Raw genomic sequence first — 57,671 nt, 5'->3', positions numbered from 1 at the left:
ACAATATGGCTAATCCATCACATGCCTTAGGGGTATTAGGTATGCCAGGGCTAACGGCTTACATGGGCTTGCTTGATATTGGTCAGCCAAAAGCAGGTGATACGGTAGTTGTTGCTGCAGCAACGGGGGCTGTTGGTAGCTTAGTGGGTCAAATAGCTAAATTAAAAGGCTGTAAAGTCATTGGCATTGCTGGTGGTGATACTAAATGTAAATATGCAGTTGAAACCTTAGGTTTTGATCATTGTCTTGATCATAAAAGTGACAACTTAGCAGAGCAGTTAGCGGCTGTTTGTTCTTCAGGCATTAATGTTTATTTTGAAAATGTTGGTGGTAAAGTATTTGACGCCGTTATGCCATTACTTAATAGCTGTGCACGTGTGCCTTTATGTGGCCTGATTTCTCAGTACAACGCTACTGAATTACCTAGTGGACCAGACAGACTGTCTTTATTAATGGGCACATTATTAGTTAAGCGCATTAAAATGCAGGGCTTCATTGTCTTTGATGACTATGGTCATCGTTATAATGAATTTAGTGAACAAATGGTGAAATGGTTAATGGCTGGCGAGATAAAGTATAAAGAGCATAGAGTTGAAGGACTTGAAAACTCGGTAAGTGCTTTTATCGGTTTATTGAAAGGTGAAAACTTCGGTAAGTTAGTGGTGCGAGTTGGCCCAGACAATATTAGCTAAATTTCCGTAGATATTATTTACAGGGTTTCAAAGCGATAACTTAATCTAAGAATAACTATCACCTCAATGGTTACTCTTAGATTAAGGTTACGCAGCAGAACGTGTTGGCTTCAAGCTGAACATCTATTTCAACTGATCATTTATCAACAACATCAGTTTATTAAGTTGCTTATCGACCTCTGCTTGGTTGTCTTTGTCCTTGTTTATAGCAAAACCAACATTTAGTCTAAAATAGTCTTGGTACAAATCACGGGTACTAAATTTCTCACCAATACGTATATCAATATTATGTTCATTGGCTTGTTTAAGTAGTTGACCGCTATTTAAATTTGGTATTTGTATCCATAAAACAAAACCACCGGCAGGAGCGCTGATTTTACTGGTAACAGGTAAGTTTTTCGTTAAATAGTTTTGATAATTTAAGGTTTGTTGTTGTATTGCTACTCGTAATTTTCTTAGATGTTTTGAATAATCACCATTACTAATAAAATCAGCTAAGGCGAGCTGTATCGGTGAAGAAACTCCTTGGTTACAGTACTTGCGCTTTTGTAAATACTGTTTGGCATAACGACCAGGCCAACACCAGCCTAGTCTATATCCTGCGGCTATTGTTTTTGAAACTGAGCCACACCATAAAATATAACCTTGTTTATCCCAATGCTTTGCCGGTAAGGGCATTACTTTACTGTGCGCCAATTCAATATAAACGTCATCTTCAATAATTGGAATTTTATAGCTTTCAGCAAGTTTAACTAAATGCTGCTTTTGTAATGCAGTCATAGAAATTCCTTGAGGATTCATATGAGAAGTACAAAACAACCCCGCCTTAATTTGTTTACTTTTCATATGTTGTTCAAGTTGCACAAGATCGATGCCTTGCTCTGTGGATGGTATTTCAACCACCTTACGGCCAAGCGCAGCCAACATGTCTAACAGGCCATTGAAACAAGGTGAACTTATGGCGACAGCATCACCAAGGTCAGTGCATATTTCTACTGCGGTATGAATCGCATCCATACAGCCATTCGTGATTAACAATTCATCGCTGGGTATATGAAAATCATAATTTTTAAAGTGGCTACTCAGTGTATCTCTGAGTATTTTTTCTCCCTGTACTTCAGGGTAAGAGTTGATATTTATACCTTGTCTTTTTAATGCTCGACGAAAACTACTCTGTAGTTTTTCTAGAGGAATAAAGTCTGCAGATATACGTGCAATTCCTAAAGGCCCAGCAGTTTCTTTGTTGATCGAACGAGTAGGCGATAAACTAAGTGAATAATCTGATGGCTTACTTTGTCTAGCATCAGTTTGCTTAAAATCAGTCTGTTTAGTAGTACTTTCGATTACGGGTAGCTTTGGCGCTGTCATAATACTTTCAAAAGCAATCAGTTCAGGTTTTTCGTTAGCAGCTCTTTGACCACAAACAAAATACCCTGATTGTGGTTTAGCAAGAATCCAACCTAACGACTCAAGGTACTGATAACAATTCAGTGCGGTAGTCATGCTGATCGAATGTTGTTGTCGAAAATTTCTTAATGATGGCATGCGGCTATTTTGCAGTAATTTTCCGCTATTGATATCTTCAATACAGCTTTCAGCAAGGTCAATATATCTCATACTTTCTTTTCACCTGATAAATTTAAACTACTACTTGTTAGTTGTCGCTTATAACTTTCTAGCGTTGCGTTAATAAGATATAACAACGACAAGGTTAATTGTACCCTTTTTTAATTGTTAAATTGTATCTGTTCTCTTTTTGCATTTCATCAATAATAGTTGTTCTGGTAAAACTTCAAAGCAAGCGAAATATAAGGGCGGATAATGAATATTAAAGATCTACTTCTGGGTGTTTTTGTGATGATTGTATGGGGGCTGAATTTCTCGGTGATTAAGTTGGGTGTCAGTGAGATTGATCCTTTGTTATTAACCGCACTTCGTTTTACTTTAGCGGTTTTACCTGCAGTATTTTTTGTTAAGCGACCACAAGTACAATGGCGATATTTAGTCGCATACGGATTAACATTTTCCATTGGTGTTTGGGGCATGGGCAGCTGGTCTATGCAAGCAGGACTTTCTGCTGGTATGGCTTCTGTATTAATGCAGATGAATGTTGTTATCAGTTTATTGGTGGGGTATTTTTTACTTAAAGAAAGCATTAGCTCTATGAAAGTGATTGGCAGTGTTATTGCTATTTTGGGGTTGGCATTAAGTGTATCGGTAACCGATGGCTCTGTGACAAAATTAGGTATGTTACTTATTCTACTCGCCTCTTTGTCTTGGAGTATTACCAGTATTATTGTCAAAAAAGCAGGAACCAAACAGGTTTTTGCCTTTAGCATTTGGGGCATGCTGTTTGCGCCTTTACCGCTATTTGCTCTTGCTTATTTACAAAGTGATCATGAGCAACTTCTGACCTTGGATTTATTGATGAATCGTTCTGTACTTTTCTCGGTGTTCTTTCAAGCCTATCCAGTTACGCTATTTGGTTATTGGGTTTGGAATCGATTATTAGTGAAATACCCCTTGAGTACTGTGGCTCCTTTATCATTATTAGTGCCAATTTTTGGTTTGTTGGGCAGTGCCGTTTTTTATCAGGAACAAATAGGGCCAATGAAAGCGGTCGCCTGTTTATTGATTATTGTTGGTTTAACAGTTGGCTTAGTTAAACTGGCACCGTTAAAAGCTTATTTTCTTCAATTTAAGTTGGCGATAAAATTAAACTAAAATTTGGATGAAAAGTTAAGCAACAAGCTAAGTTAGTTTTTCTTTGTTGAATATTGAAACGTTTAAATGACCATATTTACTTAATGATTTGTCGATAAACCTTGCCGCATCGGAAAATATAGTGATAATCGGGCAAGGTTTATTCTTGTTGAGTTAGGTTGAGTTAATTAAGTGCAATTATTAGAAATAGAGTGTTTAGGCAAAACGCTGAAGTTAGAAGGTTCAATGGCTGGGTGGCAACAATTATTTTGGGATGGGCAATGTGTCTCACAAATTAATGCCAATGCCGACAATGAATCATTTAACCATCAATTTACCTTGAAAACTGAGCAAGAAGGGCAGAGTGAACAGGGCGAGTTACAAGTCGAGCTTAAGGGGACTTTGCAGTGGCAACCTTTTGATTTACAGTTTCAATTATTAATCAATGGTCAGGTTTTACACGAAAATACTCTTAATGAAAAAGATATCGAGCAACGTCAAATAGGCGAACATAAAAAGCAACCAATGAAATTTAGTTTTATCGGCATGGCGGGGCTTGGTTTAAAATTATTAAAAAGTGCCAAGGTCATTAAAGTTTTATTTGCTGCCGGTAGTTTGGCGGCTTATAGCTGGCTGTTCTCTATAGAGTTTGCCATTGCCCTTATTCTTTGTTTAGTTTTTCATGAATATGGTCATATCAAAGCGATGAAATATTTTGGTTTGAAAACCAAAGGTATTTATCTTATCCCCTTTGTTGGTGGTTTAGCCCTTAGCGATGACAAAATTAATACCCGTTGGCAAGATATTGTTATCTCTATCATGGGGCCATTTTTTGGTTTGATCCTATCGATAGCCTGTTTAATTGGTTATTGGTTGACTGATATAGAAATACTGGCCGGATTGGCAGTATTTAATGCACTGCTCAACTTATTTAACATGTTACCGGTATTGCCTTTAGATGGTGGTCACATCATTAAAAGTATCGCTTTCTCCGTAAATTCTAAAATTGGTCTAGTCGCCTGTATTTTAGGGGCAATGTTAGGTGTCTACATTAGTTATCATTTTGGTTTAGCGCTGTTAGGGTTTTTACTGGCTATTGGTAGTATTGAAATAGTCTTTGAATATAAACGCCGACATTTAAGTGAGTTACTACCGCTTAATCGTTATGCGCAAATTGTCTCTGTCCTATGGTATATCCTTACCCTTGGCGGTTTAAGTGCCATTATTTGGCTTGTTGGCCAAACGGGCAATGGCGCTTTGTCATTACCGCTTAAAATATTAGCTAGTTAGTCCTAAACTTATGGTAATAATCATTTGAAAATAACAAAAACAGCACTAACAGCATAAATCGAAGAAGATGATGATTTATTTCGTTTTGGCCAATGCTGTTTTGATATTCTCAAGCGAATGTTACTGAAAAACTATACCCCAGTAAAACTATACCCTACTAAGAGTAACCAAAGCCGAATACGATATTTTAGTCGTTTTCGTTGTTAAGCCTACTGGTGCGCAGATTGTTAACTTTCTCGTGACATGCCTTAGCTATATCTTAGCCATACATCGCAATTTCTCATTTATCTAATGTGCCAAAATTCACTTGGCAAAGCTTGGTGGTAAGTTATTCATTTTCCATCAGCTTTAAAGTGGCGGAAGTGTCTTTCATGGGGAAAGCCGCGCCATTTTATTTCTTAATTTCTTTGCATTAATTTAAAAGTAATTTGTCACAATTGTAAAACTCTTTACAGGTATAAATCCTTTTGTCCCCTGTTGTATAGGCTATCCCTCCAAAAAATATTCCAAACACTTAGCGTGAATTGAACTGCTTTAGCCTGCCAGTTTAACTTGTTATTTTTACAGCTTTGATAAGGGGAAAATAGTTAGGGTCTTTCTCATCATGAGCAACTGAACTGAACTGAACTGAACTGAACTGAACTGAACTGAACTGAACTGAACGGGAAAAAACTATAGTTTAATTACATTTAAGTTGATACGAATACTAATGAGATCGATTATCATTTACAATTGTAACACTTTGTTTTACAATCTTCGAAAAATTACTGTTGATTATTAAAAGCATAGAAATTTACTAGGGAAATATCTGATGAAAAAAAATAAAAATTCGTTATCACTATTTAAAAAGAAATCACTTTCGTTGAGCATTGCCGTTATTCTTGCCAGTAGTTTAAGTGCTTGTGGCGGAAGTGATAGTGAACCTGTGGTTATTGATAATACAGGAACTACTCAGCCTGAACTTGCCAGTGGTTTATTGTGTATAGACAGCAATAATAACGGTAAATGTGATGAGGGTGAAGTTCGTCAAGAGGGATTTTCAGGTACTGAAATCCCAGAAAATATGAAATCTAGTGACTATGCAAGATTATTAGAAATCACCGATGGCAGTTTATATGTAACGAGTCCCGGTGCTGATGAAATAAATGTTTACAGTACAATGATTGCTAACGAAATACTTTTCAATCCAACAATTTCAGCAGATAAAATCCAAGCTGCAACGTATTTAAATGAACAGCTGTCATTGGCTGCTGACGGTTCGGTAACTACAGAACAAGCCGAACAAATTAAAGGCTCAATAAAAACAGCCTTAACGACACACGCTAATGCCCATCCGTTAAAAGTAATTGCCGCTGTGGTCAGTAAATTTATCAAAACAAAAGAATTTATTATCACAGTTGAGGTTGATGAAGTTAATGCTCAGCATATTGCCAAGCGCGATATCAGCCTAAGAGGTGAAAAATTAACGTGGGAACAAAGTGACCATGATGAAACACCTGATTTTATTATGCCATTAGCTGGTCGTAATATGACAGCGATGACCATGCATTACCATAATGGCCTGATGGTGATTGATACCAGCGGTGAGACGCCGGTTATTAAATCAAATGGTTTATTTGCTAATGTTGAAGGTGAGCGTTACGCCATTGATGCAACAACAGGCGCAAGTGAACACCGTTTACGAGGTGCTACTTCATCACCAGATGGACAATATGTTTACATTAACATCCGTCCTGGTAATGGTGAAGACTCTGTTGGTACCAGTGATAATTATGGTTTATTCCGAGTAGCAATAAAGGATGATGGTACTTTTGCGGCGCATGATGATCCAACTACAAAACGCTTTGTAAATGCTTACGTTGGTAATTTTGAAATCGTTGGTGATAAAGTTCATGTTGAAGATTTAGATGAAGAAGTCACTTATATTCTTAACTTAGATTTAACCGATACTGGTGAATTTGTTACGGCCAAAGATGTTGTCACTACCTCACTTGCAACGTTAATTAATGTTAAAGAGCAATTCACCTCAGCCGATGGAATGTATTTATATGCAGCAACAGAAGGTGAGAGTGGTTCGGTAAATCAATTACATAAAATCAATACTACAACGGGTGTTATTGATGGCGTTGCTAACCTAAATGAAATTTTTGGCACGTTAAAATTCTTTGATAATGGCCGACAAGCATTAGCTTACGACGGTGACTATGCTGCTATTATCGATCTCGAAAAAATGGCGTTAAGTACAACTTTACCCCTAGCGAGTAGTGTTCGCTCAGGTGAGATCAGCCCTGATAATAATTACGCAATATTCTCTTCAGAAAGTGATGCTGTTTGGGTGTTTGACTTGAACGCAATTGATGTAAATATTATCGCAAGTTTTAATGTTGGTGAACGTATACGCGCCATAGCTGCCGACGAAAAAGGTAATGTCTTTATTGCTGGTCGTGGCTTTAACCATGTTAATAAACTTAATAAAGGTAATGTACTTACACCAGCACAAATTTTAGCGGCTGATAAAGCAGCTGTTGTTGAAAGTGACATTAATAATGGTTCATCGTTGTCCGTTGTTGTTTCGGACCTTTCATTAGCGGCAACTATTCCCGCAGGATCTGGCTCTACTATTACTTGGTCGTCTAATGTAAGTAATGTTAATACATTGAAACCTAGCAATGATGAGGAACCAACCCTAGGCGCTCTGACTCGTCCAACAAATGGACAAGGAGATCAGTCAGGTGTTTTAACGGCTAATTTGAACTTCAGCTTTCGTGATATTAGTCTTGATGATTTAAAAACCTTTGATTTTAGTGTTCGTCAAATCCCTGAAACTTTACCTAGCGCAACTTCCATTCAAACTGCTGATAACTCAGCGCAATACCCTGCAGCCAATGTTGATGGCAGTATTATGTTAGCACCAGTAAGGTTTGAAAATGTCAATGAAGAAGATGTTTATGGTTTTATTGGCATAAATTTGGTGGACGGCTCACCTGTTATTGTTTCAGGTACAGCTGAAACGCCAAAAACCTACCTTGATACTGAATCTCTTGTCGGTGTTGGTGTACATGGTAGTTATGGTATTGGTGTGAGTTCTGCTGTTGAGGTTGGTAATGATATCGGGCAAGCGAGAATATTTACTGTGGCAATGGATGCTACCGGTGTTTTAAGCAACGCAGTGACTACAGCAATTGACATCACTACAGGCGTACCACAAAAAGTCGGCTTTAACGCTGAGCAATCAATCGCATCGGTAATGATTAAAAAAGATGATGACTCTTACCTTACTGAATTTTACGCTATTGGTGATTCGGGTGAAATATCGTTAACTCACACCATTAACTTGGAGCCTGCCGAATACGCAACTTACGGACCGCCAGCAATGAATAATGATGCTAGCCGTGTTTACCAACGAGATGGAGATAACGTAATTATGACAGCCGCTGATGGTGCAACTACCTCAGCTGCGGTAGATGAAATAGCGCGTGTTTGGTCACATGATAACCGTGTATTTGTACTAACGTATGAAGGCAATATTGTTAGCTTTAATGAAACATTAGATGAATCGTCCAGAAAAATGTTCTACACCGGAACCGGCGGTCGTATGTACAGCGCAGCAGGTAGAGCTTTTAACGGTAAAGATTATCTTTATATTGCCGTACAAAGAGCTGATTCAGCTTTAAATGGCATTTATCAACTAGAAATTATGGATGATGGCAGCTTAAAAGAAATCGCTTTCTCGAATACCCCTGACAGTGATGGTGGTGACCGAATGACAGTATCTGGTGATGGCGGCACTGTGTACTTCAGTTACCGTGTCAGGAGTGGAGATAATAAAGGTAGGCATTTTGGTGTCATAGAAATGCCAAACCAATAACTATTATTCAAATAATGAATTAAGCCCATTTTTGCGGGCTTATTAAATTACTTTTATACCTTTACCAATCAAAATGCACTCTTAAATCTGCATCTTGAATGGTAATGGGTATACCACAGGAATACTGACATGAAACCTTCAATATTTAACGTAATACCATCCGCAATACTTTTAGTTTTACTCTTTTTATTAACACCTAGTTCAGCGCTTTCTGTTGAAGTTGGTGACACCCTTAGTGAAGACCTACAAAAGCAACTTAACATTCCGAAAGGGCAGGTTGGCGTTGTTGATTTTTTTGCCTCTTGGTGCCTCTCTTGTGCAAAAGAGATTCCAGATATTAAGAAAATGATAAAGCAAGACAGCCAACACAAAATGTATGTCGTGGGCATTGATGTTGATGAAGAGTTAGATGAAGGCATAGCCTTTCAAAAAGAATTAGCTATAGACTTCCCTGTTATTAACGACGTTGAGCAAACAATCATTAGTGAATTCTCCCCTATAGCCATGCCAGCTTTGTACTACATCATTGATAACAAAATAGTCGGTAAACATATTGGTGCTGTTTCTAATATCGATGAAAAAATTATAAATGATTTACAAAAGTTGGGGGTGGAAATTTGATGAAGCAAGCGATGAAAATAAAATTACTGTTAATTGTCTGCTGTTTTACCTGTAGTGCCTGCAGCATTGTGCCGGTTAAATCATGGCAAAAAGCCACACTTGCCGGAGAAACCATGCGTTTTGGCGGACCTAACCCAATGATCAAAAAGTTTGATGAACATATTTATACCTCTAAAGAAGGCACTAAAGGTGGTGGCGGTGTATCAGGTGGCGGCTGTGGTTGTAACTAAAAACAGCGTTATTTATCAATAGAAAAATTTAATCGTTCGACATAATTAATCATAGTTGCCAAAAAAATTAACCCATAGAATCTACGCATAGAAATATATTAAATGAACCAATGTCATATTACCCCAGCTCAAATAAGCCCAGTTCAATATCAGGAGAATGTTTATGAAAGCTAGCCGTAAACATTTGAAACTCTTAGTCATCACCTCTGTTGCTACCGCTACATTACCTTTAACAAGTTTGGCTGAAGATAAAGTGGCCATTCAAATACAGCAATATAAAGAAAATGATGATCGCATTAAAGTTCTTGATGGAAAGCTGAGTATTGAGCATGACTTTGGGCCTAATCATACCTTAAGTGGTGAGTATGATTGGGATAGCATTTCAGGGGCATCGCCTACATGGGATTCAACAACCGGAGCTTCCTCTGAAACTGCATCCGATGCCTTTACTGGCGCTTCTGCTTGTGTGCCAGAAGAAGGTGAGAATTACTATAATTATTGTCGTAATACCCGATTAATTAATGGTGTTGTTGGTGATGGTGATACTAGCCTTGATAATTTTGTTTATAAAAATGTACCCTTAAAGGATCACCGAGATTCACTCGCCTTTTTATATACTTATCGTACTCCGACTATGCGAAATGAGTTAAGTATTGGTGCCAGTTATTCAAAAGAGAATGATTTTAAAAATACCGGCCTTTCAGTAGAGTATTTAATGTATACCGATCGCAGCAAAAATAGATCGATTACTGCCGGCGTCTCCTACATGAAAAATGAGGTTTATGATTATTTAGGTGAAAAAGATGAACACGGCGAATATAGCTTAGGTAGTCAATGGAACGACTTTGATTTAATCAATGGCCAAGTAGGCATTACTCAAGTATTTGATGCAAATACTATCGCAAAATTCAGTGCCTATTACATGTATGAGGATGGTCACTTATCAAATCCATATTTCAATGTAGTAAGACGTATCAATGTTATTGACTCTAGTAGCGATGAATATACTAGCGCAGATATTTACCCTAAATATTATTTAGCAAGAGACTCTCGCCCGGAACAGCGAAAAGCAGGCGGTATCTCTATTCAAACGGCAAAATCTTTGAATGAAAATACCACATGGCATACCTCTTATCGCTTCTACCAAGACAGTTGGGGAGTGCAATCTCATACGCTAGAGTCAAAAAGTTATCACAACATTACTGATAACGTGCGCTTCTCGCCAGTATTACGTTTGTATACTCAAAACGCAGCCAACTTTTTTAAAGCCCATGATGCTGTTGATAACATATTTTCTGAAACAGGTTATGCAACAGCGGATGATCGCTTAGGTAACTTTAATGCATGGACAGGGCAGCTTGGCTTGGAGTACCTAGAAAGCAATAAGCTTACCTGGAATATAGTGTTGGGCTATCAAGATCAATCTACAGGCCTAACCTTTGCTTGGGTCAATTTTGGCGCACAATACAGATATTAATTGTTGAATGTTAGTTATTGATGATTAGTTATTGCTCATTAGCGGCAAATAATTAGCTGTAAATAGTTAATTGTAAATGTTAACTGAAAAATATTAGAGATAAATACATGAAAATAAATGATAAAGTCAACTTAGTTCTGCTCATGATGATGGCGATTTTATTGCCGGCTTGTGAAGAAAGTGATTATAAGGCTGGCGATTGTAGTGCTGGGTCTATTTGTGCTTCAGAAAGTACATTTAACGAAGTTGAACTAATACCTGAACCGGTACCAGAACCTGTTCCAGACCAAACGGCATATATAGAAAAAGATGGTGTCACAGGAAAGGTACTCGGCGCTGATTATTGGGTGAATGCCGTTGTATGTTTTGATAATAATAGAAATGCGTTATGTGATACCTCTGAGCCTAGCACCGTAACTTTTGAAGACGGTAAATACAGCTTTAAAGCCAGTGATATTATTGCCAGTATCAGCAGTAATGCACCTTTGTTGGCTAGAAAAGATAGTGAACAAGATTCCAAAGGTATTGCCTTATATGCACCAACACCGATAAATAGTGCAGATAAAAATATAAACATAACAGTGTTTACTACGCTTGTTCACAGTGAAACCCAATTTAATCCATACACTTTAGCCAATACAGCAAGTGCGCAAGAATCATTAAAAGTAAGTGTTGACGGGTTGAGTATTGATGGGTTTGGTTTTGCTAATGAAGTTTTATTATCAGGACAAGATTATCTTGAGAGTGATGTTGAAAGCGGAGTTGAATTAGGTGTTGATGATGTTATGTTTGCACAAATTGATGCTATTGCGACAAGTTTACATCAAGCTCAATCAATAGCAGCCACTGATATCTACAAAGCCGTAGCGGCTATGTTAGACAGCATGTATCAGCTAAATACTTACACTACGTCAATTAGTCTAGAGAGTATTAATGTCCAGAATATCCAAGAAACTGAAGTGGATATAAGTCTTTCGACACCACATGTTGAATGGGACATCGGTTATATTGAAGAGGAAAATTCCGACCTTGATGTACAAGGTGATTATGCCGTAGTCGGTTCAAAATGGCATAATCGTTTGATTGTGCTTAATTTAGCACAAGAAATACCTAGCACATTATCATTCAATAATTTTGCCGCATCACCTGATGTTGATCGTGATGATATTGATGGATTTACTGGCGCCTCAGAGCAAAGTTTAGCGAACATTCGCATAACTCCCCCGTCATCGGTGCAAAGTGTATTGGTTGGCGTAGAGAAAAAAAATAAAAGTGGTAGTGAAGAAGGTGCGGATAGTGGTGTAGGTTTATATCGCGCTAATTTCTCAAACCCAAGTGAGATACCTTTTCAACGCTTTGCTGGGGTAAGTGAGGGGCAAGACTTTTATTCATTTCCTGATTTAAATGCCATGTCATTATCGAGTGACGGTAGCAGGGTTGCTCTATCGGGAGGCAATAAAAAAATGGTGGTATTGCAAACGGATGATTTTAGCCTGCTGAACGAGTTTTCTTCTGATTCTAAATATCGCGCAGTTATACTAAATGAAGATGGGTCTTTGGCTTATGTTAGTTTATCAGCACCAGATCGTATGGAAATTCTCGATGTAACAACCGGGACTAAGCTAACCTCCCTTTCAACAGGCACTGAATATCCAAAAGAATTCAAACTTGTTCAAGGAAGTGAGCTTACCCAAATAGCTTGGTACCTAGGGAAAAGTAATATCCTTTCAATTTATAACGTCACTGATCCGAGTGTAGAGCCCGTTTTATTACATACACTAGCTGCGCAAAGTAATATTACCAGTTTTGATGTTTCACCTGACGGGACATTAGTGATTATTGGCAGTAGTGGTTCATTAGTTGTTTATTCGATAGAAAATAACACCAGCAAAGTACTGAAAACATTGTTAATTGAAAAAGAGATTGAGCTAGTCAGTACGCCGCTTAAGGTGGGCAGTATTGCTTTTTCTAGCAATAACAGAGCCTTGATTGCAACAAAAAATGCGCTTCAAACGTTAGATATTGCCTTTAGTGAGGCACCTAGCGCATGGAGTGATGAAACAAAGCAAGCATGGTTTGATGTTCATCGTGCTAATCAATAAATAGCGCCTATTTTTTGTCTCACATTTAGTCATTACTTATTACCGATTACTTATAAATAATCAGCTATTAATGAAGTAATGACTAAATCATTCCTCTTTACGGGTTACTTTCATGAAAAAATGTTTAGTTCATTTAATACTTTCCGGGTGTTTTATATTTTTTAGTTCATTTACCAATGCGGTTGATGAGTCAACACTATTGACCAGCGAACTTGCTTTTCCATTTATCGTGTCATTAGACAGTCCAGAAATGCTTTCTCTGCAATGGCATATTGCTGACGGATATTATCTTTATAAAAAACGCATAAAACTTTCTGCGACGATTGTTCATACCGATAACTCAACGAGTAACAATGTCCCTACAGAGCAAGCAACTCAATTAGGTGCAGCACAATTTCCCGCCAGTTTATTCATTGATGATCCTGCGTATGAAGGGTTGGAGGTTTTTAGAAATACATTAATAGTGAAATATGCGCTTAGTGGCTCTGAAACATCATTTGCCAATACCAGCATAAAAATTAAATATCAGGGCTGTGCCGATGTTGGCGTTTGTTACCCACCAGTTAAAAAAATCATCAAGCTAGCGGATTTAAAGTCTAGCGTTAATGTATCTAATTTAACTAATGGCTCTGGAACTGCTGATTCTAGTAGCATTGATATCGATACTAAGGTGGTTCAAGGCACTAAATCAGAGCAAGACGCTAAATCAGAGCAAGATACTATAGCGAATAGCTTAGCATCGGATAACTTTATCTTAACTTTGTTTAGCTTCTTTGGTTTTGGTTTGCTTTTAGCCTTTACGCCGTGTGTTTTTCCTATGATCCCTATTTTATCAGGCATTATTATTGGCCAAGGAAAACAGCTCTCTACACGTAAAGCCTTCTCTTTATCACTGGCCTATGTGCTGGCAATGGCATTAGCTTACACCGTGGTGGGAGTGCTAGCCGCTTTATTTGGGACTAACTTGCAAATATGGTTTCAAAATCCTTGGGTATTAAGTAGTTTTGCCGGTATTTTTGTGGTGCTATCACTGTCAATGTTCGGCTTTTATGATGTGCAAATGCCGTCTTTTATTCAGGTAAAGTTAAACAACCTAAGTAATAAGCAGGAAAGTGGTAATTTAATCAGTGCAGCCATTATGGGCGTGTTATCAGCGCTAATTGTCGGGCCATGTGTTACGGCGCCATTAGTGGGCGCACTTATATATATTGGGCAAACAGGAGATACTGTTTTAGGTGGTGCGGCACTGTTTTGCTTAGGTTTGGGTATGGGCGCGCCATTACTCGTTATAGGTACCTCCGCAGGTAAAATATTACCTCGTGCAGGTATGTGGATGGAGGCAGTGAAAGGTATTTTTGGTGTGCTTATGTTGGCCGTTGCTATTTGGTTATTAGCGCGCATATTGCCACCATTAATTACTCAACTATTGTGGGCACTGCTATTGATTGTTTCTGCTGTGTATATGGGGGCTTTACGTCAACATAATAAAGATACAACACAATGGCAGTTGTTATGGAAAGGTCTTGGTTTATCACTATTGCTAGTCGGCGTTATCATGATTGTTGGTGCCTCTACCGGGAAAAGTAACCTGTTATCTCCTTTAGCAAACTTAGGCAGCGGTGTTAATACTACTTTACCTAATGAACACAAAGGCATTGTCTTTAAATCAGTAAAAAGTATTGATGGTGTACAGGCAACGCTTAAGCAAGCAAGTAAAAACAAGCAAGTTACCATGTTTGATTTTTATGCTGATTGGTGTGTCTCTTGTAAAGAAATGGAAGAGGTCACTTTTAAAGATGCCGAAGTTAAATTGAAACTAGCCAAGGTACATAAGATTCAAGCTGATGTTACCGCCAATGATAATATTGATACTGAATTATTGAAACATTTTGGCATTATTGGTCCACCCGCCATCTTATTTTTTAATGAACAAGGTGAAGAGCTAAGAAACCATCGAATAGTAGGCTATATGGATGCAGATAAATTCTTAAAACATATTGCTAAAGTGGTTGAATAGTGAATAATCACAGGTCTTAGCAATACCTTAGCAATACCTTAGCAAGGCCTTGCCAATACATAACGATTAAATGGTTATTAAATAACAATTAAATGATGAGTTAAATGATTTCGCATTCAAATACCAAGCTAAAAAAATATAGTCATCAATTTAATTGCATGACCACACCCTGTGAAGTGCAACTGTTTGCTGCGGATGCCAAAGCGGCGGGCAAGGTTGCGCGCTTGATTGAAAAAAACACCCGTAGACTAGAAAAAAAGTATAATTTTTTTAGTGATGACTCATTAATTGGCAAGATTAATAATCGAGAACAAGCGACTGTTAACATTGATAAAGAAACCCATCAAGTATTATCACTAGTACAAACGTTATCAGCTACAACCCAAGGCAGTTTTGATATTACTGTCGGCACATTAAAACAATGTGCAAAACAGACTACAGTAGCGAAAATAGAAGCTTGTAGAGCTAAGTTAACACCTTTTATTGGTGCTGATAAATGGCGATTAACAGAAAATAGTCTCCACTTTTCAAATGAGTATGTGAAGCTTGATTTAGGTGGCGTTATTAAAGAGTTTGCTGTTGATCAAGCCGGTGCAATAGCTAAAAATGAAAATATGGCTGCTTTAATTAATTTTGGTGGTGATATTTATGTCAATGGTAACAAGCCTGATGGCTCACCATTTAACGTAGCCATTAAAAATCCAAAGAACCCACAAGAAAATATAGCTATTTTACAACTGAGCAACCAAGGGCTTACCACATCAGCCCACTATGAACGTAGCACACTGGTTGAAGGGAAAAGCTATTCACACATTATCAACTCAAAGAGCAGTAACTCAAAGAGCAGTAATGCAAGCAGTAGCAATACTAATGAAAAAAAGAAGCATAATGATAAAGCGAGCAACACTTCAGCAATACTCTCAGCAACTGTTATTTCTCATTCAGTATTAACGAGTGGTATTTATTCAACCTCTCTGATGGTCAATTCTAATTTAATTATTGAGGGCGATATCAACGTAGTTATGATTGATGAGGAATTACGTTTGCATCAGAATATTTTCTGATTGCTAATATCTAAGTCCTGCTTATAGGGTTTTGACACTCTAAATAAATTTGAAGTTACTAGACGATAAAGATAAATCAGCATTTGTCTTTGTTATATTTGCCTGGTCTATAGTGATTGGTTTTTGCGATTGCGCCTTTTCAATATTGCCTGTTGTTAAGTAATCTAGCGCTTGGTTTAGACATTATTTGTAAATTAAGCAGTTGTATTATAAAGGGTACAAAAACTACAAATAAGTTAATAGTAGGGGAGGATAGATAGAGAGAGTCACTTGATGTTAATCGAGTGTTATTATAAATTATGTTATGTGGTTATTGAAATGGATAGGATAGCTTAAAGTATAAATTGGATAAGAATAAAGCATGAATACTAACTAGGAATAACTATTGCCCAAACCTATTAGACCATTAATATTAGCCTTAGCTGGCGTTGTTACCTTTTTTCCTTATCATTTTATTGCGAGCTGGTTAGCGGTTTTTACTAAAAACCCAGAAAATTTTGCCTTAGCTACGTTACAAGTCCTCAGCGCTATCCTGCTATTTTTATGTGTTAAGAAAAATAGTTCACGTTCATTTAAATTGTTCTGGCAATACTTACTGCTAGCAATACTAGCTGTCATAGCAAGTAAATTTTTAAATGGCACACCGGCAAGTATCAGTCAGCAGTTATATCAAGACTTTGCTTCGCTATTTATTTATTTCTTTATTTTATTAGCAATAGAAACCAACCCGCACTTAAGTGATATACCGCTCAATAAATATATTAGTGGTCGGGTACCGGCTATATTTTTCACGCTGATTTGTTTTTGTTATTTTATTCTGTTGTCGGCAGAATTTTCAGGTGAAATATACCAAACAGCCAAGCCCTCGTTGCTGTTTCACCTATTAATAAATACCCTGATTATTACTAGGTTAATACAGTGCTTATTAAATGCTAAAGATAACTTCTGGCGTTACACTTTTGCACTACTAGCTTGTAGCGCAGTATTTTTATTTATTGGTAATCTAAGTGCCTTTATACCTGATGATTCTCAATTATTTATCAGCCAAGGCAATAGCAACAACTACTATGTTCAGCTTATTGCTCTACTGCCTTATTTTTTATTGATACTTACCGCCAACATTAGCTTAAATACCAGGAGATTACCTACGGCTATAGCAAAAGAGGATAATCCAGAGCTATATATCTTACTGCTTATGTTAATACCCTCGGCAATGCATTTATACGGTTTTGAGCAAAATCTGTTTTATAGTGTCGATTCCAATCTGCAATCAATTGTCCTGCTTTTTTGGTTATTTTCTGCTGCGCTATTGCTAGCAAATATCGCCAATACCCGTCGTAGTCATACAAAAAAGCTCAAGCAAGCGTTATTCAAAGCCAAAAATCAGCATCAGCAACTTACTAATCTAAATAATGATTTAACTGATGCTATGATTAATAGTGAAGATAAAGCGATAGTCAGCGCTTCAAATAATGCCATTTTAACGACTACTGTCACTGGTGAAATCTTATCTGCTAACCCGGCAGCTGTGCAGATGTTTCAAAGCCTTGAGCAAGAATTAAAAGGTATATCAGTTAGTCAATTATTTGCACAGAAAGACGAAATGCACTTCTTTTTTGACTTCCAAAGTAATGTCTATTCATTACAGCGCAAAGGCGAGGGTATCTCGGTGGAGTGTGTCTCTTTGCGTTCAGATGGTACTGAATTTCCTGCTCAGGCAGAATTACAGTGGGCAGAGCGGGCTGAACAGCCGCTTATTGTTATCACTTTTATCAATTTATCAGCAAGAAAACATGCCGAAAAACAAGCCTTAGAATTAAAAGATAAATTCATCGCCAATATTTCACATGAATTTAGAACGCCACTAACCATAATTAACGGCATTATAGATAGGTATATAGATAAAACATCGGATGCACTAGAAAGTGAAGACTTAACCACAGCTAAGCGTAACGGCTTACGTTTAGTACGTATGGTTGAGCAACTGCTAGAGCTTTCTCGTTTAAGTGACAATCCGCAGTTATCGCTAAGCACCTACCGCTTAAAAAACCTTATGACGATGCCTGCAGACTCCTTTTCTCGCTTGGCATCACAAAGTCATTTAACTTTTACCAGTAATATACCTGATGATTTGTGGCTTGATTGTGATGGCCAAGCTTTTGAAAAAATAATATTTAACCTACTTGCCAACGCAATAAAGTACACACCTAAAGATGGTACTGTGCAAGTGAATGCCTATGTTGAACAAGACACCATTATTCTAGATGTTATTGATTCCGGCATAGGTATCAGTAAAGGCTCTCAAGATAAGATTTTCGAACGTTTTCAACGAGCGGACGATGTAAAAAATCAAGCAACTTTTGGTGTTGGTATTGGTTTATCTCTAGTCAATGAACTGGTTAAAGCACATGGCTGGCGTATAACTTTAGTGAGTGAACATGGTCATGGTAGTAAATTTAGCCTTTCAATACCGCTAGCTTCAGCAAATGATATTGAAGCGGAAGTACCGGTGAGTGTTTCAGAAAATGAAGTTGCCTCCTTACTCATAGAGCAGCGCTCAGTAGCTAGTAATCAAGCCAATCATTCACAGCAAGTAGTGTTGGTAATTGAAGATAACCTCGATATGCAAAGTCATATAAAGCAAGTGATTGAGCAGCAACATCATTGTATTCTTGCCGGTAGTGGTGAGCTTGGTCTGAAATTAGCACAAGAGTATATCCCCGATCTAATCGTTTGTGATTTGATGTTAACGGGTATTGATGGCTTTGAAGTGTTAACACAATTAAAACAAGACGAAATGACCGCACATATTCCGGTGATACTACTTACCGCGAGATCTGACCTTGAAAGTAGGCTTCAAGGTCTTAAGTTAAATGCGGATGAATATTTAAGTAAACCTTTCAACCAACATGAACTATTAACGCGTATTCAAAGTCTAATCGCCAACAGACAGCAGTTACAAAAGCGCTATTTGCAAAAATTTAACGATCAACAACAAGCCGAACAAAGGGCAGAGCGAAACACTACCAGTCAGAATAATGCAGCTAAACTCACTCAAGAAACAGGTGAGCCAAGCAGCCTAGATGATAAGTTTTTAGATAAGCTCGAAACGTTAATCGCCAAATATTACACAGAGCCCGAGTTAGATATATCATTACTGGCCAAAGAGCTAGCCATGAGTGAGCGGCAATTACAGCGAAAAATTAAAGTTATCTTAGGCATTACCCCTAATAACTTCATCAAAGAATTTCGTTTGAAAAAAGCACAAAACTTGCTTGTCAGTGGTGCACAAATAGGGCGAATTGCCTTAGATGTTGGCTTTTCTTCACAAACTTACTTTGGTCGTTGCTTTAAGGAAAGCTTTAACTGCACTCCAAAACAATACCAACAGCAAGTGGCACAACAAGATTCGACTAATGATTAATTAGGTCAGAAAATACCACAAAGCAGACATTAGTTAATAAGTGTCAAACACAGTTTTAGATTAGATTTGTTATCGACAAAATCCGTGTATTGGACCTAGTTGTTGTTTCCTTTTTAACAACTCAAATAACTCGCTGGTTAGTCTAACCTACTTAATTCCAACTCTAATAATTTCGCAATAAGATACAATATTCCAGGGGGATGGGTTTTCAGTATAGAGAATATTTATATTCTTCTTAGCTGTGATTGCAGTAAGTAACATCGAATAGGTAGCTGCATCTTTAGATGCATCTATCCATAAGCCATTGCTACATGTGGCTGTGTTCAAAGGCAATAATACAGAGGCGTTTTCAACTTCGATAACTGCGATATTTTGTACTCCAACAATGCTATGTTGATTAGTGTGAATATACATCATCTTTATATTTTCTGGTGTGAGATCTGTAACATGTTCCGTTGCAGAAGACGCACTCGCAGGTGAAAAAATTAGCATTAATAATATAAACCTATAAAAAACAATATTCAAGTTGAACTCCTATTTGGGTGACTAACGCCCGCTTAAGCGGAAATTAATGGTTGGCTAGGATAAGCGAATAAGGAGAAAATAACCAACTGTATTTTGTCCTTCTGTAACAGATTTTCAAGGTGGCTTATCAGTAATATTATAAAAAGCATTGAGGAATATATGGCAAATATATTTGAAGCCAACGTCAGCCATGCGCACCAAGAAGACCTTAACAAAAGGACTACTTCATTTGGAGTTCACTAATTTTTTATAATGAGATGTTAAGGGAGTAAAGCATTACAAAGTAGAAGTGAACTAATTTTAACAGCATTATTTCATCTTAGATCAGCACAACAGTCATTATAAACAGTCAATTCAAAGCCGATTTTTTGTAAGCCGTTACCTATATCCAATTTTATGGTTCACGCTTTATTTATAGTATAGGTATGTATGTTTTGTGTCGGAAAATTTTACACTTTTCACTTTTGAAAAGTTAGTTTTCTATTGAGGGTTTATTATCTAATTGAATACCCACAAGTTACTTTTGATAGGAACAATTTATGCATTTATTTAAGCTTTTCTATTTGAAGATTCTGCTTTGACTAGTATTCAGATTAAAATAGAGACTTCTAGTTATGAATGTAGAGAGAAGAGTAAAAATACAGAATTATAAAAGATAATACAGAGCGTTTATCTATTTCGTAAGAAATAGTATTGATAGAGGCATTCTCTTTAGGTTTTTTATTAAAGCACACTCTTGTGGTAAGTGATGGGGTGTTAGCTATCGAAAATGAAGGTGATTGTTTACTTACTATAACGTCAAGCGGCATTGCTGAATATAACTCTCTGCTGGTTGTTAGGTAATAGTTTTATTTGATGTCATATAATAAACTAGGCTGAGTACAGTATGAGTTTACTAAATGTAAAAAGTGCATTATCAAAATTCCATCGACGTCGTAGATCTGTAGAAAGCTATGAATGGTGGAACCACCTTAATTATGCTCAAAAATTTTCTGTAAGTTCATTATATAAATTTGGCTATGAAATTAACTTTGTTAGGATGATAGATCATAATAGCATCGTTATTATGTCACTCAATGTTAAAATTGTGACAGTTGACAAAGATGGCTTAATTGATTCTCAACCTGACATTCTAATTCGACGAAATTAAAATAGCCGTTATATATACCTTAGTGACTATGTATCACTACTTAGTCCGTTTGGTGGTATTAGTTATCGTACTAGGTAATAGCTGCTATGCTTGTTTTGTTGGACTATCTGCCGTTAGTTAAAAGTACTAGCTAACCCTGCTTTAATTTAATTAACTTACTTAGCTCGCCAATATCTTGTTGTTGAATGACATCTAAGTAGTTGAATGGTTGCACCTTAGGTGCATGAAAACCTAGCCAGTCTAATTGATTATTACGGGCAATTTTAAGTGCATGTTCAGTCAGCACACTGACTTGATCCCACGACAGTGCCATGGGTTGTTCAAAATTAAAAGGGTAAAAGGCATAGGCCATACCTGTTTTGATGTTGTGACCTAATACTTGCTCAAAGCGACTTGTTAAGCGAGTCACCAGATCACGGGTGTTATTATCCTTCTCATAACCAATAATCACAAAGGTATCATCAGTCCAGCGAATAACTAAGTCATCACTATTTCTACTATAAAGTAGTATGTCTGTGAGGTTAACTAATTGGCTATTGGTTACTTGCTCTATATTCTCTAACTTTATCATGACAAGTGATAAACGTGGCAATAGGCTACGTTGTACGGGCAGAATATTCTCATGAATTTGAGACATCAGTTGGCTGGCTTGTTCAATATATATATCTAAGTAACGACGACTTTTAACGCCAGTTACCTTATCAACTGTTGCGGCATCTTCTAGCTGCAGATTAGCTTGCTCAAGCTCAACATTTTTCAAGTGAAACTCTTGTGTTTTCTCTTTAACTTGCTGCTTTAAATTTTCTTTTTGTTGTTGCTCAATAAGTAGTTTTCGGTTTAAAAGACGCGAATATGCCAATAATAACAGTGCAATCAATGCCGCATAAAGAACATACGCCCACCAAGTATTCCAAGGCGCGGGCTGCACGGTAATATCAAGGGTTAAGCCCGATTTACTCCAAAAATTATCATTGTTAGCGGCAATTATTTGTAGTTGATAACTACCTGAAGGTAAGTTGGTATAAGTGGCGCGCCGTGACTTTCCGGCATCAATCCACTCTTCATCAAAGCCTTTTAGGCGATATTTATAACGTGTTGATTCTGGAGCCGTATAGTTTAAGCCGACATATTCGAAAGAAATAAGTTGATCACTGTAATCAAAATTTAATTGTCTTAATTTTGATATTGAGCTTCCTAGCGCCATTGGCTCATTCATTTTTAAAACATTTGTTAATCGTACTTCAGGTGCTGAAATTCGGGTATTAATTTTTCCTGGGTTGATGCTATTCATACCTTTACCTGCACCAAAATATAAGGTGTTATCCAATGCCTGAAATATTGCTGAATGGGTATATTCTAGATCTACTAAACCATGAGTAAGGTTGAAGTGCTTAAAACTTTTTTCATGAGTTGAATAGCGGGAAATGCCTTTACTCGTACTAAGCCATATATCATCATAAAGATCTTGGACAATTCCATAAATTGTCTTACTTTTCATGCCATCTTTTGAGCTTAAATGGCGAAAGGAAAAGTTATTATTATAACGATTTTCACGAGTTAAAATGTTTAACCCTGCCGCTTGAGTTCCTACCCAAAGGTTTTGCTGGTTATCGAGTAACATTATCCAAGTAAAATCATCAGATAAGCTATTGGCATTTTTGTCATCGTGCAAAAAATGACTAAACGTTTCGATTTTTGGCTCAAAGCGACTAAGGCCGCCACCAAAAGTTGCTAGCCAAATAAAGCCTTGGTCGTCCTGCAGTAACTGTAAAATATTATTACTGCTGGGGCCTTTGTCTGTATTTAACTTGTTTTTTACAAAGCGTTTAAACGTGCCATCCTTATTAAGGCGATTTAGCCCTTGATGGAAAGTGGCCACCCAGATAGTGCCACTGTGGTCTTTAATAATATCGGTAACACTATTGGCTGAGATAGACTTGTCATTGTTAATGTCGTGCTGATATCTGGTGATTTCATGACTAATCATATTTACGGCATATAAACCCGATGCACGAGTTCCCACCCAAAGGATATCGCCATCACTGAGTAAGCTCATGATTCTAAGTTCAGCGAAAAAGTGCTTGAACTCCATTTGACTAATTTGTTTATCGGCGGTGGTTAATTGATAAATACCACCAGTATAGGTACTAAATATTATCGACTTTTCATCAAATTGTGTAAAGCTGGTAATATTATTATTCCTCAGTGTAGGGTTGGTATGAGAGTTATATTGGCGAAATGTTGCCATATTAGGATCCCAACGATTTACTCCGGTAAATGTACCAACCCACATCATGTTATTTTTATCTTCAAAAAACGTTAAAATGTAATCATTACTTAAGCTATAAGGGTTACTTATTGAGTGGTTATAGCGGCTAAAATCATTTGTGGTATCGTTATAGATTGACAAACCATTATCAGTGGCAACCCATATGTTATTCGCTGAATCCTGATAAATTTTAGAAATAGAATTACTACTAATGGTTGAAGGGACGTCAGATTTAAATAAATAATGGGAAAACTCAGCGGAAGAGGGGTCATATTTAATTAGACCATTATCTATTGTGCCTATCCAAATATTCTCATTAACGTCCCTATATAAGCTATTAATAAACTTGTTAATGTAGTTAGCAGCATTACTGTCGCCAAATTTAATAAGCTTGATAAATTTTCCGCTTAAATCAAAAACAGAAATACCACCACCGTTTGTTCCTACCCAAATATGCTGGCTTTTAGTTTCAATAATTGAGTGTACGGTGTTATGGCTTAAGCTGTCAGGGTTGCCTAATTCTTGGTGTATTTGTTTTATTGACCACTGTTTATCTTTAGTGCTGATGATATTTAAACCATTTTCGGTACCAATCCAAATTTTACCTTCACTATCCTCAAATAAGGCATTCACCGTATCATTGCTCAGTGAAGCTTGCTTGGTGTTAGTGGTAAAGTGAATGAAATCTTGGCTACCGGCTCTAAAAAGATTTAATCCTCCGCCAAACGTACCAACCCACAAGCGCTGTTTTTTATCAATTAGGATTCGGCTGATCACATTAGAACTTAATGAATTGGGTAAAGCAGCATCATGATGAAAACTCAAAGATTGATGGCCATCAAAACGATCTAGCCCTTCAGATGAGCCAAACCACATAAAACCATCTTGGTCTTGGGCAATAGTTCGGACAAAGTTATAGGACATTGGATTATCAAGACCAAAATTTTTAAAGCGTTTGACCTCTTGAGCTATGGCATTGAAGTTAAAAATGATGAAGAACAAGAGAAGTAATTTTTGTTTCACGGAGGCCGTTCTTATTAATATTTTAAATAGAGAATATAAGTAAGTATATAAATAAGCCACTGTAAAAGCAGTGGCTTATTTTCAATTTAGTTATTGAGGTTCTACCCAGTTATTGACGTTAATATTGGCAACTTTGTTGCTATCAAAATTCAAGCGCCAAATAAGGGCATCAGTCTCAAAGTTTAATCGCCAGATAAGCGCATCTGTTTCAAAATCTAGGCGCCAAATTAACGCATCTGTAGATGCAGTGTTGTGCCAATCTTGAGTATTTCCGGCATAGTTTAATCGCCAAATTAATGCATTGCCATTTAACGAGTTATCAGCTATTTGCCAAACATAATCTGCACCAAGTCCTTCAACATAAAAATTACCATCATCATTGATGTTTGCCGGACCATAGAAGTGCTTATCACCGGATAAATCCTGTGCTATATCTAATGCCTGATTGGCACATCCTGTTGTAGTACTTGCTAAGGCATCTTTCGCATTAACAACACCTGAGCCTTGTTGGAATACACTGTAGGCTAATTTACCTTCAGTGGTCATTGCAGCATGAGCGCTATCCATTAGACGACATTTGACTTCATCAGGTGTCAGCGAGGGATCTTGTGTCAACATCAAAGCAACGACGCCAGAAACAACTGCTGCAGCCTGAGAAGTGCCCGACATTTCAAAATATTTTCCACCATCATGGTATTCGGGGTGCTCGGCTACAATTTGAGTGTCGTAAGCCATCAAGCCTGTTAAATGTCCACCCGGAGCTACTATTTCTGGTTTGACAAATCCGGCTGGTGTTGGTCCTGCAGCACTAAATGTGGCTAATTTATCATCACTTGAATCTAACTCAGTATAATTATCTGTCATCGCTCCGACAGTAATAATATAAGGAACGTTCCCCGGTACACCAATAGTCATGGGATCTGGGCCCTTGTTACCTGCAGAAGCGACAACAACAATACCCGCTTGCCACGCTTTCATAACTGCCTGATTTAAAGGATCGTCCCAATAATAAGAACGTTGCTGACCACCAAAGGACATGTTCAATACTCTTAAGTTAATCTGATCTTTAATTTGCAACGCCCAGTCAATACCACGGATAACATCGGCATAAGTTGCCTTGCCTTGTGCATCAAAGGCTTTAATACCCACAAGTGCAGCGTTTGGTGCAACACCATAAACTTTACCGTATACGTCATAGTCGGCATTACCGGCAATACTAGCGACATGAGTACCATGGCCACTTTCTTCATTGCTATAATTACTGAGGGTGTTATTTATTGCGTCATATGTTCCCCAAAACTTATCTCGTCCGTACAAATCTGTAGATAAGCCAAGTCCTGAAGATGTTCCTTGTAATTGATCTAAACCGGTATCCAAAAAAGCAATAGTTACACCATCACCAAAGTTTCGCGCTGCATGAGCCGAGCTGGCATCAATAAGGTCATTAACAACGGATTTAGGTTGCCATTTTCGTTTTCCCCAAGCATTACCGCCTGACAATTCGACTTGATGATTTTTGGTAATCGTAAAGTGAAGCTCTTGCTTAAATTGAGATAATTGTGATTGATTCAAATCAACCGCGACAGCATTAATAATGGCGAGTTGATGAGTAGGTTCTAGGTTAAGGTTTTTGATTTTTTCTTTTAGTAACGGGTAATTTTCTGAGCTGATTATATAAGACTCAGTATATGACTGAGTGTCATCGTTAATGGTGTTGTTTACAGAAAGGCTGATAAGCCACATTGATAAACTAACAAAGCCTAACAATGATAGTGGTTTGATTATTTTTTTTACTGAGTTGTTCAACATTTTATTCCCCTATGTCCAATACATCTTTCAAAAGAACGTCTACATTTCTGAAAACATTAGGGTGTTCTTGCTTACATCTTGTCGCATCCATTCTTACTTAAATTACAGTTGTAAAAAAGAAGTTACAAAAAACACATCGCTACAAAACATAGACTAAACACGGTCTCACCACAATCTTTTTTTATTTTTAGGGTTAGCAAAAGTAAAAACTGCAGTGGCTTAAACGAAAATATCCAGCCCATATAATGAGCTGGATATTAAGTACTTGAAGGGAACTATTTCAAATACTTAACTCGGTTCAAATTAGAAGTTAACGGTTACTTCCGATGAACAATTATCGCTACCTTGGTCACATACTTTATAAGTAAATGAGCCGTAAGTCCTGAAGCTATCAGTATAAGCACCATCGTTTGAGGTAGTTGTTCTTAAAGAACCGTTACGGTAGATTTCTACACTTGAAGTAGCAGCACCTGACCAAGTTAGGTCAACTTTGTTTTTACCTTTAGAGCGGTATGCTGAAGCATCAGCGGTAATATCGCCACCTACTGGAGGGGGAGTAACACCACCATCACAACCATTAGCCGTTAAGTAATCATGAGCAGCTTTTGCTTTTACGATACCATAACCGAAGTAGTCATCGTGACCTGCAGCACCGTTATCTTCTGCCGTTGCTTTTAATGCTTCACGAATTTCTGTACCAGTACAACCGTTATGGTTAGACCAAACTAGAGCAGCCATACCTGATACCGCAGGTGTCGCCATAGAAGTACCGCTCATGAATCCGTAATCGCTAGTACCAATTGTTACATCTGCAGTGTTAGCAGCTAAAAGAGCAGCTCTGTCTTCAAACGTTGCACCCACAGCAGGAATAGATGTTGCGTTGGTATCACCTAAAGTACCGTAAAGCATACCAGCTTCATTATTGATAAGAATTGCACCAATACCGCCTGAATTCTCACAGTTTTGTACTTTATCATGGAAAGAAATAACACCACGGTCAATCACACAAATATTACCGTTAGCGCCAGAGTCTGTTGCTTCGGCAGTACCCATGTAATAAGTATTACCTGAAGCATTACCCGCATTTTCCATTGAAGACGAAATAAAAGCTTGGCCATCAGCTGTCATTGAAGCGCTAGTCGCCATACCTGCTGGGTAAGTTGAAAGCGTGTCTACACCACCTGCGGTAACTTCTACACAAATTGACTCATTGGTTGTCGTTGTTTGCTTTTTACCTCTACCGGTCGTTTCTGTACAGCTAGGGTATTGAGAGAAATCGGCAATGTTATTATTATTGTCGTTTGCACCAATCATCATTACTGATGGATAACCGGCAGGGAATGAACGAACATCGTTACCATCGTTACCTGCAGCAGCTAAAACTAAACCACCATTATCAGTAAAGGCTTGAAAGGCATTCTCTTCAGTGCTGTTTGCACCACCACCACCAAGACTCATGCTAATAATGTTTGCACCAGCATCTGCACACTTGTTAGCAGCATAGGCTAAGTCAGAAGAGTAACCCCAACCATCAGCGTTAAACACTTTAACAATGTGCATATCAACGCCGGGAGCCATACCCACAACACCAACGTTATTGTCTGCAGCACCTATAGTACCAGCAACATGTGTACCATGAGGACCGCCGTTTTCATCCCAGTTGCCAGTGCCAGAGTCATTATCACCAGTGATATTGTTCCATATGAAATCTTGGTTAGAGCGATCTAAACCAGAGTCAATAACACAAACCTTCATACCGGCATTAGCGTTAAAGCTAACTTGATCAGCTTGTGACTGATAAACAGCGTAAGGCGTTAGCTGCTCAGTCATGGCATTGCCAGCATCGTCACTGTAAATAGATAAAGCCATACGACGTTGGTCCTCTTCAACCACTTGAATATGTGGGTTATTCAGTAAACCTTTAACGTCCGCTAAACTTTTACCTGAAAAGGATGCAGCAAAGAAGCCATTACCATCAACTTTAACATCACCGCCTAATTTCTTGGCTAAGGCTTTTACTATGCCTTTTTTACTTTCGTCTACTTTAATAATGTACCTGTCATCAGCTGCTTGCGCTGAGAATGCTGCGGTTACCGCTAAGGCTAGAACTGAAGTTGCAAATTTAGAAATTTTCATAGGTATTTCACTCTCTGTTTAATGTTAAGTCGTTTTATTCTTATTATTAATGACGCTAATTTTTATTATTTAGATGGACTATTTAGTTTAACTGTTTAGATGAACTGTCCGTTCTCCTTCTATATGTTTCACTTACTATATACACCTGCTTAACTCGGCTTCCTGCCTCTTGCATAATTCGATAGTAACAGTTAGTGAAATTGCCTCTAGTAAAATTCCGACAGCTTTTCATACAGAAACGACAGGTTTAATTAATATCTTTTGTTTTTAGTTGTTTAGGTTGTTTTTGTGAAAGTGTTTAGTCGGTTTTTTATTAATGTTTGTCGATAATTTACTAGTTAAAAAGCGGCTAAAGATTCAATCTGATAAGGGTTGGTTTTATGTTAAACACTAAAGCTAATCTATAAAAATAATGCGCAGGACATTAGTCAAAATGACTCTTGTAATAAGCGTGAATTAACAATGATGGAGTTGATGTCAGATGAGAAAGAATAAAAAGATTGCCTTGAGTGCTATCGCCTTATCAGTTTTAACCGTGACTAGTGTTGCTAGTAACGCAGCGAGTCAAGCTAAGCTTAATAAAGCAGAAAAAGTTACTACAGTTAACCAATCAACAACGCTAAGTTTTGCCCAGTGGCAAGCACAGAAAAAACTTCAACGTAATGATTATACCGATAGATTAATTATTACTTTTAAAGATAAGAAACAAGGTAAGACTGTTCCACCAGGCTTAGCTAAAAAAATAGGTCTAAATTTAAAACATGTGAAAGTTTTAAAAAATAACAGCCACGTAATATCTTTAGATAAAATGCATGCAGTGAAAGATGTAGAAAAATTCATTGAAAAACTACGTAAACATCCGTCTGTTGAATCGATAGAACCCGATTATCAACGTTTTCTATTTTCGCAGAATCAGCCTTGGGGCATATCTAAGACACAATCGGATCAATTAACTGATACAGATGCGGCTAACATGACAGTTTGTATTATTGACTCAGGTTATGAGCAAACAAATCCAGACTTAAATGCCAACAATGCTTCAGGCACGAATAACTCTGGTACAGGTAACTGGTATCAGAATGGCGGCTCTCACGGCACACATGTAGCAGGTACAATTGCTGGCGTAAATAACAGCGAAGGTATCGTTGGTATTTTACCAAGCACTAATGTGAACCTACATATTGTTAAGGTATTTAACGAAAGTGGTTGGGGATACTCGGGCGACTTATCTGACGCAGTGGATACTTGTGTAAATAACGGCGCTAAAGTTATCAATATGAGTTTAGGTGGTTCAGGTTCTAGTAATACTGAAAAAAATGCTCTACAAGCTGCTGCTGATACTGGTGTATTATTAATCGCAGCTTCAGGTAATGACGGCAATACAACTATGTCTTACCCTGCTTCTTATGACTCGGTAATGGCTGTTGGCGCTTTAGACAGTAACAACCAACACGCTGAATTTTCTCAATATACTAGTCAAGTTGAAATTTCAGCACCAGGCGAAGCTATATTATCTACCGTTGCTGGTGATGGTCGTTTAGGTTTTGTCACAGTTGGTGCAATTACATACGGTAATGACAGTGTGGTTCCGCAAACCCATTATATTCAAAGTGGTGGCAACTATGTGGTTAGTAATGTTAATGGTAGTGCCAATGGCGTATTAGCAAGCTGTACTATTTCTGGTAGCAGTTATAACTGTACTAATGTTAATGGCAATATTTGTTTAGCTGAACGTAATGATAACCAAAAAGGTAGTAATTATCCTGAAATCAACCCCGCTAAAGCATGTGCTGATGCTGGTGCCTCTGCGGTAATTGTTTATAGTGACAGTACGCGCCCGGGTTTACAAAATCCTTTCCTTGTCGATGCCAATACTGACGTAACCGTGCCTACGGTGTCTGTTAGTCGTGTTTTAGGTCTGCAACTAATGTCTCAATTAGGCACTGACGCTAGCTTAACGGTCAATGGCTCGCAAGATTATGCTTATTACAATGGTACTTCAATGGCAACGCCACACGTTACCGGTGTTGCTGCATTAGTGTGGAGCAATAACCCGAACTGTACCGCAGACGATGTCAGAAGTGCCTTGAAAAATACCGCGATTGACTTAGATGTAGCAGGTCGTGATGACAAAACAGGTTTTGGTTTAGTGCAAGCAAAAGCCGCCTCTGATGCTTTAGCAGCTAGCTGTGGTGATACTACATCGCCACCATCAACAGGTAATACGCTTGAAAATGGCGTAGCTAAAGCTAACCTAAGCTCAAGTACTGAACTTAGCTTTACTATGGAAGTTCCTGCTGGCGCTACTGAGTTAAACTTTGATATGGCTGGTGGTACGGGAGATGCTGATCTTTACGTTAAATTTGGTTCAGCACCAACAAGCAGCAGTTATGATTGTCGTCCATACAAAGGTGGCAATGCTGAAAGTTGTCCAATCGCTAGTGTTCAAGCGGGCACTTACTTTGTTAAAGTAGTTGCTTACTCCACCTTTAGTGGTGTTAGCTTAACGGGTAGCTTTACCGAACCTAGTACCGGTGGTGGTGTTACAGGTGGCAGTGCATCAGTAACAGATATAAGCGTTGCTCGTCGTGCTTGGACATACTACACCATTGATGTACCAGCAGGTATGGCTACGTTAGACTTTGCTATGAGCGGTGGTAGTGGTGATGCCGATATGTATATTAGACGGGGTTCTCAACCGACTTCTGCTACTTATGACTGTCGTCCATATGAGAGTGGTAACACTGAGAGTTGTTCATTTACCAACCCGGCAGCGGATACTTGGCACATAGGTGTATATGGTTACTCGGCAGCAAGCGGTGTTAACTTAGATGTAACCTACAATCCTTAGAAAAATAATTGACTAGTTATAATTAGTCACGAGTAAATAGAACATAAAACCCGATACAGGTAACTTGCATCGGGTTTTTTATATTTGGCTGTATATTATTATTTCCAGAAAGCCTCAAGTAAAATTATTAATAACAAATACAGGCTATTAGTTTGTATTGTAATATCTTGTTACACTCTGTTACATTATGGTACCAAAATGAAGCATGTCAATTTTTTGGAAGTATTGTGACAGGTATAGCAGTTAAAACAGCAGCTATACCAGCAGTATTACAAGAAGATTCAACTTAGTTGTTCGGTTTTATTTTTAATAGTTTTTAAGATGGAAAACGACAATATTTCAACTTTCTATTTATTTAATTAAGTAAGTTGTTTTAAAGGTCTTATATGGAGTAGAAATAATGTTAAATACGATTATAAAAAAGGTAGTTTTACTTACCTTATTAGTGATTTCAGTGAGTGGATATGCCAAGGATTTTGATGATATATTTGAGCGATCACAATATCAAAATGCAAAAATATCACCTGATGGTAAACACTTAGCGGTGTCTATGTTTAGACAAGGTGAAATGCTTATTGTTTTTTTAGACAGTGAAACACTAGAGACGGTTGCCGCTTCAAGGTTACCTAATAAACAAGAGATTGGCCGATTTTACTGGGTAAATAATGAGCGGGTGGTGATAAGTCTGGTAAGGCGCGACCCATGGCTCGAACAGCCGGTATTCTATGGTGAATTATATGCACTAAATATTGATGGCTCACGAGGTAAAATGATTTATGGCTATCGCTCAGGAGCGAGAAAATCAGCAATGAGCCGAGTTAAAAAACAAGAGTCAACTTATGGCTGGGGGGAGATTATTGATATCTTACCTGAAGATAAGAAACACATTTTGATTAGCTCAACCCCTATGAGCAATACCGGTGAAAGGGTAGCGAACGTTTTAAAATTGAATGTTTACACTGGCATTACTAAAAAGAAAGTTGCGCAATCTCCAGTACCTTTTTCACAGTTTTTAACAGACAGCGACGGCAAGTTAAAGTTGGTGGTTGGCACAGACAGAAATGATGATGCACAAGTTTATCTTAAACAAGATGCAGGCTGGAAAAAAATCCCTTCGGGTAGCGTAGGTGCAAAGGTGAATCCTTTGTTTATTAATGCCTCAGGCACACATTTATACACCATTGATGATTATAACCAAGACACTAAAGGTATATTCAAACTAAACCTTGAGAGTTATGAATATAAGTCGGTATATACTGATAAAAAGGTCAATGTTAGTGATGTTGAAATGACCACGGATGAACGCTCTGCTTATGCTATTCGAGTTGATGATGGCTACCCCGCTTATTTGATTTTAAATAAGAAGCTTGAAGAAGCAAAAGTCTTTAAAGATTTGCTAAAACAGTTCCCTTATAGCGCCGTTAACATTACTAGTAAAACAGATGATGGCCAGTATTATGTGGTGATGGTTTCATCTGATATTGATCCAGGTAGCTTGTATTTACTTGATAGAAAAAATAATGATTTGAAACGATTATTTCAATTTAAACCTAAGTTTAAAAACTCAGACTTTGCCCAAATTGAGCCAATTAAGTTTGAAGCATCCGACGGCTCTATGCTAAATGGTTTTTTTACTCAGGCAAAAGCAAAAGAAAAAAATAAACTCGCACCTACGGTTGTTTTGGTTCATGGCGGCCCACATGGCGTGAGGGATTACTGGGGTTTTTCTACGAACGTTCAATACTTAGTCTCTCATGGTTATTCAGTTTTACAAGTTAATTACCGTGGCTCTGGTGGTTTTGGCGCTAACTATGAAAAATCGGGACATAAAGCGTGGGGCAGCCTTGTTCAGCAGGATATATTGAATGGTTACCAATGGTTAGTTAAAAATAAAAAAGCCGCTGATAATAATGTATGTATTATGGGAGGAAGTTTTGGTGCCTACTCAGCTGTACAAAGTGCAGCCTTGTATCCAGAGATATATAAATGCGCCATCGCTAATGCTGGTATATATGATTTAGAGTTAATGTTTGAAGAGGGCGATGTTCAACAGAGGCGTTCAGGTATGAGTTATTTAAAACGCGTATTAGGGACTGATGAAGAACAATTAAAAAATATGTCGCCTGTTAACTACGTTAACAAAATACAGGTGCCAATTTTGCTAGCACACGGCGAAGAAGATAAGCGTGCACCTTTTGAGCACGCAGAGCGCTTAAGGGAAGCCCTTGATGAAGAGAAAAAACCTTATGAGTGGTTTGTCATTGGTAATGAAGCGCATGGTTTTTATAACCCTGAGAATCAAAAGGCTTATATGAGAAAAGTTGTGAGTTTCTTAGATAAACATCTCATTTAAATACCTTGGTGAAGTAAAACATTCGAATTAATGAGCTCTGCGCTTTTTAATTCGAAAATGCATCTTAAGTGATGCAAGGTAAGTAACCTGAACTCTGGGTAAGCAGCATTTGCTCAATATTCCCCTTTATCCTATTCTCAGCGTTAAAACGTCGATAAATAACCCGTTATTCAAAAACGTTTTGCCTTGATAATCGAATAAATTGAAACATTGATAGCGTATATCGCTATTTAATCCGATAAATTTTATTGTTAATAACCGTCAGCTGTTGCTTTACTTAAACAGCAAGCACTCATTATCCAGAGTTCAGGTTAAGTAACAAGATTAAAACAACTAAAACCAGCATTAGCTGGTTTTTTTGTGGCTGAAATAATTAACTAATCTAAAAGCTTTTATCGATACAGTTTATTAGTCGCTTCTGCTACCTTAGCATTGACAATAAACTATTGCACAGCTTAAGGATATTCCGCCATGACAGATAACGCATCTAGTGAAGATACAACACAAGAAATTACGCCAGAAACTACACAGGAAGTAACACGAGAAACCCCCGCACAGCAACTCAAGTTAGCTTTGATTAAAAATACTAAAGTGGTTGGTATTGTGATGATAATTATTGGTCTGCTAGCTATTTTGGTGCCTAACTTTATTGGTTTGGCTTTTAATACTTTTGTTGGTGGGATTTTCTTATTAGCATCAATAGCACTAGCTTTTAATGCTTGGCATAACAAGACACAGAACATGTCGTTATGGTTTAGGCCTTTTGTATTAGCTGCGTTAGCGCTAATTATCTTTACTCATCCAGCCATCATACTTGGCGTGTTAGGTTTATTAATTGCTATTTATTTTTTAATTAGTGGTTTTAGCTCAATGGTACTCGCCTTTGAACTGCAATCATCAGCTAAAATATTCAGCCTGTTAAACGGCGCTATATCCTTTGTTCTGGGCGTGGTTGTACTTACTAGCTGGCCATTTTCAAGTGCTTGGATTATTGGTCTTATCATTGGTGTTAGCTTTATGTTTGATGGTATTGCCTTGTTAACTATTGCTAATCAAGTCAATAAAACCCAAGAGAAGTTGATTAACTAACTCTAATTCTAGCTATTTTAACTAAGCAAAAACCAGCAAGTGTGCTGGTTTTTGCTAATTACAATCTCTGCTTTAGTTGTAGTCGCTAACATTAAAACAAGTTGTTTAATGCTTTATGTAGGCAAAACTTACAAGGTTATCACAGAACATATTATTACCGCTTTAGTGGTAACTTTCTTGTATCAAATATCAGGAACGTTTTCAAAAACAAATTTTGAGTTACGTTTACTCTTATACCAGCCCTTTTTACTTTTTCCTTTACTTGAAGCCCATTGCAAAATATCAGGGTAGCCGTTCGATAGATCTACACGCTCCTTAGTGTGATGCCATTTGGATGGGACAAGCATGGCCCAAGGTAAATTTCCCTCCGTTTGATAATATCTATCTTGGCTTTTATCTGAGTCATCTTGTCCTCGGCCAAATTTTCTTCTGGAGGCCTTTTTTGAGGGGAAATAGCCAGGGAAGTGCACTTCGATATGCTCACCAGTATCCAAAACTCTCGAAATGAAACTATTGTATGGCGCAGTCCCCAAGGTTTGAGAAGATATTGGATAATTGAAGTTAATGGTTAGGGTATAAAGGTTGCCATTAATCTTAGGGCTACCGGAAAAAGTATTAGACATCTTGTATCCTGATGGTGGTGGTAAGGCATCTTCTATTTTATCTATGATGATAAATAGGGATTGATTACCATCTGCTACTGGTGTTAGTTCTGTTGTTACGCCTTTTAACTTCATGGTTACTTGGCCAATATTGCTAGTTGGCGTGTTAATCATTAATCGTAAGGAGTTATCATATATAGCACCGCGAGCTGTAGGTAATATTTTAAACACAATGCGGCTAACTAAACCGTTTACTTTATTTTCTTCAACGTTGTAATCAAACACGGCATCATTAAAGTCATAGTCGCCTTTTATTGGCCATTCATCTTCAAATGCCATGGTGCCAAATTGAGAGTCTGCCGGGGAGTATGAGGTGCTGGTGGTCTCTATAACCGGTGTATCGCTACTATCCAAAGGTAAGGTTTCATAAATGTTTACTTCGTTACCATCACTAAAGCCGTCATTATCACTATCGGCATTATGGGGGTCGGTATTAAATAGGTTAAGCTCTTCATTATCTGTTAAGCCATCGCCGTCACTATCTGCGAGCGTTGGGTCAGTATTGGTTTCCAATAGCTCTTGCTGATCGGTTAAACCATCATTATCCGAATCAACTAAAGAGGGCTCTGTTTTAGTCACCATTACTTCTTCAAAGTCACTTGAACCATCGCCATCGGTATCAACCAAAATAGGATCTGAATTATAAAGAACCACTTCGTCCAGGTCAGATAAACCATCATTATCGCTATCTACTACCAGCGGATTTGATTGATAAATCATTACTTCTTCTTTATCGGTTAAGCCATCACCATCGCTATCACTTAGGTTTGGATCAGTACCTAAAATATTAATTTCATCCCAATCATTTAAATCATCTTTGTCACTATCTATTTCTGTTGAGTCATAGGCTAGCTGAGTTTGTATTTCGGTTAGTGCTTGCTCTCTTCCTGATGAACTAGTGTCACGATTTAGATAATAAAGATAGCTAACACCTTCTGTGCCGTTTGCCACACTTTTGTTATGTGCACCAATGACTATATAGTCCTGTGCAATAGCAATAGCATGGCCAAAATTATCTTGTTGTATGGCATCATCAGCCTCAAACTTAAATACCTCAGTCCAAACATCATTTATATTTTGAAATAAATAAGTTGAGCCCCTAGAACTATTGTTACTTTCTGCGCCAATAAGTAGGTGATCTGCTGAGATAGCAACACTAGAGCCAAAGTTATCGCCTTGTTGAGCATCACTTGCTAGTAGTTTTGCTTGGCTGCTCCATAATTTACCAGTTCTTTTATAAACATAGACAGCACCACTTTTTTTATGCTTTTTTATTAAAGGGTTATTTTCAGACTTTGCCCCTATAATCGCGTAGTCTTTTGAAATTGCTACACTGGTGGCAAAGTTAGCGCTTTTAGTAATATCGCCACCTTTTAAGCTAGCTTGTAGACTCCAAAGATCATCTTCACGTCTATAAATATATCCAGTACCTTCATGAGCACGACCATGATCATCGTCCCCTATGATGAGGTACTCACCGGCTAACATCAGTGAAGCGCCAAAATTAGCACTTTTAAAAGATGAAATTGGTGTGATAACTATATCTTCAACCCAGCCAGAAGTTGTACTTTTAAAAATATGCACAGCACCGGAATTATTTGCTGAAAATCCAGGTGAGCCAATTGCTATATAGTTTTCCGAGATACTAATCGTGCTAGCGAACTTATCATTAGAGGATGAGTTTACACTGATTAATTCAGCTTGCTGTAACCATGTATCACCTTGACGTTGATAAACATAGGCAACACCATGTTTCCCATTTTGTTTTTTTTCTGCGCTGATAACGAGTAATTCACCAGATATTGAAACAGCATTACCAAACAGTTGCACTGAGCCGATTTCAGTATTTGGGCTAAGACAAGTTAACAGACTCCAGTTTTCACTTGAACGTTGGTAGAGACATGCTTGTCCTAGATCGCCAGCTGAACCAGGAGCACCAATAACCGCAATATCACCTGAAATAGCGACGGATGAACCTAGTTTCCTATACTCTGCAGGAGTTAAATCTAGTGTTATAGCTTGTAGTAAGGGATCTGCATTGGCAGCATGAATTGATAAGAAAATTAGTATACTAATTATTGCCATTTTCATATTGATTACTCCTGAAACGTATGAGTAAGTAAGTCATTGCTATTAATTGTGATCGTAACTGACTTTGAAAAGTCATCATTTCTAACCACAATTAACGAGCTCAGTGCGGTGGCTGCTGTCAGCATGCTTTTATAGCTATTTCCTTGATTGATTGTGCCTTGTTCTAATAAATTTATCGGAGAATTTGAGCTGTCATCTATGGTTGAATAAATTGAAATTTTTTCTTGAAACTGTGTTGTTAAGAAATGCAAATTTACAGTTACCATTCTTTGCATTTCAAAGTCAAAACTGCCTTCCATTGTGACGCTGCTAAGGGATTCTGTTGCTTCTAGCTCTATTAAATTTTGGGCTTCAATGTTGGTTGTCATGCTGTTTTCAGAGGGAACGTTTTGAGTTTGTGAAACCATATCTTCTTCTTCACCACAGGCACAAAGTAGCGGTGTTAAAATGAAAAGAAGGACAAATATTCGATTATATTGAGATGAAATCATCTTTATTCCTCAAATTAAACTTCGATATATAAACTTGCGTCATTCAACCTTTATTTTTTGAACGAAGGCTGAAAGTAATACTATTAATTTAATATAACTAACTGAGCAAAGCGCATACCACAATATAAAGAATCACTATTGTAGTTAATAACAATCACTTACCATGAAAAAAATGACAAGACATTATTTTGTTTCTTTAATCACCAGTATTATGTCGTAAATTTTTCAATATGCTTTGCATTTTACGAATTACATTATCAGGAAAGTTACTGTGTTATCGATAGCTCTATTTTTGTTACTAAATAGGCTGACTTAGGGGGTCATCATAAAAAGGAGTTATTGGTTTAAATGCAGTAGAATGATCATTGAACTCTAACAATCATCCACTTTACATTGGTGTTAAGTATCATTGACTTTCAATTTCAACAGCACCTTCAAAAGCTAAGTAGTGGCGTTTTTGGTTATCCATATTATAAGTTAATACATTGAATGACCAATGTTATATGGATATACCTACAGATTTTATAGCTTTTCCCTCCCCCCATATTTGCCTACTACTATAACAATTCATTATTTTCATTATTTACATTATAAATAGTTAGTTGCTGGATAAAAAATAAGCACTATTCTATTGTCATTCAACTGGTCCAACGTCCGATCAGTTAACAAGCGAATAACAAAGTAATAACAAAGTAATGACGAAAATATGACGATATAACAATAATTATAAAAAAATGATGGAGATAATATGAATATAATAAAGATCTCAGCTGCCTTTGTAGCCCTGTGTTTAGCGTTTTACTCAACTACCACATATAGCAAAGCATATAAGATAGTGCTTATCCATGGTTTTCAACCGCAACAATTAATATCCGATGGTGATGTCAGCCAAAGCGGCCAAAAATACTGGTCAGGTTATTGGGATAACCTTAGTGATGCGCGTATTGACTGGCCTTCATATGAGCGAATAGAAGGCAAAATAGCAACAGATTATGTTTGGCCAAAACTAAAAGAATTTTCTGAAAGTAACTTTTGCTCACCAGGCTGTATTTTTGTCACTCACTCTACCGGAGATTTAGTCGCTCGTTATATTATCGAGAACCAAGAAACTTGGTTAGGAAATGCAGGTTTAGCGCCACTTAATATTGTTGCTACTTTTGATATTGCTGGTGCTGGCGGTGGTAGTGAGCTTGCTGATTTAGCGGTAAGTGTTGCCCAAGGCACAGAAAGTTGGACCTTTATTATTGAGGCTGTTTTAGAGGCGTGGCTGGGTGGCGATCTTAGTGATGAAATGGGGGTACTGCATGATTTAAAAGTGAATAATGCCAGACAACTAGCACCATTACCTGATGCAAGAATTCCTCGTTTACGTTTTATTGGTGATTCAAGCGAATATTTAGGGGTAACTAGCCCATTTATTCATGGCCATGATGATGGTGTTGTAGGCAGTCATTCCTCTTGTGGTGGTAATCGTCAAGGAAGCTTTGGTAGTTGTAGTGCTCAAATAGCTTTCAACGGTAAAATCTCTAACCAAAACAACGCTGTTTCAGGATTTATGCCATATCACTATCCTATGCTTATGGGAGAAGATTATAGTCATGGTTCACTTCTTGAGCCTGAGCAAGAAGGTAAGGTTACGGCGGCAAGTAACCAGAAGAACCTATTGTCTGGTGAGAGTGTTCATTTTGATACCTATACTGAAACTTCCGGCTGGTGGCTTTGGAAAAGCAATTACCTGTATGTGCAAAATTCAAATAACGACAGTATGTCGACGCTAATTTATGACGCGATTCCTAACTAAAAAAATATGAATAGCCGTTAACCTTTTATGCAAATAACCTGAGTTCAGGTTAAATGATAAAAGGTTAACAGCTGATAAATAAGGAAAGTAAATGAGTTATGAAAAATCAAAAAATTTTGATACGAATAGTGACCATGAGCATTGTTGTTGTCAGTGTTTGGCTTTTTTGGCCATCGATGTCACAGCAACTACAAATAACGGTTAATGAGCCTCTTATAAAAACCCCACAGATAGAAGTAAGCAAATTGCCAGCTGCAGGCGTTAGCAAAAATACCTTGTCGGTAGTAGCAGAAAAAATCACTTCAAATGACTCGGCAACACTAGTCGCTAAAGCGTATGCCGCAGAATTAAACTTTCCAAGATATTCACAACCGCTGACGGATAAAGATTTTGACCGTTTGCAGCCAAACCATTTCAATCCACAATCAATTCCTATTGACGATGAAGGTACTCAAGTCACAGCGGCATTATCAAAATATCGTTATATCTACCCTGAGCAGGTTTTTGCAACGCTTACCGGAGAAGATATTGTTAGTGCAGAGCTTCAATTGGTCGACACTAATACTGGTAATGTATTATTAACCAGTAAATTTGAGCAGGGTGATAATAACTGGTATGCACAATTCGACGGTGAACGAGACTTGCCAAGGCAACTACAAGCGACAGTTAAGGCACGTATTAATGGTAAGAATATTACTATTGCTCTGGCACTTAAATATGTTGATTCAATTGCTACCTTAGAAGGATTTGGCTCAGTATTTAATCGAGATGCAGATATGGTGTTACCGGCTAACTTAATCACAAGAGAAAAAGGTCTCTATCGAATTAGGGCAAATTTATTTGATGCTAACAATCAACCCATCGCGCACTTAGTAAGCAAAGAAAAACTCAATAAGGGTAGCAGTCATATAAATTTAAAGGCTCATCAATCAGTATTACAAGGAAAGCAGGCACCATTTTATTTATCTACTTTCTCAATTGAGTTAATGTCACCAGCACCAGGGAAGCCAACAAGGTATGGTAATAGTGAGGTTAAGAAATATGAAATTAAAGATTTTGCGGTATCTAGTTTGAACGATATACCATATCAGCCTTCAGAGCAGGAACAACAACGACTGTTACTATTGCAGAATATGGCGGAAGGAAGTTAGATAAAAACAATAGCGGATATTTAAAAACTAAGTTTGGTACTTTGACCAAACTTAGTTTTATTCTACTTAGATAGGCGACTAGTATTGATGTAAAGCGTAACCACCTTTTAAATGGCCAACCTGATCAAAGCCTAAACGACTTAGTGCTTGTGCTGCCAAGTGAGATCGACTACCACTGCGACAAACAAGCACGAATTGTGTTTGTTTATCTTGCTGATGCTCTTGCACAAACTGCACAAGGCGGGTTAATGGTACATTTTCGGCAAAACTTTCATCGTGTTGTAATACATATTCATGTGGTTCACGAATATCAATTAATTTAATCGTATTTGAGTGTTTCATTGCTTCGGCTAAGCTAGCACTGTCGTATTCGCGCACGGGTTTTTTATCACAATCACCGATTAACGCACCGCACATAATCTCACTACCTGACTCGTCTATAATGCGCTTGTCCATGATGTATTTTTGTATACTAAATTCTTTGCTGTTTATTGAATTTTCAATCACTTGAGTTAGTAATGAGTTACGCGACATTTCAGCGGAAATGCTGGTGGTAAATTCATTATTATAATCGTGACTAGGACAAATAAGGCTGTCATTACCAATAAGCGATTTCAATAACTGTAAGCTGGTATACATATCCGGCGCACTACTGGTTGAAAAATTGGTGCGGCCAAGGCTATCCATCAGTATCAAGTCACCACAAAAGGCGTAATGAACAACTAAATTGTCAGTTGAAGCTTGTACTGGTTCACACAGGATTAGGCTAATACTATCATCAGTATGGCCCGGTGTAGGGACCTTAATTAACCACTTTTTACCTAAAGAAATGTACTGATATTGGTTACCATGAATGTTGATAGTTGGTGTATTATCTGGCCAGCCAAGAGTATCAGCTTGTTGTTGTGCTAAGAATTCTTTAGCAATACTGGTTCGGCAAGACTCATGATCTGCATGACCATGGCTATCAATAACAGCAACTAATTTAAGGCCTCGACACGTTAGTAAGGTTTGTAGACGATTAGATACCTCTGGTAATGGGTCAATAAATACAGCTGAATTACTTTTTTTGTCGACATATAACCAACTACAACTACCACCGACTTTAAATTGTACTAAACCATCTAGCTCAGCTTTATCATTGATGTTATGACTATCCATTGTGTCAGTGCTATTTAAGTCAAGCGTTAGGCAACTTTGCAGCAATGCTTGCGCCGCTGAAGCTATACGGTTGCAAGCTATGTCAATTTGAGTTTGTGTCATCGCCGGTCCGAATGACATTCTAATGGCTGATTCGCTTTGCCATGCAGGCAATCCCATGGCATCTAAAACGAAACTACGAGTCACTTTCGAGCTACAAGCCGAGCCTGAGCTGACACGGATATTTGCTGCATCGAATAAGTCCATGATCTCTTTTGAACTAAAGCCAGGAATAGCAAAGTTAATTGTGGTGGCTACGGAGTGTTCAAAACTATTATTAAAAACGATTTCTGGGAATGCTTTAGTTAAAGCCGAAACTATTTGTTGGCGAAATAACTCCAAGGTTTCTACGGGTGCAAAACTCGATTCACTTTCACCTAATAACATACTAAATATGACACTTAAGGCGGCTAAACCGGGTAAATTTTCAGTGCCAGAACGTAAGCCACTTTCTTGACCACCACCAGCTATAAAAGCGGTGAAAGGTGCGTTTTCTTTAACGTACATAAAACCAATGCCTTTAGGGGCGTAAAGTTTGTGACCACTAAAAGGTGCATAATCAATACTAGTTTGGTTTAAGTTTAAACTTGTTTTACCTAGGGCTTGTACACAATCCACCATCCATGCGGTATTTGGGTTATTGGCACGTATAGTTTTATCTAACAAGTTAATGTTTTGATAAACGCCAGTTTCGTTGTTAACTGCCATGGTACAAATCATCAGGGCATTAGGGACTTCTTTGGCAATGAAATCCATATCAAGTTGACCAAGCTCATCAACAGGAATTTCTTTCACTTCAGCATTTATTTCAAGGATTTCATTCCAGTGTTTAAGTGACTCAGGTACTGCTTTATGCTCGGTAGCACCATATAGCAGGCAATAGTCCTTACCGTTAGAAATAGTGTTATTAAGGTTCTTTTTAGCATTGATTAGCGCGGATAAAATGGCTGTTTGAATGCCTTCCGTTGCACCACTGGTAAATATAATTTTACCTGAGTCAGCACCAACAATCTGCTTAGCTTGTTGTCTGGTTTTATCCATTATCTGTTTTGCTTGCAGGCCCGTAACATGACTACTACTAGGATTGCCAAAAAGGGTTTCCATGGTTGATAAAGCTGCAGCGGCTGCTTGTGGTAAAACTTGCGTGGTCGCATTGGCATCAAGATAAATTAAACTGAGCGGCTGGTTTGCATCGGTAGGTAAATTAGTCATGAATTTCTCTTAAGTTATTTTGTTCATTGTTACTGAAATACGTTGGAAATTAACAATGATGCACATAAGACAATTATTTCATGTCAGGTCAGGTTTTGTTTTGCGTATTACCTTTGGTAATGGCTGTTTACAGGTATTTAATTCTTTAATTAGCGGTCAAGAAGAAAAATTAATTTAATTATGTGGGAGATATGAGTAAATAGAACCCATTATTACTTTTTGTAATGGCTATTCAGGAGTGATGAAAGGTAAATATTTAAATAAAATTCACTATGGCCCCAACGATCTTTAAGTAAGTCATTAAAATGGTGACATGAAAACAATTAATGACAAAGTTAATAATGGCTTAACGTGCCTTATTCTATTGCAAATGATAAAGCTCATAACATTATATCGGTTGTAGTTACTCGTCCTAACTAAGGGAAAAAGCATGAGAAGCTTTAAATCATCACCGACGACAGAGGTGTTTTTAATAAGGCTTATGGCTATGCTATTTACCCAAATATTGGTAAAGGTGGGATCGGCATTGGTGCTGCATATGGCAAGGGCCAAGTTCACTTGATGAATTTACCTCAGCAAACTTTGAATTTATGCCGGCGCTTCTGTGGTCGCGTATAAACTAACATTTATTCTTTATTAGCTAAATCCGGGTTTGTTGCTAGCTTTTTCCAACCAAAAACATTCATCGGTCCCAATACCCTGATTACCGTATTTCGAATAATACGAACCATAGCTTTGTCCATATTTTTAACCGTGGCTAAAGGTTTATCCGAAAAGTTAATAATCCAATCTATTCGGGATTGGCGTGCTTTTTTATATTGTTCTAAATTAACTTTTCCATCTTTTAAAGCCTTAGTTAGGGCTATAACATCTTCAAAGGCAGCCGCTGCACCTTGTTGTAACAGTGGTGAACAGGCATTAGCAGCATCACCAATAAAGACAATGCGGTCTTTATAAAAACGTGCCTCAGTAACTGACTTTAGCTCGCCAGTAATTATTTTTTGTTCATCTATTGCTTCGACAATACTTTTAGCGGGCTCTGCGTAACCTGAAAATATGTTTTTTATGTCAATTTTTGCATCGCCAGTTAAGGTATGAGATTTGTTCTCTTGATGAATATGCGCATAACAATAAAGTTCATCTTTACTGAGGGGATAAGCCATAAACATATCGGTATTACCTAACATATAGGTAGGTTGTAATTGATGATTGGGTGCCTTAACGATAAAGCGCCAGCCTGTTAAGTTGTGATTGTAAAGCGTAGTTTTTTCAGTGTATTGCTGTGCCCTTAGTGTAGAATTAATACCGTCTGCCGCGATAACTAAGTCATAATCACCACTTATTTGTGCATTGGAGCTCTTAACACTGACTCCTTCACTATGATTGTTAACAGCGCTAAGTTCTGTAGAAAAATGAATTTTATCTACTAAGCCCTCTGATAGTATGTTTTGTAGTTCAGTTCTTTGCAGAGCAACGAAGTGATCATTTTCAAAGGGAGCATGTGTTAAGTCTGCCTGTCCTAGTACCTTGCCATTTGACTTAGTGTAGAGTATTTCTTTTACTTGATGTGCCTGCGTCATTACAGCATCAAAAACACCAATTTTTTTTAGTGCTCTTAGTGCATTAAACGGTAAAGCAATACCTGCACCTAAGGTACTCATCGACGATTTTTTTTCTATTATGGTGTAATCGATATTTTCTTGTTTTTCCAACAAGCGAGCCATGGACAAACCCGCAATTCCCGCGCCGACAATGAGTACTTTCATGATTATTATTTGTCTTATTGTTGATTATGTTGATTATTTGATATTTTTACATAATAACATCGGTAAAGTAAATGTGTAGACGAGGCAGCTAACGCATTGTCGTTAGGTTATAAAGGCATAGGTTTGGCATATAAATAACCTTGGGCATAGGGACAAGTGAGGGATTTTAGGATATCGGCTATTTCTTCAGTTTCTACTCCTTCAGCAATGACACTTAGCTTTAACACTTTACCTAAGGCTATGATAGCGCTGTAAAGTGCCATATCTTCCTTGGAATTTATTATGTTTTGCACAATAGGTTTATCTATTTTGATTGAGTTCATTGGGAATGCGCGTAAATAAGAAATGGATGAATGGCCTATGCCAAAATCATCGACAGAAAATTTAAAGCCCAAGTTAGATAATTGCAACAATCTATTATTGTCTAGAAAAGCATTAAACTGTCTAAGTTTTTCTCAAACAACCCTAAATTCAAAAAAATTCACTCTCCGCGCAATAATCCGATAGTTCCTTTTTAAAATGATATTTATGCTTAACAAAAGTTAAATGACGTTAGCTTGAACTAGTTATCTCAAGATAAGGATCAATAGTGAATTATAAAATAACGCCAATACGTCGCGACTTTTTAATTAAAGTACGGCAGGCAGGAATTGATGATCAGAACCAACCAGTGATAAGGCAAGTGGCAACGGGCGGCGAGCCATGTCGAGATGTATTACGGCGTGCAGCAGTTGGTGAAGAATTAATATTAGCGAGTTATTGTCCGTTTTCAATCCCAGGCCCTTATAAAGAATACGGCGCGGTTTTTGTACTTGCTAAGCAAAGTAGTGAATGGGTTAATTATGATGAGTTCCCTATCCCTAACAATGCTACTAATGATTACTTCGGCGAAATTTTTGTATTAAAAGCGTATGATAAATATGAGTCTATCATTGCAGCCCAGCTAGTTACGCCTGAAAATGTTGAGCAAATAATTACAGAATACTTTCAACAAACCAAGGCTAGTTTTCTCATGGCTAGATATGCTGCGTATGGTTGTTACAGCCTACGGCTTGATAGAAAAGTTTAAGTTGTAATAACCCGGTTACACTAGCTAAGTTAACCTACTCAGCTGAACTAAAGGTACTCAATATGACTGATGACGTTTATTGGCATGCAATAACTGAGCATGATGCAGCATTTGATTTTCAATTTTATTATGGTGTTAAAAGCACCAAAACATTTTGCTTTCCTTCTTGTAAAAGCAAGGCACCACTGAGAAAAAATGTTACTTATTTTTCTGGTGTTGCCTTGGCTCAAGCTGATGGCTATCAAGCTTGCCAGCGATGCCAACCTAACAAAAAAACTCAGCAAGATACTGGCCTAGTTAAACTTATTTATGCTTGTAATAAAATTGAACAGCATAGTGAAGGTTCGTTAACTGCGTTACAACTTGCTAAATCAATGGGTCTCACCCAGTTTCAAATTAATAGGCTTTTTAAAAAATATCTTAATGTCACGCCAAAAAACTATATTGATCAAATTCAACTTAATACCTTGAAGATAAATTTACGAAACACCGACAATGTTAGTCATGCTATTTATCAGTCAGGTATTGAGTCTAGTTCGGTGATTTACGGTCGAATGATTACTCACCTAGCTATGACACCGAAAAATTATCTTAAAGGGGGTGCTGGCATCAAGATATCTTACGCTATGGGTGAAACTCGTTTAGGTCAGGTATTGATGGCGGCAACAGATAAGGGCTTATCCTTTTTACAGTTTGGCGAATCTAAACATCAGTTACTCGCTCAACTTGTGACAGAGTACCCAAATGCTGAAATTATGCTAATGCCTGAACAAAGCGCACCGCAACTTGAACACTGGTTACATCTACTCAACTTGTACTTAGCTGGTTGCAGTAATGAACTTAATTTACCCTTAGATATTCGAGCGACAGCATTCCAAAAAAGAGTCTGGGACTTTCTGAAAACGATTCCTTATGGCGAAGTAATGTCTTACGGGGAAATAGCTAAAGCTATTGGCTCACCAAAAGCTTTTCGGGCGGTTGCCAATGCTTGTGCGGGCAATAATATAGCGCTCGTTATTCCATGCCATCGAGTAATACGTGGCGATGGTAGCTTAGGCGGCTATCGATGGGGTGAAAAGCGGAAACGTATGATCATTGATATAGAAAATAAGCTAAATATCTAGCTATACTAAAAGTAGTTGTTAAAAATTGCAACATAGGAGCCTACTATGCATGTACAACTTCTGGTAACACACACTGATTCATGTTTGCCTAATATAAAGCGTGAACTCGACGATGCGGGTATTAACTATTGTGTTGACTATATTGAAGAAAATCCTGAGCTTGTTGCTTCGCATAATATACGGCACTCACCTAATATTCTGATTAATGGCAGTTTGATTTTTAGAGACCGGCCAAGTAAAGGCGAGCTGAGAACATTCTTCTTAGGTTAACTTGGTAATTAGTTATGGCTCGTTTAACACATGTTGCTTTACATGTTAAAAATTTGGCTAGTTGTGTTGCTTTCTACCAAGACTATATTGGTATGCAATTAGTACGTGATCGACACGTTAATGGTAAACACATTATTTGGTTAGCAGAGCCAGGCAAAGCTGATACATTTATTTTTGTTATCTTACCTCATGGTCCCGGCCACCAACAATCACCAGTAGATTTTTCTCATTTAGGCTTTGCTTTGGCAAGTAAGCAGCAAGTTGATGCCGTTGCTAAAAAGGCGGAGAATGATGGCCGATTATTATGGCCTGTTAAAGAAGAGCCATACCCTGTCGGGTATTATTGCGGTGTATTGGACCCCGATGGCAATAGGGTTGAGTTTAGTTATGGTCAACCTCTTGGAGATAACTGATTCAATTTGCCAAGTCGAGCGCCAATAGATATTACAAACTATATTTATTTGTGTCTGCGCGCTTGTGCATTTCACCTCGACTAAGTAAGCCATCAACAGCCGTTTGTACTTGATCAATATTATGCAAATACTTTTCATTCGATAACCATTGATTACATATGCCCTGTACTGAAGCACAAGCCTCTGGATGCGCTGATAAGTAATTGATAATACCTGTTTGGATTTCACTGTGAATGTCATTCATTTTCATAATATCCGCCCTTAATCTCTAGTATTTCATTTTTAAGCTTAGTGTATGTTTTGCTTTATTTCCTACTCTAGATATTAAAGTAGAGCATCTAGAGTAGGCTGTTTTTGTTAGTTCTATGGTTATATAGTGGTGATAAAAAAGGTTGTTTTTTCTACATAGCGGCCACTTTTTATAATAAAAAATAGTTATTGGTGAAATTTATTTCTTATATCCACTATCTTTATTTTCTGAAGATAACATTTAATTTCATTTTAAGGATATCACTATGAACAATCAAAAAATTGCCAGTGCAGCAATATCGAGCATTTTAGCGTTAGGTGTTTTAACGGCGACTTCGGCAAATGCAGTACCAAATCAACCCACTTCATGGGAGAAATGTGCCGGTATAGCAAAAGCAGGTAAAAATGATTGTGGTGCATTAAATGGCAGTCACAATTGTGCAGGACAAGCCACTAAAAATAATGATGCCAGTGAGTGGGTTTATGTACCAAAAGGCACCTGTGAAAAAATTACTGGTGGTGTTGTTAAAGCGGTAAAGCCCGCTAAGAAATAGTTTGTTGCTTAATTGTGTAGTGACTTTGCAAAGCGCTCAGGTGATAAAATAGCTGCTTTGCAAAGTTATAAATAGAACAGGAAGTATAAATAATGCGTAGCATAGAAGGGGTAGGGATTGGTCTTAAACATAAGCACTTGCAGCAGTTTATTGATAATAAACCTGATGTAGCTTGGTTAGAAGTTCATACCGAAAATTTTTTTAGCCAAGACAGCACCGCGGCAAAATACTTGGCTAAAATTAGCCAATACTATCCTATCTCAGCCCACTGTGTTGGTATGTCGTTGGGCTCAGCTACAACGAAATGCCCAATACGAGAACAACATTTACAACGTATAAAAAATACTATTTCTTGGTTACAGCCAAGCTTGCTGTCAGATCACCTCTCCTGGAGTGGGACAGAAAACGGACATTACTTACCTGATTTATTACCTATTCCTTTTACCGAAGAGGCGCTTGATGTTGTCGCTAAAAATATTAACCATGCACAAGATGTTTTACAACGACAGATATTGATCGAAAACCCATCAAGTTACTTAACCTATATCGATTCACCAATAGCTGAATGGCAGTTTTTGTCATCACTAATTCAAGAGACAGGCTGCGGCATATTACTTGATGTGAATAACATTTATGTCAGTGCTCATAACCAGGGGTTCGATGCTTTAGAGTATTTAGCAAATATTCCCGTTGATGCAGTAAAAGAAATACATTTAGCCGGTTATAGTATCGATAACATAGAGGGGCAAGAAGTCTATATAGATAGTCATGGTCATAAGATTTATGACGGTGTATGGCGGCTGTACGAACAAGTTATTAAGCGCTTTGGTGTTTTGCCAACCTTGATTGAGTGGGATACTAATGTACCTGAACTATCGGTACTGTTGGCTGAAAAAAAGAAAGCTGAAGCCATTATTCTTAAGGTAGTAAACGCTGAAAAGGTCATGAATGATCAGGCTTTTTTATGACTAAATTAGCAGAGCTACAGGCTAACTTTTTTAAGGACTGTTTATCAGGCACTTTAACTGCTGATAATACTACTATGAGCAAAGATATTGATAGCCACTTAATCTCCGCACAAGGCTTAATGGGCATATATCAGCATAGCGCCTTAGCCAACATTACTACTTCATTAAGTCTAACTTTCCCTGTGGTTGAAAAACTAGTAGGAGATGATTTTTTTGCACAAGTATGCCGGCAATATATTCTGGCTCATTGGCCAATATCGGCAAATATGGATGACTATGGCGACAGCTTGCCACAATTTTTAGCAGAGCTTGAGCAGGTTAAACAATTAGTTTATTTAAAAGATGTTGCTAAGTTGGAGTGGTTATTCCATCAAAGCTCTTTAGCTAAAGACAGCAAATACTTTGATTGGGCCACATTAGCAGGAGTTGCCCCGACAGATACGTTGAAATTAAACTTTATACTTGCTCCATCGGTTGCCTTAATCAAATCAACACAACCTATTAATAAAATTTGGCAGATGAACCAAGACAATGCACCGCAAAATATCGAGTTATCGATTGATGGTGAAACTGATACATTTATTGTGCTATTTAAGCGAGGCTTAAAGACTGAAATGATGACGATAACTGCTAGTGAATTTTTCTTGTTACAGTCGCTTTTCAATGGTCTGAATTTTGAGCAGACAATTGAAGCAGTTATGGCTAGTACCGCTACTATGGGTGCAGATACCTCGATAGATAATATCTTGAAAAAACATATGGAATTAGGCGTTATTTGCGGCTTTTCTATTTAGAAAAGCCGCAGCGCGATTGGTACTACTTATAGTGCCAAATATTGCAGACTAAGCTTTGTTATAAGTCAGCATGCGGACCAAATACTTCATAATGAATGTTTGTCGCTCTTACACCTAAATCCAGTAATTGTTGCTTGGCAAACTGCATGAATGGAATAGGGCCACAAAGATAAAAATTTCCTTGTTCAATAGGTAAGTCCACCTTGGTTAAATCCATCATGCCGTGATGAATATGTGTTTGTTCATTCATTTCATCACGATACCAAATAGCTTGTTGCCAATTATTATCTTTAATTAGGCTTGCTGTTTTTGATGAAAAAGAATGTTGCTCACTGTTTTCACAAGCATGTAAATATTGTACAGAATGGTTGTAACCTTGTTGTGCTAATGTCTCAAGCATGGCTTGCATAGGCGTAATACCCACTCCTGCAGAGAGTAATACGACTGGCCCCCGGCGGTCAGTAAAGAAAAAATCTCCTGCGGGGGCATATAAATCAACCTCATCGCCAACATGTAGTTCATCATGTAAATAATTAGAAACTATACCTGGCACCTCACCAACTTCTCGCTTTACTGAAATTCGATAGGTCTCGTTGTTGACCTTGTCAGATAAAGAATATTGACGTATTTCTTTAAACTCTCTGTTTGGATCGTACACTTCAATACCTAAATACTGCCCAGCCTTAAACCCTATTACCGGTTTGTCATCAATGGGCATGAATACAAAGCTGGTTACTAATTTAGACTCAACTTTTTTATCTACTAAGGTGAATGTCCTCGCGTCACGCCAGCCACCCAAAGTATCAGCACGTTCTTGGTATAATTCAGATTCTCGGTTAATAAATATTTGCGCTAAAAATTGATAGGCTGCTGTCCATGCTTCTTCAACATCAGCGGTGAAAGCTTCACTGGCTAGCTCACGTAATGTTTCGATAAGATGATGACCAACAACTGCATAGTGCGGAGCTTTAATATTGAAACTAGTATGTTTTTGCGCAATCCTCTCTACTGCTGTTGTTAATACTGCTAAATTTTCAATGTTTTTAGCATAGGCTGCAATGGCTTCAAACAATGCTACTTGTTGCCTACCTGAGTGCTGATTGGCCATATTGAAGATATCTTGCAACTCCGGGTTATGGCTGAACAATCGCTGATAAAAATGACCTGTTAATGCCGGCCCTGCATTTTCTAAAAGGGGAATGGTGCTTTTTATAATGTCGATGTGCTTATCAGTTAACATGATTACTCCTAAGGTATTTCTGTAAAAGGTGTCCTAGGCAAAATTACCAAGAACTTTTTAAAATTATTTATTGGATTGAAGATTTTATGGTGTTTATTAACGACTAAAATACTTCTCAATTTTCTTAGTCGTCAAAATAGGCAGGTAAACTTTTAAGAATAAACTTCCGGCGATTAACCAGGCTAATACGCTGATGTTCCAGCTCAACAGTGGTTGAGAAATTAATATCGGCAAAAGGGCTCGTGTCAGTGCAGACAAACTAATCAGAACAAATACCCATGAAATCAATTTACTCGGTGTTAATGCTCTGCCGGTATGACCAAGAGATACTCGGCTCATCATGGCAAAAATCATCAAGCCCATTGCGGCTATGGTAATTAAATGAAGTGCATCACCAAAGGAAATGGCTAATTGAATAAAACCAAGGCTATACAAGGGTTGGTAGCTCATACCAAGTACTATTAATCCCAAACCTAGCGAGAAATAGGATAAGTGTAACGACCACAATAAAGGAATATTTCTGGTAGCAAAACTGCGCCAGTAACTTTGTCTAATTAGGTGAAGTAACCCTGCTGATATCATTAGCCCTGCCGGAGTAAAGGGTAAATCAATAAAAGCCGAGCTAAAAAATACCACGACACCAGCAATGGAAGTAATGGTTAGTAATGGTGTTAGCCAGCTAGGGCAAGTGATAGCTAAAGTTTTAGCGCCAGATACTGTGAAAAAAGGGATCACTCGACCACCTAAAATGCCCATCAATAAACAAAACATTAATACACAGCTTCTAGCAATATGCCGAGTCAGTTCGTAATGGCCATTAAAATCAAGTAGTAATAAGACAATGTTTAGCATCATTAATACCGATAATAACGGAATGAAAAGATAGTTTCGGTGGTTGTGACTTTTAAGCACTAACCGCGTGAAAATAGCAATTGATCCTAACCACCAACAGCTTTGTAAGATAATGGCGACAATAATTGTACTTGGTAAGTTAACTATTAAGGCAACTCTAACCAGTAGCCAAAGCCCTATAAAAGCTAATAGTGGTAAACCTTTAATACTTGGCTGTCCTGTCCATGTTTGTGCGGCGGTGAGAATAAAACCTACGGCAACGGTGGCGGCAAAACCAAATATCATTTCATGAATATGCCAGGTTAATGGGCTTATGCCATTAACGCTAAAAGTGAAGTATCCATTAAAGTAAGCAGCCCATATGCCTAATGCGAACATAGAACAAGCAACGGCCAGTAAAAAATAACTTCTAAAGGCTAAATCTAATACTGGATGCTGTGCTATATAGTTGAGTGGACTGTTGCCATCTTGAGAGCAGCTTTGTTGATCATAAGTTAGCCGAGCAGCTTCTGAATCTTGAATTTGTAACATGTTAAAAGTTCCTTTTACCAAAACCATGTAAAGCAACACAACGCAATACATAGCCAATTTTGAGTAAACCAGCGAAAACAATAGTGGCAATATGCGCAGACACTTGAACTGAAATGGTAAAGTGTTGGTCATAACCGAAAGTTATAAATATCGAAGTAGTCACAATCAATAAGGACAACAACATTAAATAGTTACCTATAATTAAACATTTTTGAAAACCCAATGCGTTATCGATAGTGGGCAGTTGGCGAGCGATAGAAAATTGTGAATACATGTCGGCCTCTTATTAGTGATTGGCTTTTTATTATTTACTTCGGTTATTTATAATTATTAATTGCAAAGTAAGTGCCATGTTTTATTTTACTTTATATTCAAGGGTTTAAGTGTTTTCCTTTGGTTTTTGTAGTCTAAATGACTACTACTACCTGTAGTCATTTAGACTCCTTCGTGTTATTTTGTTATATTGAGAACAAGGTAAAGTGAACCCTTCTTTGAAACCAAGGGTAATTTTCAGGATAAGCAATGAAACAAATATCATCATCAGCAGTTATTGAGTTAGCACTTGACCTTGCAACGAGCTTAAATAGCAAAGATAGGTTCGATAGATTATTAGATACTGTTAGAAAGACCATCACCTGTGATGCGGTCGCATTACTGTCTTTTCATGGAGAGCTGCTAAAACCTATCGCGCTACAAGGATTAAGTCGGGATACCTTAGGGCGTCGTTTTTATGTGGAAGAGCACCCTCGATTTCTAGCACTTTGCCAATCAAAATCCCCCATTCGTTTCCCTGCTGATTCACCCCTACCAGACCCTTATGATGGCTTGTTGATAGATCGCGATGGCGATTTACCTGTGCACTCATGCATGGGTTTACCACTCTATTATGATGATAAATTGCTCGGCTTATTGACCATGGATAGCCTAACGCCACATGACTTTGAAGATATTGAAGCACGTACGTTAGAAGTAATTTCAGCCATATCAGCGGCAACACTCAATACAGCCTTTCTATTAGAGCAACTTGAAAGTAGAGCTGATCATTCACAACGTGTGGTAGCAGAATTAACAGAAGAAGCGTGGAAACGTGATGGCGGGGAGCTTATTGGTGAAAGCCCGATCATGTCGCAACTTAAACAAGAATTAGACATTGTCGCCTCCTCTGATTTTAATATCTTAATCTATGGTGAAACTGGTGTAGGTAAAGAGCTAGTTGCCCGAACCTTACATCAAAAGTCACTGCGACATCATGGGCCTATGGTGTATGTGAATTGCGCTGCTCTGCCGGAAAATCTTATTGAAAGTGAGCTTTTTGGTCATGTCAAAGGTGCTTTTACCGGTGCGGATAGAAATCGTGCCGGTAAATTTTCACTGGCAGATGGAGGCACATTATTTTTAGATGAAATAGGTGAATTACCGCTTGCTGCGCAGAGTAAAATATTAAGAGCAATTCAGAGTAATGAAATTCAACCTGTTGGCCAAGATAATGTGGAAGAAGTTGATGTGCGTATAGTAGCGGCGACCAATAGAGATTTGAAAGAAGAGGTTGGTGAAGGACGTTTTCGTGCTGATTTATATCACAGGTTAACTGTATATCCCATACGGGTGCCAAGACTTTATGAACGGGTTGGTGACGTACAGTTATTAGCGGGTTATTTTGTTGAACAAACTCGGCGTAAGCTAGGTATTGGTCAGTTAAAAATTACTGAGCATGCCGTTGCCCATTTAACGCAATACAATTGGCCAGGTAATGTTCGTGAATTAGAGCATGTTGTTAGTCGGGCAACTTTAAAAGCGCGTGCTCGTCAGCATGGTAAAGCGATTATTTCTATTGATAAAATCGATTGTGGACCACTCAATGCTGTTGGGGAAGAGCTACCACTAGGGCTTATTGTAGAAGATGGTTTTTCATCTACAGATAATAAACATCAGAACTTGCCATTAAAAGCAGAAACTGAGAATTTTCAAAAATCACTAATTAGCCGAGTACTCAAAGAAGAAGCTGGTAACTGGGCTGCAGCGGCAAGGCGATTATCAACAGATAGGGCAAACTTGAACCGTATTGCCAAACGTTTAAATATCAAAGTGGTGAAGTCAGTCGTATAATAGTTATTAGTTTAAGAAGTAGTACTAATGAATAAATACGCGACTAGATGTGATAACTAGTCGCGTGTTCGGCTTACCTATATAGCTTAATCCTAGTTCAGGTTACTTAGCCAAAATAGTTAACACAGCGCTGTTCATTGCTTGTGTTGCAGTGCTAATAACCTTTTGTGCATCGGGTGCCCAATATGGGCTGTGTAGTGATGGTAAACCCTCGCCAGTTTCTTGCGCTGCTTGCCATTTATCAACAGGTACACCACCAACCCAAAATATCATGCTTTTAATATTGGTATCCGCTTTGTAATAGCGGCCAAAGTCTTCACCGGCCATTACAGGAGGTACTTCAATAATGCGATCTTTACCTAACTCGGCGGAAAATAAGTTGGCCATTTTTTTAGTAAACTCAGGTGCATTATAGGTTGCTGGCGTGTATTCATCCTTCACCGTTACTACGGGTAATAACTTTTCAGGTAACCCCATGGCGATGCCTTCGCCTTTAGCTATTCTTGCAATACCATCTAATAAAGTTTGACGTGTTTCATCGGAATAACTACGCACGGTTAATAATAATAACGCCTGATCAGAAATAATATTGTGTTTAGTACCTGATTGAAAACTGCCTACGGTTACCACGGCAGGATCTTGTGGATCTAATTCTCGACTCACTAGGGTTTGTAAAGCGCCAACAATGCGTGCACCCAAAACGATAGGATCTTTAGTTGCGTGTGGGTAAGCACCATGACCACCAACCCCTTTAACAAGGATATTTACACTATCGACATTAGCAAAAGTAAAACCAGGAGTGTAACCAATAACCCCGGCCTTTAAACTGGCTGAATTATGAAAAGCTAAGGCATAGTCAGGTTTTGGGAAACGTTTGTATAAGCCGTCAGCAAGCATATCTTTTGCGCCACGACCGCGTTCTTCAGCAGGTTGCAGAATCATTACTAAAGTACCTGACCAGCTCTTTTTATTTTCACTAAGTAACTTTGCTGTGCCAACCCAGCTGCTCATATGGGTATCGTGAGCACATGCATGCATAACATGCGCTTGTTGGCCTTCTTCAGTGGTGGTAGTAACTTTTGAAGCAAACGCTAAACCGGTTTGCTCTTTTACTGGTAGGGCATCCATATCGGCGCGAATTAATACTGTAGGGCCTTTACCGTTTTTTAATACCGCAACAACACCGGTACCACCAACTTTCTCAGTAACGTCAAAACCTAATTCACGGGCTATTTTGGCTAGTTTTTTTGCGGTATTAAATTCTGCACTGGATAGCTCAGGGGTTTGGTGTAAATCTTTATATAGCGTCATCAACTCAGGCATGGCGGCTTGTACTGACTTGGCATTGTTACTGCTACTATTCGCTGTAGCATAGGTTAATGAGCTGCTGACAAGGCATAAAACAGAGGTTATTAATGCTATATTTTTCATGGTATTACTCAAAGAATGATTTAAAAACCATCTTAGCGTAATGAACTAAGCTGTACAAATGAGATTATCTTGAAGAAGTGTACTAAATAAGTGTACTGAATTAGGAAGGAGATGCTAAGTGAGTAATCAACTAGCTGTTTAGTACAGCTTATTGATTACTCATATTGAGTGTTATCTATACCAAAATTAAGGTAAACACTTTATGGGTGAAGCTGCCAAATTACCCCTGCATCCTTGGTTGGGTTACCCGTAGTACTGGCACCTCCACCAAAAGCAAATTTAGGTAAAGCGGTAATACGGCTGGTACCCGTTTGATGGCCTCGTGCTGCCATCATACCTGTAGCACCTTTATAAGCAGTTAAGCTGCCTCTAAAGCCACGAGCTTTTAACTCTTTGGCAAGCTTTGAACCAAAACTTTTTGCTAATGGCGTCATATTATTCGCGCCAAAACACGCAAGGATATGAAAATCAATTTTACGTTGACCGCCGTTGGCAATTTTTAGCTTAATAGCAGAGGCTAATTGTGAAGCTGTCCAGCTTACATTGCCAGTGCCTAGTACCCAAGTAACTTTCTCTGTTGAATATTTATGGCCATGACCACCAATAAGTATTTGATCACCAGAGCCGATATCACTCCATTGCCCTGCAGGCTTTGAGTTACCATACCTAGTACGACTAGCAGAAGTACCATCTAAAAAAGGTAATATAGCGTCGCGGTTAGTCATTCTAGCAACGGTATCGCTATGCCAACCGTCATCTTTAAAAGGAAGCCAGTAGTAATTTTTCATTTATAACCTCAATAGTTGTTATTAATATTATTCAGCTAGTGCACTGACGTTAGTTGTCAAACGTATTTGCACTTACACATTAATTTTTCTAGTGTGTTTTTACATCTAGTTTATCTTACTTTAACTTAAGGTAAACCTATTCGTTTATTAGTCCATATTATTCAATTAGATCTTCTGGTGTAACTGGCTGGAAAATATCACCGTATAAACTATGC

The 57,671-nt window shown here is 37.9% G+C and carries 43 protein-coding genes (2 of these 43 cut by a window edge); 26 read left to right on the top strand and 17 right to left on the bottom strand.

Features of this window, described 5'->3' with window-relative positions; genetic code table 11:
* On the top strand, positions 1-692 hold the 3' portion of the coding sequence (locus GAB14E_RS14480) for an NADP-dependent oxidoreductase (RefSeq protein WP_033081778.1). 352 nt of this gene lie to the left of the window's left edge; 692 of the gene's 1,044 nt are visible here — the last part of the coding sequence; its start codon lies off the left edge, out of view; the stop codon is at positions 690-692.
* Between the two features lie 123 nt (positions 693-815).
* Here GAB14E_RS14480 and GAB14E_RS14485 read toward each other — a convergent pair whose 3' ends face one another.
* Entirely contained in the window at positions 816-2,309 is a 1,494-nt protein-coding gene (locus GAB14E_RS14485; protein WP_033081777.1) for an aminotransferase-like domain-containing protein, read from the bottom strand.
* Positions 2,310-2,513: 204 nt separating this feature from the next.
* Here GAB14E_RS14485 and GAB14E_RS14490 point away from each other — a divergent pair, with 204 nt between their 5' ends.
* The 10 genes from GAB14E_RS14490 to GAB14E_RS14535 all read left to right on the top strand — a co-directional run bounded on the left by GAB14E_RS14490 (position 2,514) and on the right by GAB14E_RS14535 (position 19,488).
* Positions 2,514-3,416, top strand: coding sequence for an EamA family transporter (locus GAB14E_RS14490; RefSeq protein ID WP_033081776.1), 903 nt, complete (start codon positions 2,514-2,516; stop codon positions 3,414-3,416).
* A gap of 171 nt (positions 3,417-3,587) precedes the next feature.
* Complete coding sequence (locus GAB14E_RS14495; protein WP_033081775.1) at positions 3,588-4,685, top strand: metalloprotease; 1,098 nt, start codon at positions 3,588-3,590, stop codon at positions 4,683-4,685.
* An 811-nt stretch (positions 4,686-5,496) separates the two neighbouring features.
* A complete protein-coding gene (locus tag GAB14E_RS14500) occupies positions 5,497-8,553 on the top strand; it encodes an immunoglobulin-like domain-containing protein (RefSeq protein ID WP_033081774.1) in 3,057 nt (1,018 codons plus the stop codon).
* A 129-nt stretch (positions 8,554-8,682) separates the two neighbouring features.
* On the top strand, positions 8,683-9,174 hold the full coding sequence (locus tag GAB14E_RS14505; protein ID WP_052093598.1) for a TlpA family protein disulfide reductase: 492 nt from the start codon (positions 8,683-8,685) through the stop codon (positions 9,172-9,174).
* Entirely contained in the window at positions 9,174-9,404 is a 231-nt protein-coding gene (locus GAB14E_RS14510) for a DUF4266 domain-containing protein (RefSeq protein ID WP_081967774.1), read from the top strand. The genes GAB14E_RS14505 and GAB14E_RS14510 overlap by 1 nt, the downstream gene beginning before the upstream one ends.
* A 163-nt stretch (positions 9,405-9,567) precedes the next feature.
* Positions 9,568-10,881 (top strand): DUF3570 domain-containing protein, encoded by a 1,314-nt coding sequence (locus GAB14E_RS14515; RefSeq protein WP_033081773.1) that lies wholly within the window; start codon positions 9,568-9,570, stop codon positions 10,879-10,881.
* A 107-nt stretch (positions 10,882-10,988) separates the two neighbouring features.
* The gene (locus tag GAB14E_RS14520; RefSeq protein WP_033081772.1) at positions 10,989-12,983 is read left to right on the top strand and encodes a WD40 repeat domain-containing protein; all 1,995 of its coding nucleotides are present in this window, start codon (positions 10,989-10,991) and stop codon (positions 12,981-12,983) included.
* Positions 12,984-13,095: 112 nt separating this feature from the next.
* Positions 13,096-15,000, top strand: coding sequence for a protein-disulfide reductase DsbD (dsbD, locus tag GAB14E_RS14525; RefSeq protein WP_052093597.1), 1,905 nt, complete (start codon positions 13,096-13,098; stop codon positions 14,998-15,000).
* 104 nt (positions 15,001-15,104) lie between these two features.
* Positions 15,105-16,064, top strand: coding sequence for an FAD:protein FMN transferase (locus tag GAB14E_RS14530; protein WP_033081771.1), 960 nt, complete (start codon positions 15,105-15,107; stop codon positions 16,062-16,064).
* 385 nt (positions 16,065-16,449) lie between these two features.
* Positions 16,450-19,488 carry an ATP-binding protein gene (locus GAB14E_RS14535; RefSeq protein ID WP_033081770.1) on the top strand — a complete coding sequence of 1,013 codons (3,039 nt, stop codon included), beginning with the start codon at positions 16,450-16,452 and terminating at the stop codon, positions 19,486-19,488.
* A 147-nt stretch (positions 19,489-19,635) separates the two neighbouring features.
* Here the strand turns inward: GAB14E_RS14535 and GAB14E_RS14540 are convergent, their stop codons facing one another.
* Positions 19,636-20,013 carry a hypothetical protein gene (locus GAB14E_RS14540; RefSeq protein WP_033081769.1) on the bottom strand — a complete coding sequence of 126 codons (378 nt, stop codon included), beginning with the start codon at positions 20,011-20,013 and terminating at the stop codon, positions 19,636-19,638.
* A 693-nt stretch (positions 20,014-20,706) separates the two neighbouring features.
* Between GAB14E_RS14540 and GAB14E_RS24805 the strand changes: the two genes are divergently transcribed.
* Positions 20,707-20,856 carry a hypothetical protein gene (locus GAB14E_RS24805; RefSeq protein WP_156115697.1) on the top strand — a complete coding sequence of 50 codons (150 nt, stop codon included), beginning with the start codon at positions 20,707-20,709 and terminating at the stop codon, positions 20,854-20,856.
* 437 nt (positions 20,857-21,293) lie between these two features.
* Here the strand turns inward: GAB14E_RS24805 and GAB14E_RS14550 are convergent, their stop codons facing one another.
* The 3 genes from GAB14E_RS14550 to GAB14E_RS14560 all read right to left on the bottom strand — a co-directional run bounded on the left by GAB14E_RS14550 (position 21,294) and on the right by GAB14E_RS14560 (position 28,400).
* On the bottom strand, positions 21,294-24,455 hold the full coding sequence (locus GAB14E_RS14550; RefSeq protein ID WP_033081767.1) for a two-component regulator propeller domain-containing protein: 3,162 nt from the start codon (positions 24,453-24,455) through the stop codon (positions 21,294-21,296).
* Between the two features lie 90 nt (positions 24,456-24,545).
* A complete protein-coding gene (locus tag GAB14E_RS14555) occupies positions 24,546-26,264 on the bottom strand; it encodes a S8 family peptidase (protein WP_033081766.1) in 1,719 nt (572 codons plus the stop codon).
* A 303-nt stretch (positions 26,265-26,567) separates the two neighbouring features.
* On the bottom strand, positions 26,568-28,400 hold the full coding sequence (locus GAB14E_RS14560) for a S8 family serine peptidase (protein WP_033081765.1): 1,833 nt from the start codon (positions 28,398-28,400) through the stop codon (positions 26,568-26,570).
* Between the two features lie 481 nt (positions 28,401-28,881).
* Here GAB14E_RS14560 and GAB14E_RS14565 point away from each other — a divergent pair, with 481 nt between their 5' ends.
* The 3 genes from GAB14E_RS14565 to GAB14E_RS14575 all read left to right on the top strand — a co-directional run bounded on the left by GAB14E_RS14565 (position 28,882) and on the right by GAB14E_RS14575 (position 34,693).
* The gene (locus GAB14E_RS14565) at positions 28,882-31,251 is read left to right on the top strand and encodes a S8 family serine peptidase (RefSeq protein WP_033081764.1); all 2,370 of its coding nucleotides are present in this window, start codon (positions 28,882-28,884) and stop codon (positions 31,249-31,251) included.
* Between the two features lie 400 nt (positions 31,252-31,651).
* Complete coding sequence (locus tag GAB14E_RS14570; RefSeq protein WP_052093596.1) at positions 31,652-33,604, top strand: alpha/beta hydrolase family protein; 1,953 nt, start codon at positions 31,652-31,654, stop codon at positions 33,602-33,604.
* Between the two features lie 471 nt (positions 33,605-34,075).
* A complete protein-coding gene (locus GAB14E_RS14575) occupies positions 34,076-34,693 on the top strand; it encodes an HdeD family acid-resistance protein (protein ID WP_052093595.1) in 618 nt (205 codons plus the stop codon).
* Between the two features lie 182 nt (positions 34,694-34,875).
* On the opposite strand, the gene GAB14E_RS14580 is transcribed toward GAB14E_RS14575, so the two are convergent.
* On the bottom strand, positions 34,876-37,446 hold the full coding sequence (locus GAB14E_RS14580; RefSeq protein ID WP_052093594.1) for an LruC domain-containing protein: 2,571 nt from the start codon (positions 37,444-37,446) through the stop codon (positions 34,876-34,878).
* A gap of 5 nt (positions 37,447-37,451) precedes the next feature.
* Positions 37,452-37,937 (bottom strand): hypothetical protein, encoded by a 486-nt coding sequence (locus GAB14E_RS14585; protein ID WP_033081763.1) that lies wholly within the window; start codon positions 37,935-37,937, stop codon positions 37,452-37,454.
* Between the two features lie 748 nt (positions 37,938-38,685).
* On the opposite strand from GAB14E_RS14585, the gene GAB14E_RS14590 reads away from it, so the two are divergent.
* Positions 38,686-39,738: a hypothetical protein gene (locus tag GAB14E_RS14590; protein ID WP_033081762.1), complete on the top strand. Its 1,053-nt coding sequence runs from the start codon at positions 38,686-38,688 to the stop codon at positions 39,736-39,738.
* Positions 39,739-39,836: 98 nt separating this feature from the next.
* A complete protein-coding gene (locus GAB14E_RS14595; protein WP_052093593.1) occupies positions 39,837-40,889 on the top strand; it encodes a hypothetical protein in 1,053 nt (350 codons plus the stop codon).
* Positions 40,890-40,967: 78 nt separating this feature from the next.
* On the opposite strand, the gene GAB14E_RS14600 is transcribed toward GAB14E_RS14595, so the two are convergent.
* A complete protein-coding gene (locus tag GAB14E_RS14600; protein ID WP_033081761.1) occupies positions 40,968-43,301 on the bottom strand; it encodes an aminotransferase class V-fold PLP-dependent enzyme in 2,334 nt (777 codons plus the stop codon).
* Positions 43,302-43,356: 55 nt separating this feature from the next.
* Here GAB14E_RS14600 and GAB14E_RS25495 point away from each other — a divergent pair, with 55 nt between their 5' ends.
* Positions 43,357-43,479, top strand: coding sequence for a hypothetical protein (locus tag GAB14E_RS25495; RefSeq protein WP_269429109.1), 123 nt, complete (start codon positions 43,357-43,359; stop codon positions 43,477-43,479).
* Positions 43,480-43,927: 448 nt separating this feature from the next.
* Here the strand turns inward: GAB14E_RS25495 and GAB14E_RS14605 are convergent, their stop codons facing one another.
* On the bottom strand, positions 43,928-45,067 hold the full coding sequence (locus GAB14E_RS14605; protein WP_033081760.1) for an FAD-dependent oxidoreductase: 1,140 nt from the start codon (positions 45,065-45,067) through the stop codon (positions 43,928-43,930).
* 107 nt (positions 45,068-45,174) lie between these two features.
* Positions 45,175-45,480, bottom strand: coding sequence for an EAL domain-containing protein (locus GAB14E_RS24485; RefSeq protein WP_081967771.1), 306 nt, complete (start codon positions 45,478-45,480; stop codon positions 45,175-45,177).
* A gap of 176 nt (positions 45,481-45,656) precedes the next feature.
* Between GAB14E_RS24485 and GAB14E_RS14610 the strand changes: the two genes are divergently transcribed.
* The 4 genes from GAB14E_RS14610 to GAB14E_RS14625 all read left to right on the top strand — a co-directional run bounded on the left by GAB14E_RS14610 (position 45,657) and on the right by GAB14E_RS14625 (position 47,943).
* Positions 45,657-46,136: a DUF1203 domain-containing protein gene (locus GAB14E_RS14610; RefSeq protein ID WP_033081759.1), complete on the top strand. Its 480-nt coding sequence runs from the start codon at positions 45,657-45,659 to the stop codon at positions 46,134-46,136.
* A gap of 62 nt (positions 46,137-46,198) precedes the next feature.
* On the top strand, positions 46,199-47,260 hold the full coding sequence (locus GAB14E_RS14615) for a bifunctional transcriptional activator/DNA repair enzyme AdaA (protein WP_033081758.1): 1,062 nt from the start codon (positions 46,199-46,201) through the stop codon (positions 47,258-47,260).
* A gap of 45 nt (positions 47,261-47,305) precedes the next feature.
* The gene (locus GAB14E_RS14620) at positions 47,306-47,530 is read left to right on the top strand and encodes a hypothetical protein (protein ID WP_033081757.1); all 225 of its coding nucleotides are present in this window, start codon (positions 47,306-47,308) and stop codon (positions 47,528-47,530) included.
* Positions 47,531-47,544: 14 nt separating this feature from the next.
* Positions 47,545-47,943: a VOC family protein gene (locus GAB14E_RS14625; RefSeq protein ID WP_033081756.1), complete on the top strand. Its 399-nt coding sequence runs from the start codon at positions 47,545-47,547 to the stop codon at positions 47,941-47,943.
* A 31-nt stretch (positions 47,944-47,974) separates the two neighbouring features.
* On the opposite strand, the gene GAB14E_RS14630 is transcribed toward GAB14E_RS14625, so the two are convergent.
* Entirely contained in the window at positions 47,975-48,193 is a 219-nt protein-coding gene (locus GAB14E_RS14630) for a hypothetical protein (RefSeq protein ID WP_033081755.1), read from the bottom strand.
* 265 nt (positions 48,194-48,458) lie between these two features.
* Between GAB14E_RS14630 and GAB14E_RS14635 the strand changes: the two genes are divergently transcribed.
* The 3 genes from GAB14E_RS14635 to GAB14E_RS14645 all read left to right on the top strand — a co-directional run bounded on the left by GAB14E_RS14635 (position 48,459) and on the right by GAB14E_RS14645 (position 50,508).
* Complete coding sequence (locus tag GAB14E_RS14635; RefSeq protein WP_033081754.1) at positions 48,459-48,746, top strand: BufA1 family periplasmic bufferin-type metallophore; 288 nt, start codon at positions 48,459-48,461, stop codon at positions 48,744-48,746.
* Between the two features lie 92 nt (positions 48,747-48,838).
* Positions 48,839-49,714: an MNIO family bufferin maturase gene (gene bufB / locus GAB14E_RS14640; protein WP_033081753.1), complete on the top strand. Its 876-nt coding sequence runs from the start codon at positions 48,839-48,841 to the stop codon at positions 49,712-49,714.
* Entirely contained in the window at positions 49,711-50,508 is a 798-nt protein-coding gene (locus GAB14E_RS14645; protein WP_033081752.1) for an HvfC/BufC N-terminal domain-containing protein, read from the top strand. Before bufB ends, GAB14E_RS14645 begins: the two co-directional genes overlap by 4 nt.
* 58 nt (positions 50,509-50,566) lie before the next feature.
* Here the strand turns inward: GAB14E_RS14645 and hmpA are convergent, their stop codons facing one another.
* The 3 genes from hmpA to GAB14E_RS14660 form a co-directional block, all read right to left on the bottom strand.
* Complete coding sequence (hmpA, locus tag GAB14E_RS14650; RefSeq protein WP_269429111.1) at positions 50,567-51,751, bottom strand: NO-inducible flavohemoprotein; 1,185 nt, start codon at positions 51,749-51,751, stop codon at positions 50,567-50,569.
* A gap of 93 nt (positions 51,752-51,844) precedes the next feature.
* Entirely contained in the window at positions 51,845-53,131 is a 1,287-nt protein-coding gene (locus GAB14E_RS14655; protein WP_033081750.1) for an NnrS family protein, read from the bottom strand.
* Position 53,132: 1 nt separating this feature from the next.
* Complete coding sequence (locus tag GAB14E_RS14660; RefSeq protein ID WP_033081749.1) at positions 53,133-53,405, bottom strand: hypothetical protein; 273 nt, start codon at positions 53,403-53,405, stop codon at positions 53,133-53,135.
* Between the two features lie 248 nt (positions 53,406-53,653).
* Between GAB14E_RS14660 and norR the strand changes: the two genes are divergently transcribed.
* Positions 53,654-55,237, top strand: coding sequence for a nitric oxide reductase transcriptional regulator NorR (gene norR / locus GAB14E_RS14665; protein ID WP_033081748.1), 1,584 nt, complete (start codon positions 53,654-53,656; stop codon positions 55,235-55,237).
* 102 nt (positions 55,238-55,339) lie between these two features.
* On the opposite strand, the gene GAB14E_RS14670 is transcribed toward norR, so the two are convergent.
* From GAB14E_RS14670 to GAB14E_RS14680, 3 genes are all read right to left on the bottom strand, one after another.
* On the bottom strand, positions 55,340-56,668 hold the full coding sequence (locus GAB14E_RS14670) for an amidohydrolase (protein WP_033081747.1): 1,329 nt from the start codon (positions 56,666-56,668) through the stop codon (positions 55,340-55,342).
* Positions 56,669-56,868: 200 nt separating this feature from the next.
* Entirely contained in the window at positions 56,869-57,456 is a 588-nt protein-coding gene (locus GAB14E_RS14675; protein WP_033081746.1) for a hypothetical protein, read from the bottom strand.
* Positions 57,457-57,613: 157 nt separating this feature from the next.
* Positions 57,614-57,671, bottom strand: the end of a protein-coding gene (locus GAB14E_RS14680; protein ID WP_052093592.1) for a hypothetical protein. The gene runs 224 nt beyond the window's last position; the window shows 58 of its 282 coding nt (coding positions 225-282); the start codon falls outside the window, past its right edge; it ends in the stop codon at positions 57,614-57,616.

The sequence above is a fragment of the Colwellia psychrerythraea genome, assembly GCF_000764185.1.
Taxonomy (GTDB): Bacteria; Pseudomonadota; Gammaproteobacteria; order Enterobacterales; family Alteromonadaceae; genus Colwellia; species Colwellia psychrerythraea_B.
The sequence above is the reverse complement of the archived record's forward strand: the minus strand, read 5'-3'. Positions and strand labels throughout refer to the sequence as shown.

Excerpts from the sequence above, each read along its gene's own strand:
- GAB14E_RS14485 (WP_033081777.1), bottom strand. The coding sequence starts at position 2,309 with ATGAGATATATTGACCTTGCTGAAAGCTGTATTGAAGATATCAATAGC.
- GAB14E_RS14490 (WP_033081776.1), top strand. The coding sequence starts at position 2,514 with ATGAATATTAAAGATCTACTTCTGGGTGTTTTTGTGATGATTGTATGG.
- GAB14E_RS14500 (WP_033081774.1), top strand. The coding sequence starts at position 5,497 with ATGAAAAAAAATAAAAATTCGTTATCACTATTTAAAAAGAAATCACTT.
- GAB14E_RS14505 (WP_052093598.1), top strand. The coding sequence starts at position 8,683 with ATGAAACCTTCAATATTTAACGTAATACCATCCGCAATACTTTTAGTT.
- GAB14E_RS14510 (WP_081967774.1), top strand. The coding sequence starts at position 9,174 with ATGAAGCAAGCGATGAAAATAAAATTACTGTTAATTGTCTGCTGTTTT.
- GAB14E_RS14515 (WP_033081773.1), top strand. The coding sequence starts at position 9,568 with ATGAAAGCTAGCCGTAAACATTTGAAACTCTTAGTCATCACCTCTGTT.
- GAB14E_RS14520 (WP_033081772.1), top strand. The coding sequence starts at position 10,989 with ATGAAAATAAATGATAAAGTCAACTTAGTTCTGCTCATGATGATGGCG.
- dsbD (WP_052093597.1), top strand. The coding sequence starts at position 13,096 with ATGAAAAAATGTTTAGTTCATTTAATACTTTCCGGGTGTTTTATATTT.
- GAB14E_RS14530 (WP_033081771.1), top strand. The coding sequence starts at position 15,105 with ATGATTTCGCATTCAAATACCAAGCTAAAAAAATATAGTCATCAATTT.
- GAB14E_RS14555 (WP_033081766.1), bottom strand. The coding sequence starts at position 26,264 with ATGTTGAACAACTCAGTAAAAAAAATAATCAAACCACTATCATTGTTA.
- GAB14E_RS14560 (WP_033081765.1), bottom strand. The coding sequence starts at position 28,400 with ATGAAAATTTCTAAATTTGCAACTTCAGTTCTAGCCTTAGCGGTAACC.
- GAB14E_RS14565 (WP_033081764.1), top strand. The coding sequence starts at position 28,882 with ATGAGAAAGAATAAAAAGATTGCCTTGAGTGCTATCGCCTTATCAGTT.
- GAB14E_RS14570 (WP_052093596.1), top strand. The coding sequence starts at position 31,652 with ATGTTAAATACGATTATAAAAAAGGTAGTTTTACTTACCTTATTAGTG.
- GAB14E_RS14575 (WP_052093595.1), top strand. The coding sequence starts at position 34,076 with ATGACAGATAACGCATCTAGTGAAGATACAACACAAGAAATTACGCCA.
- GAB14E_RS14580 (WP_052093594.1), bottom strand. The coding sequence starts at position 37,446 with ATGAAAATGGCAATAATTAGTATACTAATTTTCTTATCAATTCATGCT.
- GAB14E_RS14585 (WP_033081763.1), bottom strand. The coding sequence starts at position 37,937 with ATGATTTCATCTCAATATAATCGAATATTTGTCCTTCTTTTCATTTTA.
- GAB14E_RS14590 (WP_033081762.1), top strand. The coding sequence starts at position 38,686 with ATGAATATAATAAAGATCTCAGCTGCCTTTGTAGCCCTGTGTTTAGCG.
- GAB14E_RS14595 (WP_052093593.1), top strand. The coding sequence starts at position 39,837 with ATGAAAAATCAAAAAATTTTGATACGAATAGTGACCATGAGCATTGTT.
- GAB14E_RS14600 (WP_033081761.1), bottom strand. The coding sequence starts at position 43,301 with ATGACTAATTTACCTACCGATGCAAACCAGCCGCTCAGTTTAATTTAT.
- GAB14E_RS25495 (WP_269429109.1), top strand. The coding sequence starts at position 43,357 with ATGATGCACATAAGACAATTATTTCATGTCAGGTCAGGTTTTGTTTTG.
- GAB14E_RS14605 (WP_033081760.1), bottom strand. The coding sequence starts at position 45,067 with ATGAAAGTACTCATTGTCGGCGCGGGAATTGCGGGTTTGTCCATGGCT.
- GAB14E_RS14615 (WP_033081758.1), top strand. The coding sequence starts at position 46,199 with ATGACTGATGACGTTTATTGGCATGCAATAACTGAGCATGATGCAGCA.
- GAB14E_RS14620 (WP_033081757.1), top strand. The coding sequence starts at position 47,306 with ATGCATGTACAACTTCTGGTAACACACACTGATTCATGTTTGCCTAAT.
- GAB14E_RS14625 (WP_033081756.1), top strand. The coding sequence starts at position 47,545 with ATGGCTCGTTTAACACATGTTGCTTTACATGTTAAAAATTTGGCTAGT.
- GAB14E_RS14630 (WP_033081755.1), bottom strand. The coding sequence starts at position 48,193 with ATGAAAATGAATGACATTCACAGTGAAATCCAAACAGGTATTATCAAT.
- GAB14E_RS14635 (WP_033081754.1), top strand. The coding sequence starts at position 48,459 with ATGAACAATCAAAAAATTGCCAGTGCAGCAATATCGAGCATTTTAGCG.
- bufB (WP_033081753.1), top strand. The coding sequence starts at position 48,839 with ATGCGTAGCATAGAAGGGGTAGGGATTGGTCTTAAACATAAGCACTTG.
- GAB14E_RS14645 (WP_033081752.1), top strand. The coding sequence starts at position 49,711 with ATGACTAAATTAGCAGAGCTACAGGCTAACTTTTTTAAGGACTGTTTA.
- GAB14E_RS14655 (WP_033081750.1), bottom strand. The coding sequence starts at position 53,131 with ATGTTACAAATTCAAGATTCAGAAGCTGCTCGGCTAACTTATGATCAA.
- GAB14E_RS14660 (WP_033081749.1), bottom strand. The coding sequence starts at position 53,405 with ATGTATTCACAATTTTCTATCGCTCGCCAACTGCCCACTATCGATAAC.
- norR (WP_033081748.1), top strand. The coding sequence starts at position 53,654 with ATGAAACAAATATCATCATCAGCAGTTATTGAGTTAGCACTTGACCTT.
- GAB14E_RS14670 (WP_033081747.1), bottom strand. The coding sequence starts at position 56,668 with ATGAAAAATATAGCATTAATAACCTCTGTTTTATGCCTTGTCAGCAGC.
- GAB14E_RS14675 (WP_033081746.1), bottom strand. The coding sequence starts at position 57,456 with ATGAAAAATTACTACTGGCTTCCTTTTAAAGATGACGGTTGGCATAGC.